This is a genomic window from Paenisporosarcina sp. FSL H8-0542 (assembly GCF_038632915.1).
Lineage (GTDB): Bacteria > Bacillota > Bacilli > Bacillales_A > Planococcaceae > Paenisporosarcina.
On the sequence record NZ_CP152050.1, the window covers coordinates 602,501 to 660,171 of the forward strand.

At 41.5% G+C, this 57,671-nt stretch carries 53 protein-coding genes, 2 rRNA genes and 1 riboswitch (2 of these 56 running past the window's edge); of the genes, 44 read left to right on the plus strand and 11 right to left on the minus strand.

What is annotated here, in order from left to right:
* From MHH33_RS03225 to purD, 16 genes are all read left to right on the plus strand, one after another.
* Nucleotides 1-2,513: ribosomal RNA gene (locus MHH33_RS03225) — 23S ribosomal RNA — on the plus strand; it begins 419 nt to the left of the window's first position.
* A 64-nt stretch (nucleotides 2,514-2,577) separates the two neighbouring features.
* Nucleotides 2,578-2,693, plus strand: a 5S ribosomal RNA gene (rrf, locus tag MHH33_RS03230).
* A gap of 884 nt (nucleotides 2,694-3,577) precedes the next feature.
* Entirely contained in the window at nucleotides 3,578-4,120 is a 543-nt protein-coding gene (locus MHH33_RS03235) for a DUF2179 domain-containing protein (protein WP_036660252.1), read from the plus strand.
* Nucleotides 4,117-4,305, plus strand: coding sequence for an NETI motif-containing protein (locus MHH33_RS03240; protein WP_016429433.1), 189 nt, complete (start codon nucleotides 4,117-4,119; stop codon nucleotides 4,303-4,305). Before MHH33_RS03235 ends, MHH33_RS03240 begins: the two co-directional genes overlap by 4 nt.
* A 96-nt stretch (nucleotides 4,306-4,401) precedes the next feature.
* Nucleotides 4,402-4,502: riboswitch (purine riboswitch) on the plus strand.
* Between the two features lie 202 nt (nucleotides 4,503-4,704).
* Entirely contained in the window at nucleotides 4,705-5,193 is a 489-nt protein-coding gene (gene purE / locus MHH33_RS03245) for a 5-(carboxyamino)imidazole ribonucleotide mutase (RefSeq protein ID WP_342542924.1), read from the plus strand.
* The gene (gene purK / locus MHH33_RS03250) at nucleotides 5,190-6,314 is read left to right on the plus strand and encodes a 5-(carboxyamino)imidazole ribonucleotide synthase (protein ID WP_342542925.1); all 1,125 of its coding nucleotides are present in this window, start codon (nucleotides 5,190-5,192) and stop codon (nucleotides 6,312-6,314) included. The genes purE and purK overlap by 4 nt, the downstream gene beginning before the upstream one ends.
* A 12-nt stretch (nucleotides 6,315-6,326) precedes the next feature.
* Nucleotides 6,327-7,622 carry an adenylosuccinate lyase gene (gene purB, locus MHH33_RS03255; RefSeq protein ID WP_016429430.1) on the plus strand — a complete coding sequence of 432 codons (1,296 nt, stop codon included), beginning with the start codon at nucleotides 6,327-6,329 and terminating at the stop codon, nucleotides 7,620-7,622.
* A 14-nt stretch (nucleotides 7,623-7,636) separates the two neighbouring features.
* Nucleotides 7,637-8,353 (plus strand): phosphoribosylaminoimidazolesuccinocarboxamide synthase, encoded by a 717-nt coding sequence (purC, locus tag MHH33_RS03260; RefSeq protein WP_342542926.1) that lies wholly within the window; start codon nucleotides 7,637-7,639, stop codon nucleotides 8,351-8,353.
* A complete protein-coding gene (gene purS / locus MHH33_RS03265; protein ID WP_016429428.1) occupies nucleotides 8,350-8,604 on the plus strand; it encodes a phosphoribosylformylglycinamidine synthase subunit PurS in 255 nt (84 codons plus the stop codon). The genes purC and purS overlap by 4 nt, the downstream gene beginning before the upstream one ends.
* Entirely contained in the window at nucleotides 8,601-9,287 is a 687-nt protein-coding gene (purQ, locus tag MHH33_RS03270) for a phosphoribosylformylglycinamidine synthase subunit PurQ (RefSeq protein WP_016429427.1), read from the plus strand. The genes purS and purQ overlap by 4 nt, the downstream gene beginning before the upstream one ends.
* Nucleotides 9,271-11,502, plus strand: coding sequence for a phosphoribosylformylglycinamidine synthase subunit PurL (purL, locus tag MHH33_RS03275; RefSeq protein WP_342542927.1), 2,232 nt, complete (start codon nucleotides 9,271-9,273; stop codon nucleotides 11,500-11,502). The genes purQ and purL overlap by 17 nt, the downstream gene beginning before the upstream one ends.
* Entirely contained in the window at nucleotides 11,478-12,899 is a 1,422-nt protein-coding gene (gene purF, locus MHH33_RS03280; protein WP_016429425.1) for an amidophosphoribosyltransferase, read from the plus strand. Before purL ends, purF begins: the two co-directional genes overlap by 25 nt.
* Nucleotides 12,900-12,911: 12 nt before the next feature.
* Nucleotides 12,912-13,976, plus strand: coding sequence for a phosphoribosylformylglycinamidine cyclo-ligase (purM, locus tag MHH33_RS03285; RefSeq protein ID WP_342542928.1), 1,065 nt, complete (start codon nucleotides 12,912-12,914; stop codon nucleotides 13,974-13,976).
* Nucleotides 13,966-14,538, plus strand: a complete 573-nt coding sequence (gene purN / locus MHH33_RS03290; protein WP_342542929.1) for a phosphoribosylglycinamide formyltransferase — start codon at nucleotides 13,966-13,968, stop codon at nucleotides 14,536-14,538. Before purM ends, purN begins: the two co-directional genes overlap by 11 nt.
* Nucleotides 14,539-14,638: 100 nt before the next feature.
* Nucleotides 14,639-16,174 carry a bifunctional phosphoribosylaminoimidazolecarboxamide formyltransferase/IMP cyclohydrolase gene (purH, locus tag MHH33_RS03295; RefSeq protein WP_342542930.1) on the plus strand — a complete coding sequence of 512 codons (1,536 nt, stop codon included), beginning with the start codon at nucleotides 14,639-14,641 and terminating at the stop codon, nucleotides 16,172-16,174.
* 15 nt (nucleotides 16,175-16,189) lie between these two features.
* Nucleotides 16,190-17,446 (plus strand): phosphoribosylamine--glycine ligase, encoded by a 1,257-nt coding sequence (purD, locus tag MHH33_RS03300; protein WP_342542931.1) that lies wholly within the window; start codon nucleotides 16,190-16,192, stop codon nucleotides 17,444-17,446.
* 203 nt (nucleotides 17,447-17,649) lie between these two features.
* Here the strand turns inward: purD and MHH33_RS03305 are convergent, their stop codons facing one another.
* On the minus strand, nucleotides 17,650-17,844 hold the full coding sequence (locus MHH33_RS03305; protein ID WP_342542932.1) for a DUF4083 domain-containing protein: 195 nt from the start codon (nucleotides 17,842-17,844) through the stop codon (nucleotides 17,650-17,652).
* A 314-nt stretch (nucleotides 17,845-18,158) separates the two neighbouring features.
* Nucleotides 18,159-18,824 (minus strand): YgaP-like transmembrane domain, encoded by a 666-nt coding sequence (locus tag MHH33_RS03310; protein ID WP_342542933.1) that lies wholly within the window; start codon nucleotides 18,822-18,824, stop codon nucleotides 18,159-18,161.
* A gap of 115 nt (nucleotides 18,825-18,939) precedes the next feature.
* On the opposite strand from MHH33_RS03310, the gene MHH33_RS03315 reads away from it, so the two are divergent.
* From MHH33_RS03315 to gatB, 10 genes are all read left to right on the plus strand, one after another.
* On the plus strand, nucleotides 18,940-20,673 hold the full coding sequence (locus MHH33_RS03315; RefSeq protein WP_342542934.1) for an adenine deaminase C-terminal domain-containing protein: 1,734 nt from the start codon (nucleotides 18,940-18,942) through the stop codon (nucleotides 20,671-20,673).
* Nucleotides 20,674-20,686: 13 nt separating this feature from the next.
* On the plus strand, nucleotides 20,687-21,733 hold the full coding sequence (locus MHH33_RS03320; protein ID WP_016429417.1) for a DUF3048 domain-containing protein: 1,047 nt from the start codon (nucleotides 20,687-20,689) through the stop codon (nucleotides 21,731-21,733).
* A gap of 27 nt (nucleotides 21,734-21,760) precedes the next feature.
* Nucleotides 21,761-22,096, plus strand: coding sequence for a YerC/YecD family TrpR-related protein (locus MHH33_RS03325; protein WP_016429416.1), 336 nt, complete (start codon nucleotides 21,761-21,763; stop codon nucleotides 22,094-22,096).
* Between the two features lie 210 nt (nucleotides 22,097-22,306).
* Nucleotides 22,307-22,999 carry a heptaprenylglyceryl phosphate synthase gene (locus tag MHH33_RS03330; protein WP_342543724.1) on the plus strand — a complete coding sequence of 231 codons (693 nt, stop codon included), beginning with the start codon at nucleotides 22,307-22,309 and terminating at the stop codon, nucleotides 22,997-22,999.
* A 57-nt stretch (nucleotides 23,000-23,056) separates the two neighbouring features.
* On the plus strand, nucleotides 23,057-25,288 hold the full coding sequence (gene pcrA, locus MHH33_RS03335) for a DNA helicase PcrA (protein WP_016429414.1): 2,232 nt from the start codon (nucleotides 23,057-23,059) through the stop codon (nucleotides 25,286-25,288).
* A gap of 461 nt (nucleotides 25,289-25,749) precedes the next feature.
* On the plus strand, nucleotides 25,750-27,756 hold the full coding sequence (ligA, locus tag MHH33_RS03340) for an NAD-dependent DNA ligase LigA (protein WP_342542935.1): 2,007 nt from the start codon (nucleotides 25,750-25,752) through the stop codon (nucleotides 27,754-27,756).
* 16 nt (nucleotides 27,757-27,772) lie between these two features.
* Nucleotides 27,773-28,915, plus strand: a complete 1,143-nt coding sequence (locus MHH33_RS03345; protein WP_342542936.1) for a CamS family sex pheromone protein — start codon at nucleotides 27,773-27,775, stop codon at nucleotides 28,913-28,915.
* A 327-nt stretch (nucleotides 28,916-29,242) separates the two neighbouring features.
* A complete protein-coding gene (gene gatC / locus MHH33_RS03350; RefSeq protein WP_016429411.1) occupies nucleotides 29,243-29,533 on the plus strand; it encodes an Asp-tRNA(Asn)/Glu-tRNA(Gln) amidotransferase subunit GatC in 291 nt (96 codons plus the stop codon).
* Between the two features lie 24 nt (nucleotides 29,534-29,557).
* Nucleotides 29,558-31,027, plus strand: a complete 1,470-nt coding sequence (gatA, locus tag MHH33_RS03355) for an Asp-tRNA(Asn)/Glu-tRNA(Gln) amidotransferase subunit GatA (RefSeq protein ID WP_342542937.1) — start codon at nucleotides 29,558-29,560, stop codon at nucleotides 31,025-31,027.
* On the plus strand, nucleotides 31,024-32,454 hold the full coding sequence (gene gatB, locus MHH33_RS03360) for an Asp-tRNA(Asn)/Glu-tRNA(Gln) amidotransferase subunit GatB (protein WP_016429409.1): 1,431 nt from the start codon (nucleotides 31,024-31,026) through the stop codon (nucleotides 32,452-32,454). Before gatA ends, gatB begins: the two co-directional genes overlap by 4 nt.
* A gap of 37 nt (nucleotides 32,455-32,491) precedes the next feature.
* On the opposite strand, the gene MHH33_RS03365 is transcribed toward gatB, so the two are convergent.
* The 3 genes from MHH33_RS03365 to MHH33_RS03375 all read right to left on the minus strand — a co-directional run bounded on the left by MHH33_RS03365 (nucleotide 32,492) and on the right by MHH33_RS03375 (nucleotide 34,536).
* A complete protein-coding gene (locus tag MHH33_RS03365) occupies nucleotides 32,492-32,656 on the minus strand; it encodes a hypothetical protein (protein WP_342542938.1) in 165 nt (54 codons plus the stop codon).
* Nucleotides 32,657-32,707: 51 nt separating this feature from the next.
* A complete protein-coding gene (locus tag MHH33_RS03370; RefSeq protein ID WP_147640358.1) occupies nucleotides 32,708-33,118 on the minus strand; it encodes a hypothetical protein in 411 nt (136 codons plus the stop codon).
* Between the two features lie 89 nt (nucleotides 33,119-33,207).
* Nucleotides 33,208-34,536: a TrkH family potassium uptake protein gene (locus MHH33_RS03375; RefSeq protein ID WP_016429406.1), complete on the minus strand. Its 1,329-nt coding sequence runs from the start codon at nucleotides 34,534-34,536 to the stop codon at nucleotides 33,208-33,210.
* A gap of 130 nt (nucleotides 34,537-34,666) precedes the next feature.
* Here MHH33_RS03375 and MHH33_RS03380 point away from each other — a divergent pair, with 130 nt between their 5' ends.
* Both MHH33_RS03380 and MHH33_RS03385 read left to right on the plus strand, forming a co-directional pair.
* The gene (locus tag MHH33_RS03380; RefSeq protein ID WP_342542939.1) at nucleotides 34,667-35,236 is read left to right on the plus strand and encodes a thioredoxin family protein; all 570 of its coding nucleotides are present in this window, start codon (nucleotides 34,667-34,669) and stop codon (nucleotides 35,234-35,236) included.
* 166 nt (nucleotides 35,237-35,402) lie between these two features.
* Complete coding sequence (locus MHH33_RS03385) at nucleotides 35,403-36,314, plus strand: diacylglycerol kinase (RefSeq protein ID WP_036660248.1); 912 nt, start codon at nucleotides 35,403-35,405, stop codon at nucleotides 36,312-36,314.
* A 115-nt stretch (nucleotides 36,315-36,429) separates the two neighbouring features.
* Here MHH33_RS03385 and MHH33_RS03390 read toward each other — a convergent pair whose 3' ends face one another.
* Nucleotides 36,430-36,891 (minus strand): NUDIX domain-containing protein, encoded by a 462-nt coding sequence (locus tag MHH33_RS03390; protein ID WP_342542940.1) that lies wholly within the window; start codon nucleotides 36,889-36,891, stop codon nucleotides 36,430-36,432.
* Between the two features lie 288 nt (nucleotides 36,892-37,179).
* Between MHH33_RS03390 and MHH33_RS03395 the strand changes: the two genes are divergently transcribed.
* The 4 genes from MHH33_RS03395 to MHH33_RS03410 all read left to right on the plus strand — a co-directional run bounded on the left by MHH33_RS03395 (nucleotide 37,180) and on the right by MHH33_RS03410 (nucleotide 41,335).
* The gene (locus tag MHH33_RS03395; protein ID WP_342542941.1) at nucleotides 37,180-38,526 is read left to right on the plus strand and encodes a cytochrome ubiquinol oxidase subunit I; all 1,347 of its coding nucleotides are present in this window, start codon (nucleotides 37,180-37,182) and stop codon (nucleotides 38,524-38,526) included.
* Entirely contained in the window at nucleotides 38,523-39,548 is a 1,026-nt protein-coding gene (locus MHH33_RS03400; RefSeq protein WP_342542942.1) for a cytochrome d ubiquinol oxidase subunit II, read from the plus strand. Before MHH33_RS03395 ends, MHH33_RS03400 begins: the two co-directional genes overlap by 4 nt.
* A gap of 544 nt (nucleotides 39,549-40,092) precedes the next feature.
* Entirely contained in the window at nucleotides 40,093-40,497 is a 405-nt protein-coding gene (locus tag MHH33_RS03405) for a sporulation protein (RefSeq protein WP_342542943.1), read from the plus strand.
* A 52-nt stretch (nucleotides 40,498-40,549) separates the two neighbouring features.
* Nucleotides 40,550-41,335, plus strand: coding sequence for a TerC family protein (locus MHH33_RS03410; RefSeq protein WP_342542944.1), 786 nt, complete (start codon nucleotides 40,550-40,552; stop codon nucleotides 41,333-41,335).
* Nucleotides 41,336-41,385: 50 nt separating this feature from the next.
* Here MHH33_RS03410 and MHH33_RS03415 read toward each other — a convergent pair whose 3' ends face one another.
* The gene (locus tag MHH33_RS03415; RefSeq protein WP_342542945.1) at nucleotides 41,386-41,904 is read right to left on the minus strand and encodes a DinB family protein; all 519 of its coding nucleotides are present in this window, start codon (nucleotides 41,902-41,904) and stop codon (nucleotides 41,386-41,388) included.
* 195 nt (nucleotides 41,905-42,099) lie between these two features.
* Here MHH33_RS03415 and MHH33_RS03420 point away from each other — a divergent pair, with 195 nt between their 5' ends.
* On the plus strand, nucleotides 42,100-42,852 hold the full coding sequence (locus MHH33_RS03420) for a hypothetical protein (protein ID WP_342542946.1): 753 nt from the start codon (nucleotides 42,100-42,102) through the stop codon (nucleotides 42,850-42,852).
* Between the two features lie 75 nt (nucleotides 42,853-42,927).
* Here the strand turns inward: MHH33_RS03420 and MHH33_RS03425 are convergent, their stop codons facing one another.
* Both MHH33_RS03425 and MHH33_RS03430 read right to left on the minus strand, forming a co-directional pair.
* Nucleotides 42,928-43,743, minus strand: a complete 816-nt coding sequence (locus MHH33_RS03425) for an MBL fold metallo-hydrolase (protein ID WP_342542947.1) — start codon at nucleotides 43,741-43,743, stop codon at nucleotides 42,928-42,930.
* Complete coding sequence (locus MHH33_RS03430; RefSeq protein WP_342542948.1) at nucleotides 43,740-44,723, minus strand: quinone oxidoreductase; 984 nt, start codon at nucleotides 44,721-44,723, stop codon at nucleotides 43,740-43,742. The genes MHH33_RS03425 and MHH33_RS03430 overlap by 4 nt, the downstream gene beginning before the upstream one ends.
* A 158-nt stretch (nucleotides 44,724-44,881) precedes the next feature.
* Here MHH33_RS03430 and MHH33_RS03435 point away from each other — a divergent pair, with 158 nt between their 5' ends.
* Together MHH33_RS03435 and MHH33_RS03440 are read left to right on the plus strand one after the other, a co-directional pair.
* Nucleotides 44,882-45,364 (plus strand): SRPBCC family protein, encoded by a 483-nt coding sequence (locus MHH33_RS03435; RefSeq protein ID WP_342542949.1) that lies wholly within the window; start codon nucleotides 44,882-44,884, stop codon nucleotides 45,362-45,364.
* A 26-nt stretch (nucleotides 45,365-45,390) separates the two neighbouring features.
* Entirely contained in the window at nucleotides 45,391-46,080 is a 690-nt protein-coding gene (locus MHH33_RS03440; protein ID WP_342542950.1) for an aspartate/glutamate racemase family protein, read from the plus strand.
* A gap of 244 nt (nucleotides 46,081-46,324) precedes the next feature.
* Here the strand turns inward: MHH33_RS03440 and MHH33_RS03445 are convergent, their stop codons facing one another.
* The gene (locus MHH33_RS03445; protein ID WP_016429391.1) at nucleotides 46,325-46,735 is read right to left on the minus strand and encodes a VOC family protein; all 411 of its coding nucleotides are present in this window, start codon (nucleotides 46,733-46,735) and stop codon (nucleotides 46,325-46,327) included.
* 57 nt (nucleotides 46,736-46,792) lie between these two features.
* Complete coding sequence (locus MHH33_RS03450) at nucleotides 46,793-47,185, minus strand: DUF3139 domain-containing protein (RefSeq protein WP_016429390.1); 393 nt, start codon at nucleotides 47,183-47,185, stop codon at nucleotides 46,793-46,795.
* A gap of 182 nt (nucleotides 47,186-47,367) precedes the next feature.
* On the opposite strand from MHH33_RS03450, the gene MHH33_RS03455 reads away from it, so the two are divergent.
* The 9 genes from MHH33_RS03455 to MHH33_RS03495 all read left to right on the plus strand — a co-directional run.
* Complete coding sequence (locus tag MHH33_RS03455) at nucleotides 47,368-47,586, plus strand: hypothetical protein (protein WP_016429389.1); 219 nt, start codon at nucleotides 47,368-47,370, stop codon at nucleotides 47,584-47,586.
* Between the two features lie 124 nt (nucleotides 47,587-47,710).
* Nucleotides 47,711-49,075 carry a 23S rRNA (uracil(1939)-C(5))-methyltransferase RlmD gene (rlmD, locus tag MHH33_RS03460; protein WP_342542951.1) on the plus strand — a complete coding sequence of 455 codons (1,365 nt, stop codon included), beginning with the start codon at nucleotides 47,711-47,713 and terminating at the stop codon, nucleotides 49,073-49,075.
* Nucleotides 49,076-49,188: 113 nt separating this feature from the next.
* Nucleotides 49,189-50,151 (plus strand): tRNA-dihydrouridine synthase, encoded by a 963-nt coding sequence (locus tag MHH33_RS03465; protein ID WP_342542952.1) that lies wholly within the window; start codon nucleotides 49,189-49,191, stop codon nucleotides 50,149-50,151.
* Between the two features lie 541 nt (nucleotides 50,152-50,692).
* The gene (locus MHH33_RS03470) at nucleotides 50,693-50,899 is read left to right on the plus strand and encodes a hypothetical protein (RefSeq protein WP_016429386.1); all 207 of its coding nucleotides are present in this window, start codon (nucleotides 50,693-50,695) and stop codon (nucleotides 50,897-50,899) included.
* A 563-nt stretch (nucleotides 50,900-51,462) separates the two neighbouring features.
* Nucleotides 51,463-52,182 carry a VCBS repeat-containing protein gene (locus tag MHH33_RS03475; protein ID WP_342542953.1) on the plus strand — a complete coding sequence of 240 codons (720 nt, stop codon included), beginning with the start codon at nucleotides 51,463-51,465 and terminating at the stop codon, nucleotides 52,180-52,182.
* Nucleotides 52,183-52,574: 392 nt separating this feature from the next.
* The gene (locus MHH33_RS03480; protein WP_342542954.1) at nucleotides 52,575-53,156 is read left to right on the plus strand and encodes an XRE family transcriptional regulator; all 582 of its coding nucleotides are present in this window, start codon (nucleotides 52,575-52,577) and stop codon (nucleotides 53,154-53,156) included.
* Nucleotides 53,157-53,196: 40 nt separating this feature from the next.
* Nucleotides 53,197-54,318: an ethanolamine utilization protein EutH gene (gene eutH / locus MHH33_RS03485; protein WP_342542955.1), complete on the plus strand. Its 1,122-nt coding sequence runs from the start codon at nucleotides 53,197-53,199 to the stop codon at nucleotides 54,316-54,318.
* Nucleotides 54,302-56,080: an aminopeptidase P family protein gene (locus tag MHH33_RS03490; protein WP_342542956.1), complete on the plus strand. Its 1,779-nt coding sequence runs from the start codon at nucleotides 54,302-54,304 to the stop codon at nucleotides 56,078-56,080. The genes eutH and MHH33_RS03490 overlap by 17 nt, the downstream gene beginning before the upstream one ends.
* A gap of 542 nt (nucleotides 56,081-56,622) precedes the next feature.
* Nucleotides 56,623-57,671, plus strand: the 5' portion of a protein-coding gene (locus tag MHH33_RS03495; protein WP_342542957.1) for a glycerophosphodiester phosphodiesterase family protein. 52 nt of this gene lie beyond the right edge of the window; the window shows 1,049 of its 1,101 coding nt (coding positions 1-1,049); its start codon is at nucleotides 56,623-56,625; its stop codon lies off the right edge, out of view.

The following is a 57,671-nucleotide window of genomic DNA, read 5'->3' on the forward strand; positions in this document are numbered from 1 at the left end:
CGGCGGAACACGTGAAATTCCGTCGGAATCTGGGAGGACCATCTCCCAAGGCTAAATACTACCTAGTGACCGATAGTGAACCAGTACCGTGAGGGAAAGGTGAAAAGCACCCCGGAAGGGGAGTGAAAGAGATCCTGAAACCGTGTGCCTACAAGTAGTTAGAGCCCGTTAATGGGTGATAGCGTGCCTTTTGTAGAATGAACCGGCGAGTTACGATTGCATGCAAGGTTAAGCTGAGAAGGCGGAGCCGCAGCGAAAGCGAGTCTGAATAGGGCGATAGAGTATGTAGTTGTAGACCCGAAACCAGGTGATCTACCCATGTCCAGGGTGAAGGTAAGGTAACACTTACTGGAGGCCCGAACCCACGCACGTTGAAAAGTGCGGGGATGAGGTGTGGGTAGCGGAGAAATTCCAATCGAACCTGGAGATAGCTGGTTCTCTCCGAAATAGCTTTAGGGCTAGCCTCAATTTTGAGAATCCTGGAGGTAGAGCACTGTTTGGACTAGGGGCCCATCCCGGGTTACCGAATTCAGACAAACTCCGAATGCCAGAGATTTATAATTGGGAGTCAGACTGCGAGTGATAAGATCCGTAGTCAAGAGGGAAACAGCCCAGACCACCAGCTAAGGTCCCCAAGTAATTGTTAAGTGGAAAAGGATGTGGCGTTGCTTAGACAACCAGGATGTTGGCTTAGAAGCAGCCATCATTTAAAGAGTGCGTAATAGCTCACTGGTCGAGTGACGCTGCGCCGAAAATGTATCGGGGCTAAACAATTCACCGAAGCTGTGGATGGATTCCGTATGGAATCCGTGGTAGGAGAGCGTTCTAAGGGCGTTGAAGCTAGACCGGAAGGACTGGTGGAGCGCTTAGAAGTGAGAATGCCGGTATGAGTAGCGAAAGACGGGTGAGAATCCCGTCCACCGAATGACTAAGGTTTCCTGAGGAAGGCTCGTCCGCTCAGGGTTAGTCGGGACCTAAGCCGAGGCCGATAGGCGTAGGCGATGGACAACAGGTTGATATTCCTGTACCACCACTCCACCGTTTGAGTAATGGGGGGACGCAGAAGGATAGGGTAAGCGTACTGTTGGTTATGTACGTTCAAGCAGTAAGGCGTGGAATGAGGCAAATCCCGTTCCTATAACGTTGAGCTGTGATGACAAGGACCATTAGGTCTGAGTTCCTGATTTCACACTGCCAAGAAAAGCCTCTAACGAGGTGGAAGGTGCCCGTACCGCAAACCGACACAGGTAGTCGAGGAGAGAATCCTAAGGTGAGCGAGAGAACTCTCGTTAAGGAACTCGGCAAAATGACCCCGTAACTTCGGGAGAAGGGGTGCTCTATTAGGGTGTTAAAGCCCGAGAGAGCCGCAGTGAATAGGCCCAGGCGACTGTTTAGCAAAAACACAGGTCTCTGCAAAACCGTAAGGTGACGTATAGGGGCTGACGCCTGCCCGGTGCTGGAAGGTTAAGAGGAGTGCTTAGCGCAAGCGAAGGTGCGAATTGAAGCCCCAGTAAACGGCGGCCGTAACTATAACGGTCCTAAGGTAGCGAAATTCCTTGTCGGGTAAGTTCCGACCCGCACGAAAGGCGTAACGATCTGGGCACTGTCTCAACGAGAGACTCGGTGAAATTATAGTACCTGTGAAGATGCAGGTTACCCGCGACAGGACGGAAAGACCCCGTGGAGCTTTACTGTAGCCTGATATTGAATTTTGGTACAACTTGTACAGGATAGGTAGGAGCCTGAGATTCCGGAGCGCCAGCTTCGGAGGAGGCGTCGGTGGGATACTACCCTGGTTGTATTGAACTTCTAACCCTTGCCCCTTAGCGGGGCAGGAGACAGTGTCAGGCGGGCAGTTTGACTGGGGCGGTCGCCTCCTAAAGTGTAACGGAGGCGCCCAAAGGTTCCCTCAGAATGGTTGGAAATCATTCGTAGAGTGTAAAGGCAGAAGGGAGCTTGACTGCGAGACCTACAAGTCGAGCAGGGTCGAAAGACGGGCTTAGTGATCCGGTGGTTCCGCATGGAAGGGCCATCGCTCAACGGATAAAAGCTACCCCGGGGATAACAGGCTTATCTCCCCCAAGAGTCCACATCGACGGGGAGGTTTGGCACCTCGATGTCGGCTCATCGCATCCTGGGGCTGTAGTCGGTCCCAAGGGTTGGGCTGTTCGCCCATTAAAGCGGTACGCGAGCTGGGTTCAGAACGTCGTGAGACAGTTCGGTCCCTATCCGTCGTGGGCGTAGGAAATTTGAGAGGAGCTGTCCTTAGTACGAGAGGACCGGGATGGACACACCGCTGGTGTACCAGTTGTTCTGCCAAGAGCATCGCTGGGTAGCTATGTGTGGCCGGGATAAGTGCTGAAAGCATCTAAGCATGAAGCCCCCCTCAAGATGAGATTTCCCATTACGCAAGTAAGTAAGATCCCTCAAAGACGATGAGGTAGATAGGTTCGAGGTGGAAGCGCGGTGACGTGTGCAGCTGACGAATACTAATCGATCGAGGACTTAACCAAAATGAATTTGAATGGTTTTCAATGACCCGTTTATCCAGTTTTGAGTGAACAAACACTCAAATAGTCTAGTGATAATGGCAAAGAGGTCACACCCGTTCCCATACCGAACACGGAAGTTAAGCTCTTTAGCGCCGATGGTAGTTGGGGGTTTCCCCCTGTGAGAGTAGGACGTCGCTAGGCAAATAAGAAACCGATACCTTTCAAGGTATCGGTTTTTTTGTGTTGTATTTTAAGCTTAGTACGACGGTGTGCGAGAAAGAGGAGGAACAAAGAGTTCGAGGAAACAAAGGGAAGAGACTCGGAGCGTATAATATACGCGAGACTCGAAGACCTGCGGTTGACGAAGAAATCTGCCGTTCATCGTCTTTCGCAGCCTAGCGCCGATGGTAGTTGGGGGAGCCCCCTGTGAGTGTAGGACGTCGCTAGGCAAAATAAGAAACCGATACCTTTCAAGGTATCGGTTTTTTTGTGTTGTTTTTTAAGCGCAGTACGAAGGTGAGTGAGAAAAGAGAGGTGCAAGTAGTTCGAGGAAACAAGGGGGCAAGTCTACTTGCTCGTGAGATGAGTTTGAGCGATAAATGCTTCGATTTGAACGATAAATCTTTAGTTTGAGCGATAAAGTATCCAATCTGCACGATAAATCTCCAGTTTGATTGATAAATTTACAACTGTTGATTTCAAACGAACGAGCTTGTTTCACCCGACTGTTTAACTTGGGTTATGAGACAATCGACTATCACAAACCCCTGAATGGTGGAGATTCTGCCGGTCGCTGCATGGCTCTCTTCTATTTGATGGGATTTTCTTGAACATCCAGTTGAATCAGCCGGTTCAAAGCGACTGGATGGCTTACTAACTAAAAGTAGTTTACATCTTTTCATTAAAGGGCAAATTTAATATAAGTAAAATTTAAATAACTTCCTAGCATATTAGTCGCTTTTCGCTTTAACAGTAAATAGCTTTGTTTTAATGTGAATTACAGAAATTCCGCAAAATTTCTTGTATTCTAAAGGGTTCTCTAATAAGATAGGGGCTTAATGTTTTTTCATGAAGGGAAGTTTATTATGAGCAATGATGCACTTTTGATGGTATTAATCATATTTACTATAAATATTGTCTATGTTTCGTTTTTTACAGTGCGCATGATAATGACGTTGAAGGGTTATCGTTATTTTGCAGCGTTTCTCAGCACCATTGAAGTGGTTATATATGTTGTGGGTCTTGGATTAGTATTGGATAACTTGAATGAGATCCAAAACCTTATAGCCTACGCAGTTGGGTATGGTACTGGGGTACTTGTTGGTACGAAAATAGAAGAGAAGATGGCCCTTGGTTATATTACGGTAAATGTAATTACGACTGAAGAAAATCGTACCTTGCCACGCCTTTTGCGTGATAAAGGATATGGAGTAACTGATTGGGAAGCGAATGGTCTTGAAGGTAACCGAAAAGCGATGCAAATCCTGACTCCCCGAAAATATGAATTGAAACTGTATGCAACGATTAAAGAGCTTGATCCAAAAGCATTTATTATTGCTTATGAGCCGAAAACTATTCATGGTGGATTCTGGGTTAAAACGGTAAGGAAAGGAAAACTATTTAAATGAAGAAAAAGACTGTATGGTTTGAAGTAGCAGAGAATGAAACCATTGATGACTGTTTAAAGCGTATGCAGACTGAAGGCTATATGCCAACAGGGCGAAGGGAAGAGCCGATGTTCCAAGAAGTGAATGGAGAAATCGTCCCAATTCGTCAAATCATCCAATTTAAAGGTACGTACATCTCTGAATAACCTAAAAACTGGCGAAAAACCGAACGATATTGTTTTCTGAAAATTTATCGTTCGCATTTTAGCGTTGACTCGAGTCCTAATGGTTGTTAAAATATGAATAAGAACAACGATAATCCCCATATATGCTAAAGAATTGGCTTTAGCGTCTCTACCAGGTCACCGTAAATGACCGGACTATGCGGGAAAGCAACTTTTGGATGAAAATAAGGATGTGAGTCTGCATATGTATATGTCAGCCGTTCATAACCCCTTTTCTTTAAAGTCCTCAAGTAAACTGCTTTTCATGCATAGTGAGCAGTTTATTTGGGGACTTTTTGTCAATAATGTCTAGCTTCAAGTGTTTGCTCGTTGTCAAACTAGTGTAGCGCTTTAAGCTTTTCTATAAAGGAGCGATTTCAGATGAATGCAAAAATCGGCGTGATCATGGGAAGCTCAAGTGATTGGGAAACAATGAAACATACATGTGACATATTAGATGAACTGCAAGTCCCTTATGAAAAAAAAGTGGTGTCGGCGCATCGCACGCCAGATCTAATGTTTGAGTATGCGATGTCAGCAAGAACACGAGGAATTCAAGTGATTATTGCGGGAGCTGGCGGAGCCGCACATTTACCGGGTATGGTTGCAGCGAAAACGACGTTACCGGTTATTGGGGTTCCTATTCAATCAAAAGCATTGAATGGTCTTGATTCGTTACTATCCATAGTTCAAATGCCAGGTGGCGTTCCTGTTGCGACAGTCGCTATCGGCAAAGCTGGAGCAACGAACGCAGGATTGCTTGCTTCTCAAATGCTAGCAATGACCGATCAAACTTTGGCACACAATTTAGACTTAAGACGTGAAGCGACGAAGGACAAAGTATTTGAAAGCAACGGTGACCTCATATGATTAAAACCATTTCACCAGGACAAACAATTGGAATTATTGGTGGAGGTCAATTAGGTCGAATGATGGCTTTGGCTGCCAAGGAAGCCGGATTCAAAATTGCAGTGCTCGATCCAAGTATGGAATCGCCTTGCGGTCAAATCGCGGATATACGAATTGTTGCACCTTATAATGACCAGACGGCTTTAGAAGAGCTAGCAGATGTCAGTGATGTCATTACGTACGAATTTGAAAATATTGATTATGAAGGACTTAAGCGGTTAGCTGAATATGCTTATATTCCTCAGGGGGCAGAACTTGTCCGTATAACACAAAACCGAATTACAGAAAAAGCTGAAATTTGTCAGGCTGGTGTACCGGTTGCAGACTATATAGTTGCGACAAGTATTGTGGAACTGAAAGCATGTATTAATGAGGTTGGTTTCCCTTGTATCGTCAAAACCGCATACGGCGGTTACGATGGCAAAGGTCAAGTAAAGCTCGAATCGGAAGCCGATTTAATACTGGCGGAACCATTATTCAATCACGGTGCGTGTGTTGCGGAAGCGTTCGTGCCATTCGTTAAAGAAATTTCAGTTATCGTACAGCGTAATGGAAACGGGGAAACCTATTGCCTGCCTGTAGGTGAAAATATTCATAAAGATCATATTTTACACGAAACGATTGTACCTGCTCGTGTAACTGAATCGATTCTGACACAAGCTACAGAAGCGGCAGAACAAATTGCTGATCATTTACAGTTAGTCGGCACTTTGGCAGTTGAAATGTTTGTGCTGAAAGATGACACGATTGTGATTAACGAGTTGGCACCACGTCCTCATAACTCAGGACACTATTCAATAGAAGGTAGTACGATATCACAGTTTCATCAACATGTGCGTGCAATTTGCGGATGGCCTCTAAGGAAGCCTGTCCTGCATCAACCGACTGTCATGGTCAATGTACTTGGAGAACACGTCGTTCCTCTATCGAACGCGATTTCTAAATACCCAGACTGGTCCATTCATCTATACGGCAAAGAAGAAGCGAAAACAAAACGTAAAATGGGGCATGTGACCATTTTGACAAACGATATAAATCAAACGCTACAAGAAATCGAGCATTCCGGCATTTGGTCGGAATAGAAGGAGAACTATATGATAGAACGTTATACTCGCCCTGAAATGGGAGCAATTTGGACGGAACAAAACAAATACCAAGCATGGTTGGAAGTTGAGATTTTGGCATGTGAAGCATGGGCTGAACTTGGCGATATTCCAAAAGAAGACGTAGCGAAAATTCGTGCTAATGCTTCATTTGATATTAATCGCATTTTAGAAATTGAAGAAGAAACGCGTCATGATGTTGTTGCTTTCACTCGTGCAGTATCTGAAACACTTGGCGATGAGCGTAAATGGGTACATTACGGACTGACTTCAACGGATGTAGTTGATACAGCTCTTTCTTACATCATCAAGCAAGCAAATGAAATCCTTCGTAAAGATTTGAACAATTTCGTTGAAATCTTGGCCAATAAAGCAAAAGAACATAAATTCACGGTCATGATGGGACGTACGCATGGTGTTCACGCGGAGCCAACGACATTCGGCTTGAAACTTGCCTTATGGCATGAAGAAATGAAGCGTAACGTAGAACGTTTTGAAGCAGCTGCAAAATCAATTGAAACAGGCAAAATGTCTGGTGCAGTTGGAACATACGCAAACATCGATCCATTTGTAGAGAAATATGTTTGTGAAAACTTAGGAATCGAAGCATCAAAAATCTCGACACAAACATTGCAACGTGACCGCCATGCACAATACATGAGCACACTGGCATTGATTGCAACGTCTGTAGAGAAGTTTGCAACAGAAATTCGTGGTCTGCAAAAATCAGAAACACGTGAAGTGGAAGAATCATTTGCAAAAGGTCAAAAAGGATCATCTGCTATGCCACATAAACGTAACCCGATTGGTTCTGAAAACATGACTGGTCTTGCACGATTAATTCGCGGATATATGTTGACTGCTTATGAAAATGTGTCTTTGTGGCATGAACGTGATATTTCACATTCTTCAGCTGAGCGTGTCATCTTACCGGATGCGACAATCGCTTTAAACTACATGCTAAATCGTTTCGGAAACATCGTAAAAAACTTGACGGTATTCCCAAACAATATGAAACGCAACATGGACAGCACACTCGGTTTGATTTACTCACAACGCGTTCTTCTTGCTTTGATTGACAAAGGAATGGCTCGTGAAGAAGCGTATGATACAGTTCAACCTTGTGCGATGGAAGCTTGGGAAAACCAAATTGCTTTCCGTGGTGTCGTTGAACAGAACGAAACCATTACTTCTCAATTGTCTAAAGAAGAATTGGACGATTGCTTTGACTATAACTACCATATCCAACATGTCGATATGATTTTCGAACGTCTCGGACTAAACTAATCGGGGGAATACACGTGGAAAAAGGTCAGCTTTTGTATGAAGGTAAGGCGAAACGATTATATACAACAGACAAAGAAGATATTCTTTTTGTGGAATACAAGGATAGTGCAACTGCGTTTAACGGAGAAAAGAAAGCTGAAATCGCAGGAAAAGGTACGTTGAATAACCAAATCACATCTTTACTGTTTGAAAAATTGAAAGCTGCAGGTATTGATTCTCATTTCGTTGAGCAATTATCCGATCATGAGCAATTAGTGAAAAAAGTTGACATCATTCCAATCGAAGTCGTGGTTCGCCAGGTCGCAGCGGGCAGTTTAGCTAAGCGCCTCGGACTGGATGAAGGAGTAGAACTCGCACGCCCTATCGTCGAGTTCTACTACAAAGACGACGAACTTGGTGATCCCCTCATTACTGAAGAGCACATCGAGCTTTTGAACATCGCTTCTAAAGAAGAAGTACAAGCTCTTTATGATAAGGGATTACAAGTAAATGAGATATTGACGCAATTCTTCAAAGAAATCGGTGTTATTTTAGTTGATTTCAAACTAGAATTTGGCCGGGACAATGAAGGCAATGTATTGCTAGCTGATGAAATTTCACCTGATACGTGCCGCTTATGGGACGAAAAAACAAAACAAAAGCTGGACAAAGACGTGTTCCGCAGAGAATTAGGTCAATTAACGGACGCATACGAAATCATACTATCCCGTCTAGGAGGAATCACACAATGAAAAAAGTAAAAATCTATGTAACGCTTCGCGAAAGTGTATTAGACCCACAAGGTTCGGCCGTAATGGGAGCTCTGCATACAATGGGCTATAACGAAGTTGCAGATGTTCGTATTGGAAAGTACTTAGAAATTCAAGTGGATGATTCTGAAAAAGAGCTAGACGTGGTAGTTAAAGAGATGTGTGAAAAATTATTAACGAACACAGTGATTGAAGATTATAGGTACGATGTCGAGGAGGCTGTAAGCAAATGAAATTTGCAGTCCTCGTATTCCCAGGATCGAACTGTGATTTAGATATGTACCATGCAATTAAAGACGAGCTTGGTGAAGAAGCTGAATATGTGTGGCACGATACGAAAGATTTAAGTGGTTATGACGGCATTTTACTACCAGGTGGATTCTCTTATGGAGATTACTTGCGATGTGGTGCAATTGCTCAGTTCTCTAACGTTATGAGTGAAGTGAAAAAAGCAGCTGATGCTGGTAAACCAGTTCTTGGTATTTGTAATGGATTCCAGATTTTAACTGAAGCGGGTTTACTTCCTGGTGCTTTGCTACGCAATAAAAACTTGAAATTTATGTGTCGTACCGTTGATTTGACAGTCGTCAATAACAACACCATGTTTACAGCTGAATATGCAAAAGACCAAGTGATTCAAGTTCCAATCGCGCACGGCGAAGGAAACTATAGTTGTGATGAAGAAACACTTGCTTCATTAAAAGCAAACAATCAAATTGTTTTCACTTATACGAACGACAATCCAAATGGCAGTGTTGAAGACATTGCAGGGATTATCAACGAACGAGGTAATGTCTTGGGTATGATGCCACATCCAGAGCGTGCAGTGCACGAACTAATTGGTGGTACAGACGGATTAGCGTTATTCAAATCTATCGTTAAACAGTGGAGGGAATCTCATGTCAGTCATGCTTGAACCAAATCCTCAGCAAATTAAAGAACAGAAACTATATGCTCAAATGGGTTTATCTGATTCAGAGTTTGAGATGGTCGAAAACATTTTAGGACGTCAACCGAACTATACGGAAACAGGATTGTTTTCAGTTATGTGGTCGGAGCATTGTTCTTATAAAAACTCGAAACCAATCTTACGTAAGTTCCCAACGACTGGTCCTCGCGTACTTCAAGGTCCTGGTGAAGGAGCTGGAATCGTGGATATCGGGGATGGACAAGCTGTGGTTTTCAAAATGGAATCACATAATCATCCATCTGCGATCGAGCCTTTCCAAGGAGCTGCAACTGGTGTTGGCGGAATCATCCGTGACGTTTTCTCAATGGGAGCCCGTCCGATTGCGATGCTGAACTCATTGCGCTTTGGGGAATTGACAAGTCCACGCGTTCGTTATTTGTTTGAAGAAGTGGTTGCAGGAATTGCAGGCTACGGGAACTGCATCGGCATCCCGACAGTAGGTGGAGAAGTTCAGTTTGACGACTGCTATGCAGGAAACCCATTGGTAAACGCAATGTGTGTGGGATTGATCAATCATGAAGATATTCAAAAAGGTGTCGCTTCTGGTGTTGGCAATACCGTTATGTATGTAGGGGCAAAAACAGGTCGCGACGGAATTCATGGAGCGACATTCGCATCGGAAGAGTTAAGTGAAACTTCTGAAGAAAAACGTCCGGCCGTTCAAGTAGGCGACCCTTTCATGGAAAAACTTTTGCTTGAAGCATGTTTGGAGCTTGTAAAATCTGACGCCCTTGTAGGAATTCAAGACATGGGTGCTGCAGGATTAACTTCTTCATCAGCTGAAATGGCTTCCAAAGCTGGCTTCGGTGTAGAGATGAATCTGGATTTAATTCCTCAACGTGAATCAGGAATGACAGCTTACGAAATGATGTTGTCAGAATCACAGGAACGTATGTTGATTGTCGTGAAAAAAGGACGCGAAGCGGAAATCGTGGAGCTCTTTGAAAAATATGATTTAGATGCAGTCGCTGTCGGTCATGTAACAGACGATAAAATGCTTCGTTTGCTTCATAAAGGTGAAGTCGTAGCAGACGTCCCGGCAGATGCGTTGGCTGAAGAAGCACCGGTTTATCATAAACCATCAAGTGTGCCTGCTTATTACACAGAATATCAAGCGATGGAAAATGCAGAACCTCAAGTCGCTGACTATAAAGAAACGCTGATTAATTTATTGAAACAACCAACCATTGCTTCGAAGGAATGGGTTTATGATCAATACGATTATCAAGTACGTACGAGTACAGTAGTTGCACCAGGTTCGGATGCAGCAGTCGTTCGAGTTCGAGGAACAAACAAAGGACTTGCGATGACGACAGACTGTAACTCACGCTACATTTATCTAGATCCGGAAACTGGCGGGAAAATCGCGGTTGCGGAAGCGGCACGTAACGTTGTTTGTTCAGGAGCTAAACCTTTGGCGATTACGGATTGTCTAAACTTCGGAAATCCAGAAAAACCAGAGATTTTCTGGCAATTGGAGAAATCGGCTGATGGGATGGCTGCGGCGTGTTTGGCACTTGAGTCTCCTGTTATCGGCGGTAACGTATCACTTTACAACGAGCGCAGTGGAGTAGCTGTTTATCCAACACCTACGATCGGCTTGGTTGGATTAGTTGAAGATTTATCACATGTAACAACACAAGATGTGAAAGAAGCTGGTGACTTGGTTTACGTGATCGGTGAAACGATGACTGAGTTTGGTGGCAGTGAACTTCAAAAAATGGTGGAAGGTCGCATTTTTGGCCAAGCACCTTCAATTGATTTAGATGTGGAAGTAACTCGTCAAAACGCTTTGTTGCAAGCAATTCAATCAGGCTTTGTGGCATCAGCTCACGATATTGCAGAAGGTGGCTTCGCCGTTGCATTGGCTGAAAAAACTTTCGGAGTACAAAACCTTGGTGTGGACGTAACTATTTCAGGTTCGGCTACCACAGCTTTATTCAGTGAATCACAATCTCGCTTCATCGTGACAGTGAAACCACAACATGCGGCAGCGTTCGAAGAAATCGTAAAAGATGCAGTGAACATTGGAACGGTTACATCAGATACGTCCGTCATCATTCGTAATGAACATGGCGAAGAGTGGGTGTCAGGAACTGTTGAGGAGTTCCGATCTGCTTGGAAAGGAGCAATTCCATGCTTGCTGAACTCAGAGGATTAAACGAAGAGTGTGGCGTTTTTGGAATTTGGGGTGACCCAAATGCAGCACAGATTGCGTATTACGGATTGCATGCACTTCAACATCGTGGACAGGAAGGAGCGGGGATTGTCGTAACGGATGGTCATTCGCTTCAAGCAGTCAAAGGAGAAGGGCTTGTTAATGAAGTATTCAGTGCAGGCAAGCTTGATCATTTGCAAGGCTATGGTGCGGTAGGACATGTACGTTATGCAACTGCAGGCGGTGGAGGTATTGAAAATGTGCAACCTCTTTTATTCCGCTCGACAACTGGCAGTCTTGCGATTGCCCATAATGGCAATCTCGTAAATGCGAACCATTTAAAACAACACTTAGAGCGTCAAGGAAGCATCTTCCAGACCTCTTCAGATACAGAAGTATTGGCTCATTTAATTAAAAAAAGTGGCTATTCGACGTTTGAAAAACGCGCGAAGAATGCATTATCCCTACTTAAAGGTGCTTTTGCCTTCGTCATGATGACGGAAGACGAGATGATTGTCGCAAACGATCCGAACGGTTTGCGCCCATTGTCTTTAGGAAAACTGGGTGATGCCTGGGTAGTTGCTTCGGAAACTTGTGCATTCGATATCATTGGTGCCGAATGTATCCGTTCTGTGGAACCAGGTGAGTTTTTGATTATCAATAATGAAGGATTACGTGTTGAACGCTTTGCATTCCCTGCAAAACGCTCGATTTGTACAATGGAGTACGTTTACTTCTCACGTCCCGATTCGGATATAGATGGCATTAACGTTCATATGGCACGTAAGCGTTTAGGGAAAGAACTGGCAAAAGAAATACAAATTGATGCAGATGTCGTAACAGGTGTACCTGACTCGAGTATTTCGGCTGCCATCGGATTTTCTGAAGTTACGGGAATTCCGTATGAATTAGGATTGATCAAAAATAGATATGTCGGTCGTACTTTCATCCAACCTTCACAGGACTTGCGTGAACGTGGTGTGAAAATGAAGCTGTCGCCAGTTCGCCAAGTGGTAAACGGCAAGCGTGTTGTTATGGTCGATGATTCAATCGTCCGTGGTACGACATCTAGACGTATTGTAACGATGTTAAAAGAAGCGGGAGCAACGGAAGTGCATGTTGTCATTAGTTCTCCGCCTATGAAAAGTCCATGTTTCTACGGGATAGATACGAGTTCAAGTGAAGAACTAATTGCATCCAACAATAGCATTGAAGAAATAAGAGAATTGATTGGGGCAGATTCACTTACTTTCCTGTCAGTTGAAGGATTGGTTCGTGCAATCGGAAGAACGGATGAAGGTCCTGAAGCGGGACATTGTCTTGCTTGCTTTACAGGGAATTATCCGACTGAAATATACCCGGATACCATTTTACCGCACCAAAAAGAATTGGCTCGCTAGGAGGCGACATGGATGTCAAAGGCATATGAACAAGCTGGCGTAAGTATTGAAGCGGGTTACGAGGCTGTAAAGCGAATGAAATCTCATGTAGATCGTACAGCACGTAAAGGCATAATGGGGGCATTCGGTGGTTTCGGTGGGATGTTTGACCTGTCATCACTCAACTACAAAGAACCTGTTTTAATCTCGGGGACAGATGGCGTAGGGACTAAATTGAAATTGGCGTTTATGACCGATCAACACGATACAATCGGCATCGATTGCGTGGCAATGTGTGTCAATGATATCGTGGCTCAAGGTGCCGAACCTTTATTTTTCCTAGATTATTTAGCTGTTGGACAAGCAAAGCCTGAAAAGATTGAGCAAATTGTCAAAGGTGTAGCAGATGGTTGTGTGCAAGCTGGAGCCGCACTTATCGGTGGAGAAACAGCGGAAATGCCTGGTCTTTATGAAGAAGATGAGTACGATGTTGCTGGGTTTGCCGTAGGGGTAGCTGAGAAATCGAATATCGTAACAGGTGAAAAGATTCAACCGGGTGATGTCCTTGTTGGACTTGCTAGCAGTGGTATCCATTCAAATGGTTTTTCACTTGTGCGTAAAATTGTCTTTGCCGATCAAGGGTATGAAATAGATTCCTTAGTTGCAGGCTACGAACATTTGGGCCGTATTGGGAAAGCATTATTAAAACCGACAAAAATTTATACTAAACCGGTTCTTGCCATTCATGAACAGCTGGACGTGCACGGCATGGCACACGTAACAGGTGGAGGTTTTTATGAAAACCTGCCCCGCATGATGCCCGCAGGTCTTGGTGTCGAAATCAAACTGGGCTCATGGCCAGTATTACCGGTGTTTTCAATGTTGAAAGAAAAAGGGTCTCTGGAAGACCGTGATTTGTATAATGTTTTCAATATGGGCATTGGTTTCGTCATTGCTCTTCCTGAAGAACAAGCGCAACAAGCCATTCGACTATCAGTAGAAAACGGTGAAAATGCGTACGTGATTGGTCGTGTCGTAGCAGGTGAAGGTGTTCAATTTAATGGAACTCATGACGGGAGCCTGAACGATGAACAGTAAGCCAAAGGTGGCGATTTTTGCTTCCGGCAGTGGAAGTAATTTTCAAGTCATCGTGGACGCAGCAAGAGCTGGTCAGTTACATGCTGACATCGTGGCTGTCGTTACAGATAAGCCACAAGCTTTTGTGGTGGAACGAGCTAAAACAGCTGGTGTAAACGTTGTGGCTTTCCGACCGTCAGATTTTGGGTCGAAAGTTGAATATGAAGAAGCCATCTTACAGGAACTGAAGGAGCTTCAGGTAGAATGGTTGGTGTTGGCTGGTTATATGCGTTTAATCGGCGATACATTGCTGAATGCCTTTACGAACCGCATCGTCAACATCCATCCGTCACTATTGCCTTCATTTCCTGGCAAAGATGCCATCGGTCAAGCTTTGGTACATGGCGTCAAAGTAACCGGCGTGACCGTACATTATGTAGATGCAGGGATGGACACGGGCCCAATTCTGTCGCAACAAGCGGTTGAAGTAGTAGAGGGTGACCGTGAGAAAACAGAACAACTTATACATGCGGTCGAACATGAACTCTATACAAAAACGTTGCATCAATTATTTAGCCGGTAGAGGGCCACAGGATTAAGCTTCAGAAAATGGGACTTTTCTTCCAGCGCCGGTGCAGTGCTAGAGTGGCACTTTACGCTTTTCCAAATTAGGAGGATTTTCTATGACAAAACGTGCGCTTATCAGTGTATCAGATAAATCAGGAATTCTTGAGTTCGCAAAAGAACTAGAGACGTTAGGGTATGAAATTCTATCAACCGGTGGAACAAAAGCGTATTTGCAGGAAAATGGAGTAGCCATTACACCTGTCGATCAAGTAACGAGATTCCCTGAAATATTGGGTGGTCGTGTGAAGACGCTTAACCCTATGATTCACGGAGGCCTTCTTGCCAAGCATGATGATGCCGACCATCAAGCACAAATGAATGAACATGGCATCGAGCCAATCGAGGTTGTTTGTGTAAACTTATATCCTTTCCGTGAAACGATCTCAAAACTGGATGTGACAGCTGACGATGCGATTGAGAACATTGATATCGGTGGACCAGCAATGTTGCGTGCGTCTGCGAAAAACCATGCTTATGTAACTGTCATTACAGATGCAGCGGACTATCCGGCTGTTTTGGAAGAATTGAAAGCAGCTGGCAAAACTACGATTGAAACGCGTCGTCGTCTGGCAGCAAAAGTTTTCCGTCATACTGCTTCTTATGATGCGTACATCTCAGGTTATTTAACTGACCTTGCAGGTGAAGAATTTCCCGAACAAGTTACCTTTACATATGAATTGAAACAACCGCTTCGTTATGGAGAAAATCCACATCAAAAAGCAGCGTTCTACCAACGTGCACTAGGATCGGATTTCTCCATCGCTTCTGCACAGCAACTGCACGGGAAAGAACTTTCCTACAACAATATCCAGGATGCCAATGCAGCCATTCAAATCGTTAAAGAATTTGAGCTGCCGGCTGCTGTCGCTGTCAAACACATGAATCCATGTGGTGTCGGAGTTGGTGAAACCATTTCTGAAGCATATGGCAAAGCATACGAAGCGGACAGTATGTCCATTTTTGGTGGCATTGTTGCCTTAAATCGCGAAGTGGATACCGAAACGGCGGAACAACTTTCAGGTATCTTCCTTGAAATCATCCTTGCTCCTTCCTACTCTGATAAGGCTTTGGAGATTTTGACGAAAAAGAAAAATATCCGTCTACTAACAATTCCTTTTGAACAAAACAAAAAGGATAAATGGAATACCGTTTCAATCGAGGGTGGCTTGTTGATGCAAGAACCTGATGCTCATGGTTTTGCACAAGCGGACGTCCGTGTCGTAACGGACCGTGAACCTACGGAAGAAGAATGGGCTGCACTGAAGCTCGGATGGAGTGTCGTAAAACACGTGAAATCCAATGCGATTGTTGTCACGGATGCACAAATGACGCTTGGCGTTGGTGCTGGGCAAATGAATCGTGTCGGTGCTGCTAAGATTGCTTTAGAGCAAGCGGCAGAAAAAGCACAAGGTGCATCACTTGCTTCAGATGCCTTTTTCCCTATGAATGATACCGTTGAAACAGCTGCTAAAGCAGGAATCACCGCCATTATTCAACCAGGTGGATCTGTAAAAGACGAAGATTCAATTGCGAAAGCAAATGAATACGGAATTGCTATGGTGTTTACAGGCGTACGTCATTTCAAACACTAAGAGGAGGAGAACTTAATGAAAGTACTCGTTATTGGTAGTGGTGGGCGTGAACACGCTATTGTACGTCAATTCAACAACTCTCCATCTGTAACTGAAGTGTTCGTTGCACCAGGTAATGATGGCATGAGAGAAGATGCGACCTGTGTGGCAATCGAAGCACTTGAATTTGATATGCTGGTTGCTTTCGTTCAGGAAAATGCTATCGATCTTACGTTTGTGGGACCTGAACAACCGCTGGCTGCTGGAATAGTCGATCGTTTCGTGGCAGAAGGTCTGCGTATATTCGGGCCTACGAAAGCGGCATCACAAATCGAAGGTAGTAAATCTTTTGCCAAAGAACTAATGAAGAAATATGGTATTCCAACTGCGGCTTACGAAACGTTCACAGACGTCAAAGAAGCCAAAGCCTATATCGAGAAAATGGGTGCACCAATTGTGGTAAAAGCGGATGGACTCGCTGCAGGTAAAGGTGTGGTTGTTGCCATGACTGTGGAGGAAGCACTTAATTCCGTGGAAGACATGATTGGTAACCAAAAGTTTGGTGATTCATCATCTCGCGTGGTCATTGAGGAATTCCTCGATGGGGAAGAGTTCTCATATATGTCCTTTGTTCATAACGGCCAGATTTACCCGATGGTCATCGCCCAAGATCACAAGCGTGCGTATGACGGTGATCGTGGACCGAATACTGGCGGCATGGGAGCTTATTCACCTGTCCCTCACATTTCGGAGCTTATCGTTCAGGAAGCATTTGAAGCGATTGTGGCACCTACTGTTGAAGCGATGGCAACGGAAGGAACACCTTTTACTGGTATTCTCTATGCCGGGTTAATCTTGACTGAGGATGGACCGAAAGTCATTGAGTTCAATGCTCGTTTTGGTGATCCAGAAACACAAGTCGTGTTACCACGTATGGCTTCAGATTTCGGTGAATTCATGAACGCACTTTTCGATGAAAAACCATATGAATTGGAATGGTCGAATGAAGAGATGCTTGGTGTAGTAGTAGCCGCAGATGGTTACCCTGAAATGGTTGAAAAAGGGGCGACACTGCCTGACTTAGAAAAGCTTAATCAAAATTTACAGATCTTCCATGCGGGCACGAAAGAAGTGAATGGTCGCTTCGTTGGCAATGGGGGCCGCGTAATTTTGGTCGCAGCGAAATCAGACTCTCTGGCTAATGCTCAAAAACAAGTATATGACGCTTTTGCTGAATTGAAGTGGGATGGATTTTTCTATCGAAACGACATTGGTTGGCGTGCGTTGAAATAATCGGAAAAGGTTATCCTTAAGTCATTTGAGGATAACCTTTTTTTGTGAGTGGTATGTTTCAATATGTGAGATGCCAAGACATTATATTTTTTTCATCTTCATACGAGCGACTGAATTTCAGCACCGCATGTTACGGTAAAGTGTATAACATAAAAAAGCTCAAAATGCAGTTATGCATTTTGAACTTGTCTATTAATGTTTTCTTAAACGTTTGCTTTCTTCTCAAGTAATTCTATAATTTTATCAAGTTTCTGATCAATTTCAACATAATGATTACTTTTAATGGAAGAATTGATACGTATTCTTCGAATGAAAAGAGAGAAAGATAGTATAAATATAACAATAAGACCTAAGACAATAAATATATAAAATATTGAAAAGAAATTAAAACTGTCCATTTTAGGCTGCCTCCGCATCAAGGGAATTTCCTTTTATTGTAACATGATATAACTCCTCACTGCGTAATAGTCTTATTTATTATTCCATTAAATAGAAAAGACTGTCCTCAAAAACTTAAGGACAGTCTTTTTTTCATTAAAATGGGTGAAAGGGAATAAACACACTACGAGAGGGAATATAGTGACCGCGAAGGGGAATAAACAGTAGGGAATAAATATTCCGCCAAAGTGTATAACCTACTAGCGAAGAGGAATAAACTTTCACTTACTACCTCAATTCGTCACCGGCGACATGCCTTACCCAGAAAAATCCTTTATTTATTTTCGGAAGATCCAGAAGCAGCTTTTGCACCAGCACCAGATGTTGTTTGTCTCGACATAGCTTGACTAGCAAGGTCCTTCACCTTTGTTCCAACGGCAGCTCCATTAGTAGCACCAGTGCCAGAAGCAGCTTTTGCACCAGCACCAGATGTTGTTTGTCCCGACACAGCTTGACTGGCAAGGTCCTTCACCATGTTTCCAACGGCAGCACCAGCACCAGAACCAGAACCAGCTTTTGCACCAGCACTAGATGTTGTTTGTCCCGACATAGCTTGACTAGCGAGGTCCTTCACCATGTTTCCAACGGCAGCACCAGTAGTAGCACCAGTCCCAGAACCTGTTGCAGAACCGGCAGCAGAATTTGAACCAGAACCCGATTGTCCAGACATACCTTGACTAGCGAAATCCTCCATCAATTTTCCGATTTCTGGGGTATTTCCGGTTTGTCCCATCATGCTTTGTTTTTCAATCATGGCTTTCATTGGACAGAACTTGACCGTTCCTTCTGCAGCTTTCATAGCACCGAATGCAACCATCATGCGACCTTTGTTGCATTTGGGATTGCGGGAGAGTTTAGCGGTACCATAAGCGAGCATACTAAGTCCGAGTGAAAGTCTGGTCAGTGCGTTACGTGTGCTAAGGTTTTGCGTTTGTGACATTTTCGTGTTTCCTCCTATCTGAATTTTCAAAAAAGTGGTCTTACCGTCTGTATTTTCCAAAGTCGGTATGCTAGTATAAAAAAATGATACCCGTCTTGAAAGGAGAGTGGCTACCATGCAACACCCGTTGTGGAAAATAGGGGAAATCCGCCACCAATTAAGCATGATTGATGGTAAAACGAGTCCCGATAAAATTATTGTGAATGTAACATACTTACATAGCGTGCTGAAAAAATGGGTTGAAGGCAACATTTGGATTGCAAAAGACCGCATTGTATATGCAGGTCCTGATATGCCTGTTCAAACAACTGACGCAGAAATAATTGATGCAACTGGACAGGTGATTGTGCCGGGCTATATCGAACCTCATGTTCATCCATTTCAACTTTATCATCCCCAATCATTTGCTGATTATGCAGCACAATTAGGTACGACTACGTTTCTATCAGACAATCTTATACTCTTTCTTTTGTTGAAAAACAAGAAAGCGTTTACACTATTGGATCAATTGAATGAACTGCCGTTTTCGTTTTATTGGTGGGCACGATTTGATTCACAAACTGAGCTTGAAAATGAAGATGAACTATTTACGACGAAATCAATCGGTGAATGGTTGGATCGTCCGGAAGTATTGATGGGCGGAGAATTGACAGCATGGCCACGTTTACTAGCAGGTGATGACCAAATGCTGTACTGGTTGCAATCGGCTAAAACAAAAGGCAAAAAAGTAGAAGCCCATTTACCTGGTGCTTCTGACAAAACATTGGCGCGCATGAAATTGCTAGGTAGCGACGGTGACCACGAAGCCATGACAGTTGAAGAAGTGGAAAGACGGTTGTTGCATGGTTATGCCGTGACGTTAAGACATTCGTCGATTCGTCCTGATTTACCTCATTTATTAAAAGGAATTGTGGAAAAAGGACTGGATGTTTTTGATCATTTGATGATGACAACGGACGGTTCGACACCTTCTTTCCACATCGATGGCGTCATGGATAAATGCATTCAAGTCGCACTGGATGCAGGAGTGAAACCGATTGATGCCTATCAAATGGCATCCTATAATGTAGCCCGTTATTACAACATGACCAGTCTGCATGGATTTATTGCCACAGGAAGATTAGCTTCTTTAAACTTCTTGGAAAACGAGCGAAATCCTGTCCCTGTAAGCGTGCTGTCTAAAGGCGTATGGCTGAAGAGAGACGGCAAGCAAGTGCAACAGCTGCCGACAATCGATTGGTCCGTATTAGGTGATTTGGAATTGCCGTTTGATTTGCATGATGGGGACTTTCAGTTCTCGATGCCTTTTGGAATTGAAATGGTTAATGATGTGATCACGAAGCCATATAGTGTATCGATTCACACTGGTGAGTCGAGCTTAAGTTCTGATCATGATGAGAGCTATCTGATGTTAATTGACCGCGATGGTAAGTGGCGTGTCAACACGATGATTAAAGGTTTTGCGACTTCCGTGCAGGGGTTTGCTTCGTCTTACTCGAATACAGGAGATATTATTCTAATAGGTAAAAACCATAAAGATATGTTAGTAGCTTTCAATGAAATGAAGCGGATGAAAGGCGGCATCGTGCTCGTTGAACATGGTGAAGTCATTGCACACATTCCACTGGCAATAGGTGGAGGACTATCAAATGAAAAAGTGGAAGATTTGATTGCGCGGGAATTGTTTTTGAAGAAAGCATTGAACGAACGAGGGTATACACATGGTGATGCGATTTACACATTGCTATTTTTGCAATCGACTCATTTACCATATGTCCGCATTACACAACGCGGCATATATGATGTCATGAAAAAATCAGTGTTGTTCCCTTCATTCATGAGATCTTAGGGGGTTCGGAGAAATGAAGAAATGGCTGTTTATGATGGTTTTGTTGCTTATTATTGCGGGTTGTTCTAAAGATAAAGAAAATACAGTCGACGCAGAAAATCCAAACGAGGATGAAACGACAGATGAGAATGAAGACGAAGAAGTAGTAACCTTACCTTTTGCTGCACCTTTTTCGGGTGAACGTTCCGAAGAAGAATTCACGAAACGTCCTGTGCTGGTCACAATCAATAATCACCCGAAAGCAAGACCACAATCGGGACTTGCGAGTGCAGATATTGTTTATGAAATGGTGGCAGAAGGAAACGTGACACGTTTGCTTGCATTGTATCAAAGCGAATTGCCTAATGAAATTGGACCGGTCCGAAGTGCACGTGATTACTTTATTGAAATTGCATCCGGTCTCGATGCCTTTTACGTGGCACACGGCTATAGCCCGGAAGCGCGACTGATGTTAACTACAGGAGATGTGGACAACATCAATGGCATGCAATATGACGGTTCCCTATTTTTACGATCCAAAGATCGTGTAGCACCTCACAATTCGTACATTACAGGTGAACATGTCATCGAAGGAATGGACAAAGTTGGTGCCCGACAAGAAATCGAAAAAATTCCGAACCTGGCATTCTATGATTCAGTCGAAGATGTTCCTTTGGGTACTCCTGCATCAATGATTGATGTCCGCTATGGCGGGAGTGAAGACTTCCACCATGTGTATTCATATGATACACTTACTCAACAATACTCTCGTTCTTCTGGAGGGATTGTCACGATAGATAGAGAGACTGACGAAGAGATCAGCTTAGCCAATGTAATGTTTTTTGAAGTGGACCATCAAACAATTGATGGCGCAGGAAGACAACAACTCGATTTAAAATCGGGTGGCAAAGGCTACTTATTCCAAGCAGGTATGATGAAAGAAATCGAATGGCAACAAATAGATGGTGTGCTAGTGCCAATGGAAAATGGTGAACCCGCTAAACTCGTTCCAGGAAAAAGCTGGATTCATTTAGTGAAAACAAACCCCGGTATTGACCAAATGGTTACATTTACGCCCTAAAAATGCTTCGAAAAGGAGGTAACAACCATGCAAGTAGATAAAATACGCGGTCATCAAACGGATCAGTTATTTAAAGCGGTCTTAGAATTAAAAGACATTGAAGAATGCTATCGATTTTTTGATGATTTATGCACTATAAGTGAAATTCAATCGTTATCTCAACGCTTTGAAGTGGCTCATTTATTACGACTGAAGAAAACATATGAAACGATTAAAAATGAGACTGGAGCCAGCACGGCTACCATTTCTCGCGTGCGTCGTTGTTTCGATTACGGGAACGATACATATGATGAAATGCTAGGCAGGCTATATCCTGACGAAAAACCTTTTCAATTTCCTAAGTACGGAAATTCAAACGAATAAACCATCACAGGGACCACTCACATCCGAGTGGTCCTTTATTATTGGGTAAAAATGGGTAAAGCCAAATAAAATGAGAATGATGCGGATTAAAAGCAGTTTGATGTCGATTAAACGAATGATACCAAATATTTGCCCGCTCTCACTCTTCGGATAGGAGGGTTTTTTTGTTATACTAGATAGATGAATATGAACATAGATAGGTGGGAACCGATGATGTATCAGGAGTGGCGTCACGTTTTTAAATTAGATCCTGCGAAGGAAATATCCGAAGAAGCGCTAAAGCAGGTGTGTGAATCTGGAACGGACGCCATTCTAGTCGGTGGTACAGATGGAGTTACCCTTGATTTGGTTTTGGACTTATTAATTAGAGTTAGACAATATAATGTACCGGTTGCACTGGAGATTTCGACGATAGACTCCGTGACGCCAGGATTCGATTTCTATTTCATTCCTTCCGTGTTAAATAGTACAAATACCGCATGGGTGAAGGATTTGCATATCGAAGCCATCAAGGAATTCGGGGATTATATGGACTGGAATGAACTTGTTCCGGAAGGTTACTGTATTTTAAATTCAGATTGTAAGGCGGCACGTGCGACTGAAGCTCACACTTTTTTATCAGAGGAAGAAGTGATTGCCCACGCAAGGCTGGCTGAACACTTTTTCAAGTTACCGATATTCTACTTAGAATATAGCGGTGTTTATGGAGACCCCAAGATGGTGAAAGCTGCAAAAAACGTTTTGAAAAACACGCGCCTCTTTTACGGCGGTGGTATTACATCGGCAAGACAAGCGACTGAAATGGCAATGATTGCGGACACAGTTGTAGTGGGCAATCATCTTTATGACAATTTGAACGAAGCGCTCGAAACAGTGAAAGCTGTTCATGCAGTGACACTTTGACAATTAACATAAGCAGTTTATAATTGAAGAACAAATGTTCGCGAAGGACGGTGCATAATGGAATTAATCGTAAAGAATTTATTAAACGGGATGAATCCCGAACAAGAAAAAGCAGTAAAAGCAACGGAAGGTCCCTTGCTGATTATGGCAGGAGCGGGCTCTGGGAAAACACGTGTGTTAACTCACAGAATCGCTTATTTAGTCGTGGAAAAAGAAGTCTACCCATCGAAAATTTTGGCGATTACATTTACGAATAAAGCAGCAAGAGAAATGCGTGAGCGTATCGATGGCCTACTTGGCAATGGAACAGGAGAGCGTATGTGGGTTTCTACATTCCACTCGATGTGTGTACGTATTTTACGTCGCGATATCGATCGAATCGGTTACTCAAAAAGCTTCTCCATTTTGGATACCACTGAACAATTGACAGTCATTAAACGTATTTTGAAAGACCAGAACATCGACCCTAAAAAATATGATCCCCGTTCCATGTTAAACGCTATCAGCTCAGCAAAAAACGAGTGCATTGATGCCGAAACATTTGCGAGCCAAATGAATCAGTTCAATCCGTTCGAGAAGACAGCGTCGGAAGTCTACACAGCGTATGACAAACGTCTTCGCAAAAATCAATCCCTCGATTTTGATGATCTGATCATGACAACGTTAACTCTGTTCAAACGTGTACCGGATGTGTTGGAGTTTTATCAAAACAAATTTCATTATATTCATGTTGATGAATATCAAGATACGAACAAAGCCCAATACGAACTTGTACAGATGTTGGCAAAGAAATTCAATAACTTGTGCGTAGTAGGCGACTCGGATCAATCGATTTATCGCTGGCGTGGAGCAGATATTCAAAACATCATGTCTTTTGAAAAAGATTATCCAAATGCCCAGGCCATTATGCTGGAGCAAAATTATCGCTCGACTAAACGCATCCTGAAAGCCGCAAATGACGTCATACAAAACAATACAGGTCGCTATCCAAAAGAACTGCGTACGGACAACGGTTCAGGTGAAGCAATCAATGTTTACAAAGCTTATGACGAACAGCAGGAAGCACAGTTTGTCGTCAAAACAATTCAGGAATTGATGGAAAAGGGCAATCGTACCCTTGATGATTTCGCCATTCTGTATCGCACAAACGCCCAATCCCGTGTGATGGAGGAAGTTTTGGTCAAATCGAATATTACCTACACAATCGTTGGCGGCACGAAGTTCTATGATCGCAAAGAGATTAAAGACTTGCTGTCATACTTACGTTTGATTGCCAACAACGAAGATGATTTGGCATTGGCGCGTATCATCAATGAACCAAAACGCAACATTGGTGCGACATCTTTCGAACGAATGGCAATGTATGCACTTGAACAGGACCGTTCCATTTTTGATGCACTTCGCGAAGTGGACTTTATGGGATTGCCAGCACGCGCAGCAAACGAAGCGGCTAAATTCCACCAGATGATGGATGGATTCACTCAAATGCAGGAATTCTTATCTGTCACTGAACTCGTGGAGCAAGTATTGGATAAAACCGGCTACCGTAATATGCTGCGAAATGAAAAGACCATCGAATCAGAAAGCCGTCTTGAGAATATTGAAGAGTTTTTATCCGTAACGAAAGCGTTTGAAGAACGCAGTGAAGATAAAACCCTTGTATCTTTCCTTACTGATTTGGCGCTGATTTCCGATTTGGATAAGTTGGATAACGATGAAGATGTATCTAAAGGAAAAGTCGTACTAATGACGATGCACGCAGCAAAAGGACTGGAGTTCCCGGTCGTATTCATCATTGGGATGGAAGAAAACGTCTTCCCTCATTCACGTTCGATCGGTGACAATGACGAAATGGAAGAAGAACGACGCTTAGCATACGTAGGGATTACACGTGCTGAAGAGCGTCTGTATTTAACTTGTGCACAATCGCGAACATTGTTCGGCCGAAGCGGATACAACAACCCTTCCCGATTCATTGCGGAGATCTCAGAAGATATTCTAGAGCATGTGACGTTGAAACAATCTGCAGGTACAGGTAGAAGTCAAACTACCCGTCGTTCGGTTGCGAACACTACGCGTCCAGCAGTTGAACGTCCTGCATATAAAGCTTCAGGCGGGGACAAGCTTGGATGGAATACGGGCGACAAAGCCGTTCATAAAAAATGGGGCGAAGGAACAGTTGTTAGTGTACGCGGTGAAGGCGAGAATACGGAAATCGATATCGCTTTCCCAAGCCCAACCGGCATCAAGCGATTACTTGCGAAGTTTGCACCAGTTGAAAAAGTATAAATTATAGGTAATTTAAAAAGTCCGCTCAAAATAGCACGTCGAGGCCTGCACGAAGCAGGTTATGCAGCCGTTGCCACAAAAGGAATTTTGCGACGAGTAATCGCAGGAGCAGGAATTTTGCGACGAGTAATCGCAGGAGCAGGTCGTGGCACTTAGGCTGGGTACCAAAAACCGTTGGCTTGCTTTTCCGGTCCTCACGTATTAAGTACAAGAGGAACTTCTGCAATACTTACATCCTGTAATCATTGCAGTAGCCAGCACATTCTGTGCAAGTGCGGTACTCAAAGGCTGCGTCGCCTCGGGCTAACACGAAGTTGGTTACTCAGCCGTTGCCACAAAAGGAATTTTGCGACGAGTAATCGCAGGAGCAGGATGTGGCGTTCTTAACCTGAGTTCCAAAACTGGCTCTTTTGATGCTCCTTTTTAAATAGTTATAACAGATCGAGCGGAGGAACGACTCTATGGATAAAGTACAATTGGAAGAACGTGTGAAAGAACTCAATCAGCTTTTGCACGATACAGGCTATGCCTATTATGTGCTGGATCAGCCGGTCGTGCCTGATGCGGTTTATGACCAATATTTGCAGGAACTCATTGCCATTGAAAGTGAATTTCCTGACCTGATTTATCCGGATTCGCCAACTCAACGTGTTGGTGGAATGGTTCTTGAAGGATTCAAGAAAGTATCACACACATATCCGATGCTCAGTTTATCGAATGCTTTTGGACGGGAGGATTTGGACGATTTCGACCGACGCATCCGTGCAAGCATAGGGGACGAGTTTTCATATGTATGTGAATTGAAAATAGACGGCTTAGCTATTTCACTCAGTTATGAAAATGGCGTTTTTGTTCGCGGCGCAACACGTGGTGATGGGCGCATAGGGGAAGATATTACGGAGAATTTAAAAACCATCCGTTCCATTCCGTTACGCTTGAAAAAACCGCTCACTATCGAAGTTCGAGGCGAAGCCTACATGCCTAAAAGATCGTTTACCACATTGAATGAAACACGTGTGGCTAATGAAGAAGAAAAATTCGCAAACCCGAGAAATGCAGCAGCGGGCTCATTGCGTCAGCTTGATCCGAAAATCGCCGCAAGTCGTAACCTGGCCATTTTCGTTTATGGCATCGGTGGGGACGGGGAAGCATATCAGCTGGATAGCCATGCACAAGCGCTCGATTATTTAGACGAACTTGGTTTTCAAACAAACAAAGAACGACAGACCTGTCAGTCAATCGACGAAGTCGTAGCGTATATTGAAAAGTGGACAGCAGAACGTCCAAATCTACCTTATGAAATTGACGGCATCGTCATAAAAGTGAATCGCTATGTTCACCAACAGGATTTAGGCTTCACGGCTAAGAGTCCACGTTGGGCGACAGCGTATAAGTTCCCGGCTGAAGAAGTTGTAACCACTCTGCTCGACATTGAATTGACCGTCGGACGTACAGGTGCCTTAACACCGACAGCAATACTTGAACCTGTACAAGTGGCAGGAACGACCGTCGGACGAGCGTCTTTACATAACGAAGATTTGATTCGTGAAAAAGACATTCGTATTGGGGATACCGTCATTATCCGCAAAGCAGGCGACATCATTCCAGAAGTGGTGGCAGTGGTACTTGAGGCACGTAAAGAGGAGTTGCCGGCATTTAACATGCCTACACATTGTCCAGTTTGTGAGAGTGAACTCGTTCGTATTGAAGGTGAAGTGGCACTGCGTTGTGTCAATCCTCAATGCCCTGCTCAAATTACCGAAGGACTCATTCATTTTGTGTCGCGAAACGCAATGAATATTGATGGACTCGGTGAAAAAGTGGTGGAGCAATTGTTCCGTGAAGGACTCATCCACGATGTTTCGGACTTGTTTACGCTTACGAAAGATCAATTGATCCAGTTGGATCGAATGGGTGAGAAGTCGGCAACGAATCTGGTTACTGCCATTGAATCATCCAAGCAAAATTCAATGGAGCGCGTATTATTTGGATTAGGAATTCGACATGTTGGTGAGAAGGCCGCCAAAATTCTATCAGAAGAGTTCGGAGATATGAAGTCACTTGCGCAAGCAACTCCAGAACAACTAACGTCGGTTCATGAAATTGGCGATAAAATGGCGGGCTCCGTTGTAAGTTACTTTGACAACGAAGAAGTGCAAGAATTAATCGCACGACTTGAAAAACTAGGCGTGAACTTATCCTATACTGGTAAAAAAGTGGATCTTTCCAACTTGGATCACGTATTGACAGGTAAAACAGTTGTGTTAACTGGGAAAATGGAACAATTGACACGACAAGAAGCAAAAGAGAAAATAGAACAGGTAGGCGGTACCGTCTCTGGGAGTGTGAGTAAAAAAACCGACATCGTCATTGCAGGTGAAGATGCCGGTTCTAAACTCGACAAAGCCCGTACGTTGGGCATTCCGGTATGGGACGAAAACCGTCTGATTGAAGAATTAAATGAGTGAAGGAGTCCTTCCTATAATGAAACGAATACGCTGGATTCCAGCTATAATATCTTTAACCTTACTTGCAGGGTGTATCCCGAGCCTTAGTAAAGATACAAAAGTCAACACTGAAACTAAAAAAAGTGAAGAAGAGGCAACGATCATTCCGAGCATGCAAATTTCGGACCAGTATTATCGTACCCTCTTGCCATATCAAGAAAGTATGAGTCGAGGATTAGTCGTCTCGAATATTTATTCCAAGTACGATGTGAAAGAAGTAGAAAGCGGGTTATTGCGTTTGTCGCAACGTACGTTTTCACCAGACGACTACTTTTTCCAAGAAGGTCAAATGCTTGATGCGGAAGTACTAAGTTCGTGGTTGGCCAGAAGTTCGCAAACGAAAGACGGGTTAAATCCAAGTCGTCCTAAAGAAGGAAACATGACAGCTGAGTTAGCCAAAAAAGCACCTATATATTTAGCACATATAGTTGAGCAAAACTATTTAGTAAAATCAGATAAAAACGAAGTGAAACTTGGTGGTGTTTCCATTGGTCTTGCCATGAATTCTACCTATTACTACCAAAAGGAAGACTTTGGTGCGACGTATGAAGAACCAATTCCCCAAGCAGTCATTGTTGAACAAGGTAAAAAGATGGCCAATGAAATCGTTAAACGCATGCGTACAATGAAAGGCCTTGAGAAAGTGCCAATTACGGTTGGCTTGTTCCGACAAGAAAGCCGCAATTCCATAGTACCGGGTACATATTTTGCAAGCGGGCAAGTTGGTGAAGGAAAAGCATCAGTTTCTGATTGGACAGACATTAATGAAGAATTCGTTCTGTTCCCACAACCTGTTTCCGAAGAAAAGTACCGTGAAGTGGGACAATCGTTCAATAAATTCAAACAAGATGTGGAAGAGTATTTCTCGAATTTCACAAGTATCGTTGGTACTGGGTTCTACCAGGACGATCATATTAAGAAAATGACCATTGATATTCCGATACAGTTTTATGGTACGGCTGAAATCATTGGATTTACGCAATATATGACGGGACTGGTGATGGAACATTTCCCAGCTTCCATGCATGTAGAAGTCAGCGTCACATCGATTAACGGACCAGAAGCACTGGTCATTAAAGAAGCTGACGAGAAAGAGCCTTACGTCCATATTTATGACTAGAAAAGCGAAAAGCGCCGTTCTAGCTTGACGCTGACGGTGGAAAGACCAAATCGAAAACCCGTTTTCGAATGAGGGCTTGAAGCGGAAGTGCGAGCTGGCGCTTGTAGCTGGACATCAAGAAAAGCGAAAAGCGCAAATTTAGCTTGACTCTGAGGGCATGAAACAGAAGTACGAGTTTGCGTTGGTCGCTGGAAATCATCAAATGGGAATAGATTCAATTTAGCAAAACCATTGTAATACCTAGGGACAGCTTGATGCTGTCTCTATTCTTTTAAAGTGATAAATGATATGATACTCGGTATGATTGTGAATTCGGAGGTGTAAAAAATGGCGAATATATCAAAAGAAGAAGTAAAGCACGTAGCACATTTAGCACGTCTTGCCATTACAGATGAAGAAGCTGAAATGTTTGCAGGCCAACTTGCGGCAATTACCAATTTTGCTGAGCAGTTAAATGAACTGGATACAACAAATGTTGTACCAACTACACATGTCTTACCATTAGTGAACGTGTTGCGTGAAGACAAGGCAGTCCCTGGACTTGACCGTGAGAAAATGATGAAAAATGTTCGTGAGCAAGAAGCGGGCCAAGTAAAAGTACCATCAATTTTAGACTGATTTTGACGTAAGGAGGGACTATCCATGACATTATTCAACTACTCAGCAACCGACCTGCAAGAAATGATACATAACAAAGAACTATCAATTGCAGATTTGACAGCTGAAGCCTATACACGTATCGAAACTTTAGACGGTGACGTAAAAGCATTTTTAGCACTTAATAAAGAACAAGCAATGGCTCAAGCAAAAGAAATGGACGAAGTGCCTGCATCAAAACGTGGACCGTTATTCGGTATGCCGATTGGTGTAAAAGACAACATCGTAACAGAAGGCATCGAAACAACATGTTCTTCTAAAATCCTTCAAGGCTTCAACCCGATTTACGATGCGACAGTCGTTCGCAAACTACGTGAAGCGGGCATGATCACTATCGGTAAACTGAACATGGACGAATTCGCAATGGGTTCTTCAACAGAAAACTCAGCGTACAAAATTACACGTAATCCTTGGGATCTTGACCGTGTCCCTGGAGGTTCTTCAGGTGGTTCTGCAGCATCAGTTGCAGCTGGTGAAGTACCATTTTCTTTAGGATCAGATACAGGTGGTTCAATCCGTCAACCAGCATCATTCTGTGGTGTAGTTGGGATGAAACCAACATATGGCCGTGTATCTCGTTTTGGTTTGGTTGCTTTTGCATCTTCTTTAGACCAAATCGGACCGATTACACGCAATGTAAGAGACAATGCGTTATTGCTTGAAGCGATTTCAGGTGTGGACGAAAACGATACAACTTCTGCAAATGTTGATGTACCAAGCTTTGTTGAATCATTGACTGGTGACATTAAAGGCCTTCGCATCGGTGTTCCTAAAGAGTATTTAGGAGACGGTGTTGGGGAAGCTGCCAAACAATCGGTGCTTGATGCATTGAAAGTATTGGAATCACTTGGCGCAACTTGGGAAGAAGTATCTTTACCTCACTCAAAATACGGCTTAGCAACATACTATTTACTGGCTTCATCTGAAGCATCTTCAAATTTAGCTCGTTTTGATGGGATCCGTTATGGTTTCCGTGCAGAAAACGTGGAATCATTAATGGACTTATACAAAGAAACACGTGCGCAAGGTTTCGGAGACGAAGTAAAACGCCGCATCATGTTAGGAACATTTGCATTAAGCGCAGGTTCTTACGACGCATACTACAAAAAAGCACAACAAGTGCGTACATTGATCAAACAAGATTTCGATCAAGTATTTGAAAAATACGACGTCATCATTGGACCAACGACGCCAACACCTGCATTTAAAGTGGGCGAGAAAAACGATGATCCATTGACGATGTATGCAAATGATATTTTAACCATCCCTGTAAACTTGGCTGGTGTTCCAGGAATCTCGGTACCATGTGGATTCTCTGAAGGAATGCCACTGGGCTTGCAAATTATCGGGAAACACTTTGATGAAGCAACGATTTATCGTGTAGCTCATGCTTACGAGCAGGCGACAAGCTTCCATAAAGAAACTCCTCAACTTTGGGAGGGAGCAAAATCATGAACTTTGAAACAGTCATTGGTTTAGAAATTCACGTAGAGCTGAAAACAGATTCGAAAATGTTTTCACCTTCACCTGCCCACTTTGGCGCAGAACCGAATACAAATACACATGTAATCGACCTTGGATACCCAGGAGTTTTACCTGTTGTTAATAAACGCGCAATTGATTTCGGCATGAAAGCAGCGATGGCACTTAACTGTGAAATCTCAACACATACGAAATTCGATCGCAAGAACTACTTCTATCCGGATAATCCGAAAGCGTACCAAATCTCTCAATTCGACCAACCAATCGGTGAACACGGCTGGGTTGAAATTGAAGTGGATGGCTACAAAAAACGCATCGGGATTACTCGCTTGCACTTAGAAGAAGATGCTGGGAAACTGTCACATACCGATAAAGGGTACTCATTGGTTGATTACAACCGTCAAGGTACACCATTAATTGAAATCGTTTCAGAACCAGATATCCGCACACCTGCAGAAGCTTATGCGTACTTGGAAAAAGTGAAATCAATCATCCAGTACACAGGCGTATCGGATTGTAAGATGGAAGAAGGCTCACTACGTTGTGATGCCAACATTTCACTTCGTCCTTACGGTCAAGAGCAATTCGGGACAAAAGCTGAATTGAAAAACTTGAACTCATTCAACTATGTGCGTCGCGGCCTTGAGCATGAAGAAATTCGTCAGGCAGAAGTGTTGCTTTCAGGTGGAGAAATCCTGCAAGAAACTCGTCGTTTTGACGAATCGACAGGCAAAACATTGTTAATGCGTGTTAAAGAAGGAGCGGACGATTATCGTTACTTCCCGGAACCGGACTTAGTCGATTTAGTCATTGACCAAGAATGGATGGACCGTGTACGTGCAGATATTCCTGAACTTCCTGACGCTCGTAAACAACGTTATGTTGAAGAGTTGGGCTTGCCATCATACGATGCAATGGTCTTGACGTTAACGAAAGAAATGTCCGATTTCTTTGAAGCAACGATTGCTCTTGGTGCGGATACGAAGCTTGCATCTAACTGGATGATGGGTGAAGTATCAGCTTACTTGAACGTCGACCAAAAAGAATTGCATGATACAAAGCTAACGCCTGAAGGTTTGGCTGGCATGATCAAACTAATCAGCGATGGCACGATCTCTTCGAAAATCGCGAAAAAAGTATTCAAAGAACTTGCTGACAATGGCGGAACTGCTGAACAAGTCGTGAAAGAAAAAGGCTTAGTTCAAATTTCTGACGAAGGTGCGCTTCGTGACATCGTCACACAAACATTGGATGCAAATGCACAATCAATCGAAGACTTCAAAAACGGGAAAGACCGTGCGATTGGCTTCTTGGTTGGTCAAATCATGAAAGCAACAAAAGGACAAGCTAACCCACCGTTGGTTAATAAAATCCTTCAAGAAGAAATTTCAAAACGATAAATACAAAAGCGACTCCATCAACGTGGAGTCGCTTTTTTTATGGATTATGAATATGGAATTTCACCAAGTAAACTTGCTTTTGAAATCTGTTTGATTGATAAAGTGTTTCGTTTGATTGATAAATCCTTAGTTTGATTGACAATGTAGCCAGTTTGATTGATAAATCTCCAGTTTGATCGACAAATCCTTTTGCATCGTTCACCGCTGTCTCATCATTAAGTTAAGTTAGTTGAGATACACGAATAAAACCATCTCAATATAATTTCTTCTCAAGAACAGCAAGCTTCCTGAAATTCTTATCATAACTTTGACGTTCGAGGAGATTATTTAGCCAAAACTTCGCTCTCACGTCATCGCCATTTTTGATGAAAGCCTCAATGGCTTGTTTAAAGGGACTACGATATGAAAAAGGCTCGTCAATCATCAGCTCAAATCCTTTATGATAACAATCGGATGCTTTTCGGTAGTTCAACATTTTAGAATAGCGAATCCCTAAATAAATGTAGCCGCTTGATCTTTCTTCGATCGAAAATTGTGGGTGTATGGCTGCTTGTTCCATCGTTGCAATTGCTTTTTCTTTCTGGAATATATGAGAATAGGCATTGGCTTTATAGACATAGTCTTCATATGTTTTTAAAGGTTTTAGCAATGCAATTAAAAACAATAGATTCACCTCATCTTCAGCTTTTTGATTTAAGTTTACCCATAAATGGATAGTAAAAGCCTTCCGTTTTCGTGGAAGGCTTTCGATAATCATCCAGTAAATACTTGATCATACGGATAACGATAATTGACTTTTTTCGGCTTCATTAATAAGAAGAACAATGTGAGTGAGCCGATTCGACCAACAAACATGACCACACATAATAATACTTCGCCTAAGTCGCTCAGTTGCCCAGTAATTCCCATCGATAATCCGACTGTTCCAAAGGCTGAAACGACTTCAAATGCGAGAGGAAGAAATGGGATTTTTTCTGATACGGTTAACAGGAAGATAAAGGCCATCACGAACAATGTACTGATTGTTGTAATTGCCAATGAACGAATTACCGTATCGATACGTATGGAGCGACCGAACAATTCTGGTTCGCCGCGTTGGCGGAAGAACGCAACTGTAGCAAGAATAACAACCATAAAAGTAGTTAGTTTGATGCCTGATGCCGTTGATGCACTCCCTGCACCAATAAACATGAGAATCATGGTTAGCAAAATCGTAGGATCTTCTAAGTCACCATAATTCACGGTATTGAATCCTGCCGTACGAGGAGTAACGCCTTGGAAATAGGATGTCATAATTTTTTCGTAAAAAGTCATGTTACCTAAAGAGGCAGGGTTGCCGTATTCTAACAGGAAAAACGTGACGGACGCTAACACGTTAATGCTGATTGTACCGATAATCATCATTTTTGTGTGAAGAGACCATTCTCTGAAAGATTTTTTCTGATGAATGTCAACAATGACAGTAAAACCAAGTCCACCTATTATAAATAAGGCTGATAACACTAAATTCACGATGGGATCTCCCGAGAACCCGATCAGGTTATCAGGAAACAATGCGAACCCAGCATTATTAAAAGCGGAAATAACATGGAATACACTTAAGTAAAGTGCTTCTGAAAAACCGAATTTGGGAGTCCAATGGAGGGTCATGATGACCATCGCAATGGACTGAACCGTTAAAACGAATGTCAAAATCAGCTTTACTAGTTTGACGATACCCCCGACAGATTGTTGATTGAAGGACTCTTGCAAATAGATGCGGTTTTGAAGGCCGATTTTCTTTCCAAGTACAATGAGTAATGCTACGGCAAATGTCATCAAGCCGATTCCCCCGCATTGGATGAGGAACATAAGTACTCCTTCACCAAACCAAGTCAAAGTGGAGGCAGGGTCAAAAACGCTGAGTCCCGTTACGGTTGTCGCTGACGTCGCAACAAACAAAGCATCCGTCCACGAAATAGGTGTGTTCGTGGCAAAAGGAAGCTTTAAACAAAGCGTACCTAGCAGAATTAAAAACAAGAAACTTCCCGCAATTAACAGGGGAGGAGGCAATAAAAATTTTTTCTTATTCCTTGGACGCATAATCGCACTTCCTAATTGGTGAGTATGAAAATATTAACTAACTTTATGCTTCTTTAAATAGACTGTCAACTAAAAATTTGATTGATCAGATGAAAATACGTAAACTGAAGGGAGAGGAGGAGATACACTCATGAAAACAGAACAACAATACTTTGATGAAGCCATTTCTTTGAATGAATATATGGAGAAAATGGAGACCCATAAAGACAACAGCTTTCATATTTATGAACAATTCCATGTCCCTCAAGACGATGAATTCATTTCCTTATTAAAAGATAAATCGCCACGCATTTTAGGTATTACTGAAGATTGGTGCGGGGATGCTATGATGAATAATCCGATTTTGCGTCGTGTTGCTGAAGCGGCAGATATAGAGGTCCGAGTAGTTTACCGAGATCAAACTTTGGACTTAATGGACCGTTATTTAACAAACGGTGGCCGATCAATCCCAATTTACTTATTGTTGAATCAAGATGGAAAAGTCATTGCGAAATGGGGTCCTCGTGCACCGAAACTTCAAGAATATGTGATGGAACTTCGTAAAGAAATGCCCGCATCAGATGACCCAACGTTCAAAGACAAGCAAAAGGATTTTATTGAGAAAATCACAGCTCAGTACAAATCTACACCTGAATACTGGTTGTGGGTTTACGAGGACATCCGTAAGGAATTTACAGCAGCACTGCAAAAACAGTCATAATTGTTCTACTGGGTGCATTCGTATATAATAAAGAAATCAAGCCGAGGCATATGTCCGGCTTCTTTTCGTGGACTATTCCTGCTGAACTGTTGACAGGGAACTTTTCAGATCGCTCAGGAGTCCTAGCAAATAGAATAAAATGTAAAGCAGGAAGAAGGAAATGTGTATGAAACGTGCACGCATTATTTACAATCCAACATCTGGCCGTGAGTTATTCAAAAAACACTTGCCTGAGGTTTTAGAAAAATTAGAGAAGGCTGGTTACGAAACGTCATGTCACGCAACGACGTGTGAAGGTGACGCTGTTGGAGCCGCTAATTATGCAGTCGAGCGAGGATTTGACCTGGTGATTGCAGCTGGTGGGGACGGCACGTTAAATGAAGTAGTGGCCGGAATCAGTCAATTTGAAAAGCGCCCGAAAGTCGGCCTAATCCCAATGGGAACGACTAATGACTTTGCGCGCGCACTTCGAATTCCTCGAGATATTGATAAGGCAGTGAACATTATTTTGGCGAACGATACAATTCCCGTTGATGTTGGCGTTGTCAATGATCGCTATTTTATTAATATCGCGGGCGGCGGGAAAATAACTGAGTTAACGTATGACGTACCGAGTAAGTTGAAAACTGTACTTGGTCAACTCGCATATTATTTAAAAGGAATTGAAATGCTGCCGTCTATTCGCGCTTCCCAAGTAAGGATAGAATACGATGGGGAAGTGTTTGATGACGAAGCGATGATGTTTCTTGTGGGCCTGACAAATTCAGTAGGTGGATTTGAAAAACTTGCTCCCGACTCGAGCGTCAATGATGGCCTGTTTACATTACTCATTTTGAGAAAGTGTAACATTGCCGAGTTTATTCGATTGGCAACCCTTGCAATACGTGGTGAGCATTTGGAAGATCCTCATGTTGTTTATAAAAAAGCCAAACATATCACTGTATCAGCAGACGATCATGTCCAACTAAATTTAGACGGTGAATACGGTGGGAATGCACCAGCGGTATTTGAAAATTTATATCGTCATATTGAAGTGTTTGTTCCGATCAACGACATTCGTGAACAAGACCGTCCATAATTAATTTGTAGAGCATTTCCTGGAAGACCAGGAAATGCTCTTTGTTCTTTTTATAGTAACTTGTAAAGACCGGTTTTCCACCAATCATCAATGAATGGATTTTCTCGCCTTTTACTCAATCGGTCGATTCCTCATGTCTCTTTCTTCTCAGACTTAGCAACTCAACTGCAACATCCTGTGCACCTGCAAGTTTTGGCAACGTACCGAGTGGCTCCCAACGGAACTGGAATGTAAGGCCGTTATCTAGTCCATCGCAAACCACAACGTGCTCCCAATTTTGTTGGTCACCTGTATAACCCAGATGGAAAAAATTACGTTCATGAACTGTGCCTTTTCCATTCGGATAATAGTTATACTTGTGGATTTTTCCAATGAAGGACAGATTGTCACGCGTGATACCCGTTTCTTCATTAATTTCCCGGTACAATGCATCAATTAGTTGCTCGTCTTCTTCGATTGTGCCGGCTGGAACTTGCAAGCCTGCTTCCGGATGTTCTTTGTGCTCGAAAACAAGTAATTCCAAATTGGGTGCCTGGCCTTTTGTTATATACGCCAACACTTTACGCTTCGTTTTCATCGCATTCACCTCGAAAATTAAGTATGATTTACTTAGAATACAAAATGCTCAGAACTTTCGCAATATCAATATGTGATAGTTTTCACATTTCCTTCACAGGGACGTGACAAAATCGATACATCCCGAGATTTTGAATGACTCTAATTGGGGTATGATAGAAAGTAAGGTAGGTGACGACATGTATAAAAAACAAGAGAAAAAGTTGATGTGGCTTGCGTTTATTGTGGCAACCATTATGATGTTGTCGATAATAGGTAGGATTTTCTGAAGTTATAGGAGGGGTTTCAAGTGGGGAATGAAGAAGCAGTATTTTTTAGTAGGGTATTAACTGAACTTACGCTATCGTTTCATATTATCTATGCCACCATTGGGGTAGGTATTCCGCTCATGATTATGATCGCCCAGTGGGTGGGAATCAAGAAAAATGATGAACATTACATTCTTCTCGCAAGACGGTGGGCACGTGGTTTCGTCATCACAGTTGCAGTGGGCGTAGTTACAGGGACGGCCATTGGTCTCCAACTTTCATTACTCTGGCCGAACTTTATGGAACTGGCAGGGAATGTGATAGCTTTGCCATTATTCATGGAAACGTTCGCGTTTTTCTTTGAAGCCATATTTTTAGGGATTTATTTATATACATGGGATCGATTTGAAAATCAAAAGAAACATTTATTATTACTGATTCCGGTTGCAGTCGGGGCATCATTTTCAGCGGTATTTATTACGATTGTGAATGCATTCATGAATGCGCCTCAAGGATTTGATTTGGTAGATGGGGAATTGATTAACATCAATCCTCTGCTGGCCATGTTCAACCCTGCAATGCCTACTAAAGTGGCGCATGTTGTTGTGACAGCCTACATGACGGCGGCATTTGTGCTTGCTTCGATTGCTGCTTACCGATTATTGAGAGGCTCCAATCATGTGTACCATAAAAAAGCCTTGTTTTTAACAATGAAGCTCGGCCTTATCTTCTCTATTGCAACGGCGATAATCGGGGACTTCTCCGGGAAATATTTGGCGGAGTACCAGCCTGAAAAACTCGCTGCTGCGGAATGGCATTTTGAGACGGAAGAAAATGCTTCGTTAGTCATGTACGGCGTTCTGGACGACGGGGAAGTTAAGTATGCCATCAAAATTCCATATGCGCTGAGTATTCTTGCCCATGGCGACCCATTCTCTGAAGTTAAGGGGCTTGACCAAGTGCCTGATGATGAGGAACCACCACTATACATTCATTACTTATTTGACATGATGGTGACAATCGGCATGTGGCTAGCTTTCATTTCTGCCGTCTATGTATTCGCGGTATGGAGAAAGTGGTCGATTGTACAGACGAAATGGTTCAGATGGCTGCTTGTTGCGAGCGGACCGTTAGCAGTGCTGGCAATTGAATTCGGTTGGTGGCTCGCAGAAGTAGGCCGTCAGCCTTGGATTTTGCGAAACATCATGCGAGTGGAGGATGCGGCTACGACCAGTGGCCAAGTGGATTTAATGCTGGTGCTATTTGCCGGTCTATATCTGATTCTTGGAGTAGGTAGTGTCGTCATTCTCCGACGCATGTTCAAGAAGAATCCAGTGGAGCAAGAAATTGAGGATAGACGCAAAGAAAAAGGCGGTGACTTCGTATGACGCTCGAAATAGTCGGACTTTCTGTCTTATGGATTTTCCTGTTTGGCTACTTGATAATCGGATCCATCGACTTTGGTGCAGGTTTCTTCAATGCATATAACACACTGACTAGGCGTGACCATATCCTGACGAACATTATTGAGCGCTACCTCTCACCTGTATGGGAAGTAACAAATGTATTTCTCGTTTTCTTCTTCGTCGGGATTATCGGTTTCTTCCCTAAAACTGCATTCTACTATGGGACGACTCTATTGGTTCCTGCAAGCATCGCGATCATCCTGCTTGCAATCCGCGGATCCTATTACGCATTTGCGATGTATGGTTCATATGGGCATAAAGGATATACCTTCATGTACGGGTTATCCGGTTTGTTTATCCCAGCATCACTTTCGATCGTTTTGACGATTTCCGAAGGTGGATTCATCTCAATGGTAAATGACCATCCCGTCCTGGATTACTGGAAGCTCTTTACGAGTCCGTTGACCTGGAGCATTGTTGTACTGAGCATCGCGGCACTGCTTTATATTTCAGCTGTCTTCCTGACTTGGTATGCCAATAAAGCAGGTGACCAATCGGCAACTGAATTGCTTCGTAAGTATTCGCTCATTTGGGCATTGCCAACGATTATCACAGCAGGCGGAATCATCTTCGAGCTTCGCGGACATAATCCGGAACACTATGCGCGCATTCTTGATTTATGGTGGGTGTTTGGTATCTCATTCCTGATGTTTGTCGGAACGGTATGGCTGATTTTGAAACGTAAAAATTATGGCTTGGCGTTCGGTTTGTTGACTGGGCAGTTTGCCTTGGCATTCTTCGGATACGGGATTTCACATTATCCGTACCTGTTATATCCTTATTTGACGATTTACGATAGTTTCACGAACGAAGCTATGGCCATCGCCTTGATTGTTGCTTTCATTGCGGGACTTGGATTATTGCTTCCATCCTTGTATTTATTGCTGAAGTTGTTCCTGTTCAATAAAGACTACGTTCGTGGGAATAAAGATAACCACGCCTAAAGGAGGCCAATCATATGACGGATTTTATGATTTTTTACGCACCATTCATCGTCCTTATCGGTGCCATCATCACAGCATTTTGGTTCGCCCCAAAAGACGGACCATTACGAAAAAAAGAATAGATAAATGAAAACGCTTGGATATGATTGAATATCCAAGCGTTTTTTTATTCTGGTTAAATAGTTGAAATCTGTTTATTTGATTTTCGTTAATGGACAAGTCTTTAAGTGACGAATTGTCTATGGAAAAATTAAAGTATTTGACAATTTACCCTTAAATAGAATATATTAATAGTAATTAGTTGAATCGTAACTCCTAAAGGGGAGTAGCTTTTACAGCAAAGTCGTCATTTCGGAGGCCAAAATCTCCCGGCTTTGTTGGCAACGACTTCGTTGTTAGCAAGACCTTTACCAACATTGGTAAAGGTCTTTTATTTTTTCAAAAACCTTTGCCGTTTCCGGTAAAGGTTTTTTTATTTTTATTTTTGGAAACGGACCAATCGAAATGGAGCCTCAACTAAATACAAATTACAGGAGGATTTTATATGATACTGAGGAAATACATGGCGTTAGTTGGAATAGGGTCGGCAAAAATTGATTTGATTCTTGAGAAAGATATTTACAGGCCGGGTGAGCTAGTTAAGGGAAATTTCTTGGTAAAAGGAGGTACGATTGAACAACAATTGAAACGAATCGATTGTGATTTGGTGAAGACCTGTGAAGGGGACAAAACCGAAGAAGAAATAATCGATTCCGTAACCATTTTTACCTCAAAGCTGATTGAATCAGATGCCACTAATCAGGTTCCTTTCACATTTAGGCTCCCAAAAACCATGCAGCCAGCTATCAGTGCATCTTATCGATTCCAGTCCCTACTCGCTTTCAAACAGGGAGTGGAAAGCTTAGACCACGATGTCATACAAGTAATTGCAGTAAATGACTCTGTATAACCCTCGCATTTTGCGAAGATAAGTTAATTGAATTCTAAAGGAGGAATCAGTAATGGATATTTCAATCTTGATGGAATATGGATGGGTATTGTTACTACTGATTGGGCTCGAAGGATTGCTTGCTGCAGATAACGCGCTAGTTCTAGCAATCATGGTCAAACATTTGCCGGAAGCCGAGAGAAGAAATGCTTTGTTTTACGGACTCGTTGGAGCGTTCGTTTTCCGCTTCGGTTCATTATTCATCATTTCGTTCCTAGTGGACGTATGGCAAGTGCAGGCAATCGGAGCACTGTACCTGTTATTCATCGCCATTAACCATATTGCACGAAAACTTTACTTTAATAACAAAGGCGTACAAAAGGAAGCAAAGGAAAAGAAAAAAGCAGGTTTCTGGGGTACGGTATTCAAAGTGGAATTGGCGGACATCGCATTTGCGGTGGATTCAATTTTGGCGGCAGTAGCTCTAGCTATGACACTTCCGAACACCAATCTTCCTCCAATCGGCGGCATGGACGGCGGTAAGTTCCTTGTCATTTTCACTGGAGGTCTCATTGGCTTGATCATCATGCGTTTTGCAGCCAACTTCTTCGTCAAGTTGCTTCATTCAAAACCGGGTCTAGAAATCGCAGCGTTTGCGATTGTGGGCTGGGTAGGTGTGAAACTTGCCGTCTTGACGTTGGGACATCCAGACGTTGGCGTTATTTCATATGAATTTGCCCATTCCACAGAGTGGAAGCTGATTTTCTACACTGTGTTGATTGGAATTGCAGCGGCAGGCTGGTTCCTGGCGAAAGAAAAGGATGTAGAAGAACCACAAGAGAAAGATCTTCCACTATAAACAAATTCAAAACGCTTGAATCAATGAGATCCAAGCGTTTTTTTATAAGTTCAACGCTTCAAATATTTTTCCTTGATAATCTTCACATGGTGAAGTTCATGACCTGCAATGATATTGGCCAGTGCTCGGACAGTTATTTCTCCGTTGTTTGCGATACCTTTTCTCGGCCATGTGTTTTCATTCAATCCTTTGATCAAACTGACAGTTGAATATCGGACTGCCACCAATTCTTCAAGCAAATCTGATAGGGAGCGGGAATGAATAGAAGCCTCTCGGACATATTGTTCGTCATCGTAACCAGACAATGGCGTTTGATCGCCTCTAGCTATTCGTAGTAGTCGGTAACTCATAATCCGTTCAGTGTCCGCGATATGGCCAATGACTTCTTTCAATGTCCATTTGTTCTCGGCATAGCGATAATTCGCCTGCGTTTCATCGACGCTCGAAAATAGTGTAATCATGTCCTGAATCTGTGTGTTCAGAATATCTGTCAGTTCACCATCTGGTACCAGCCCGATATAGTTTTCGTAATAAGCAGGGTATTCATCATGTAGAGGTTTTTTAAGCATCGTTTTTCTCCTTTGTTCATACTTTTAGTTTTTGAACGTTTGACAATTAACATTCTATTATATATAAGTTAATGGATACATATTCTTTGTACCATATTCACTATTTCCAAGGAAAGTAGCAAAGCTTAAGAGAATTGGAATTGCATTTTTAATAACATGGGGTTTAGAGAAATAAGATGAGAAGGTGGATATGTTATGGAAAACAAATATACAGCAGCGGTAATAAAAGCAATCGGAAATTCAGTGGGAAATATTAATGAAATGCCAAAAACGGAAGTCATGGATCTTTACTTAAAATCATTTGGTACTGAAGTGAACGGGACAGAAGTACGTGAAGTGGTAGAGGGCGTTTTCGGTATAGATTTGAATTACATTTCAGAAAAAAACTACGGTAATAAAGTGTCCATGTACAACATTTCTGTCATGGAAAGTCTTCGCAGGTCCTTAAATGTAACTGCAGTCTCAACGGAACTGGATGCTGATATTATGGACATGCCTAAAAATGAAGTCATGGATCGGTACATTGAAGTTCAGGATAAATCTATTACTGGAGCAGAGATAAGAGTATTGATCAATCAGATTTTTGGTGTGAATCTGGATGGAGTCTCTGGGTTAGAACATGCGGGAATATCCATTCGTTCTAAAGGACAATGGGTTCTATCTGGTGACACAAACCTGCTTATCGTCTCTTCCAGTCTCGATGATGTAGAGCTATATGTAGCTCCAACAGAGTATTTTGAAGAATCTACAGGTTCGAATCAAATACCAGATTCTTTGAAGAACGACCTAACGCAGCTCGGATTTTCATATAACGGAGAACCGAATCACTTTATCTATCGCAATCCTACCAATGAATCTGTGCCGGATGCTCTTAAAGGACAGGTAATGGGAATTGTATTAGGAACGATTCAATCCATGAAACAACAAGACGCTAACAAATTAAAGTAATGTAGACGAACTGTTGCATAATCGAAATAAAGAAACCGCTTGGGTTCTAACGAACCAAGCGGTTTTCTAATGGGTTTAAGTATTTTCTTCACGGATAATTTCTACGTTTTTCTGATGGCATTCTTTCGTGAAATTCGATGGGAAAGGCATCTCTTTTTCCAATGCCAGTATGGCTGCGGCATCCTCGCTTTTCACAGCATCAATCAATCTCTCAAGATAATCATGTGCCAGCTCAATTCTTCGTTTTATCTCGTTTTCATTGTCTGTAGCTTGTCCATGCCCTGGAACTAGTACCTTAATATTATGAGAATCCAAAATTGCCTGCGCTTTATGAAGTGTTTCTAGGTATGCATTTGCACTATCGAATAAATAGGGAAGTTCAAAATCGGAGAGATAGTCTCCAGTTATCCAGATGCCCAGGGGCTCGATGACAGTAAATAATCCATCATGCGTGTGTCCGGGGGATAAATAAAAGGTCATCGTTGTATCGCCTAGGACGAGTTGTTGTCCATCCTTTTCAATGACCAAATCAATTGTTGGGAACTCTATAGGATAAGTTCTCTCAACATAATATTCATTATCAAAATGCTGAATTAAATCGAGCTTGTATTGTTTTCTCGGATGTTCCTGCATGCCCTTACTACCGATTACTTTGGCATCCGGGAATGCGTGATATCCGATAATGTGATCAAAATCACCATGTGTGAATAACAGATATAAGTCTTTGCCGTTGCGTATGCTTGCCACAAATTCCTGTATCTCCTGAATTTCAAGGGGGAGCCAGGTGGGATCGACAACCAAGATCAAGTCATCCGTCTCAACTACTGAGCTTGTCGTTTTCCATAGCGCGCTCTGAAAAACCGTTAAACCGTCTTTTTGAAAAGTAATCATTCTGACACTCCATTCGAAGGAATCAATAAAATTTTCCCAGTACTTTTTCGGCTTTCCAAGTAGCGGTGGGCTTCCTGTCCCTCATGCAAAGCAAACGTTGTCGGCTTCGCTAATTTCACATTTCCTTCTTCCATCCATCGGAACAACTCACCTGAACGAGCCACTCGTTCTTCTCTAGAGGTCAAGACATTCCATAAGTCTCCGCCTGTCAGCGTTTTAGATGTATCCATCAACATGCGTGGGTCAACAGAAACCGGGTCACCACCAGCCATTCCATAGAAGACAACCGTACCACCGACTCGAGTTGCCGCAAAACTGTCCATCAATGTAGAACCCACGGACTCATACACGACATCTACACCTTTGCCGTTCGTTTCATGAAGAACTGCCGATTTCCAGTCATCCTTGTAAAGAAACACATCATCCGCGCCGGCTCCTTTCGCTGCTTTTGCTTTTTCCTCTGAAGATGTCAAACCAATTACTTTTCCACCAAGCAACTTGGCTATCTGAATTAGAAGCTGCCCCACACCGCCAGCAGCCGCGTGTACAAGTACTACATCATTCTTTTTTACTGCATAACTGTCTTTCGTCAAATAATGGGCTGTTAACCCTTGTAACAAGACGGAAGAAGCTTCTTCAAATGAAATGGACTCCGGTAGGGGGATGGCTTTATCCATTGGAACAGCCACCAGTTCGGCGTTGGCAAACGGGACATCCGCAAATGCAATTCGGTCCCCTTTTTGAATACCTTGAATATCTGCTCCTACTTGTTCCACAATGCCTGCTCCTTCATACCCCAGAATATAAGGAGGTTTCCCCTCAAGGTGGTAGTTCCCTTTTCTCCTATAGACGTCGGCAAAGTTCAAGCCAATCGCTTTCATGCGGATCAAAATTTCATTTGGATCGATAACTGGGTTGGGCATGTCATGGTATTCCAATACTTCGGGTCCGCCAAATGTGTTATATATAAGTGCTTTCATATTAAAACCTCCAATAATAAAGCGAGATGATTCCGCCTTACTTTCATTCTAACCGCTTTTAGTTAAAACCTTAAACAAGACATAGACATACGGAGAGCACTTTGATCTGAATATAGATTTTTTAAAGGTGTTGAACGACTAATATTGAATATATAGGTATGGATAAAAATAAAAACAATACAAAGGGGATTAAAAAATATATGGATATTCAAGTACATACAAAATTAAAAATAATGAAACCCGCACATGAGGTATTCAATGCGTTCATTGAACCAGAGCAAATGGCTAATTTTTGGTTTTCAGCTGGTTCTGGAAAATTGGAACAAGGCAAGACCTTTACCTGGAGATATGAAGAATACAATGCAGAAGTGGAAGTAACCGTAGTGGAAATTCAGGAAAATAAAAAAATTGTCTTCAAATGGGGTCCATCAGGAGAAGAACATACTGTGACGATTATGTTCAACGAACTAGATGATACGAAGACAATTATAGAAGTGAACGAAAAAGGTTGGAATGAAAATGACGAGGAATTAATTAGTCAGTTATTAAATAACAAAGAAGGCTGGGTTTATATGCTGACCTGCCTAAAAGGGTATTTAGAAAATGGCATCAGCAATTTGAGAGCAGCAATCGTGCACTGACATAAACTGATGATAGGAGATTATTTATGAAAACTATTGGTCTAATAGGTGGTATGAGCTGGGAGTCCTCAGCTAAGTATTACCAGCTAATCAACCAGGAAGTAAAAAAGCAATTAGGTGGATTACATTCGGCTAAATGCATTATGTATAGCGTGGACTTCGCTGAGATTCAGCGTTATCAAGCAGAAGATGAGTGGGAGAAAGCCGGACATGTATTAGGAGATGTTGCACTGTCTTTAGAAAAAGCGGGGGCAGATTTTATTATCATTTGTACCAATACTATGCACAAAGTGATTGCATATATTGAAGAAAAAATTAGCATCCCTATCCTACATATTGCGGATGCCACAGCGAATCAAATCCTTAAGTCTGATGTACGTACGATAGGGTTACTAGGCACTAAATATACAATGGAACAAGACTTTTATAAATCACGCATCGAGTCTAATGGGATTAAGGTTTTGGTGCCTAATCAAGAGGACCGTGAAGTTATTAACAGGGTGATTTTTGAAGAGTTGTGCTTAGGAGATATCCAGCAATCTTCAAGGGAGTACTATCAAAAAGTAATCAAAAGTTTAATAGATGATGGAGCAGAAGGAATTATCTTAGGGTGTACAGAAATTGGATTATTAATAAGACCTGAAGACGCTGAAGTTCCTTTATTTGATACAACTGTGATACATGCCCTGGAAGCCGTTAAATTGGCATTAGAATAGAAAATTCTTGGGGGTTTAAAAATGAATGTTATTCTTACTGTTTTTTTAATAACTTTAAGCTTAATAGGAGTAATTTCATTCTCACTTTTTATAGTGAGATTATTAAAAAATGCAATCTTGCGAAATAACCATTCAAAGAGATAAAAAAAAAATTAAGATTATTGATTTGATTGAACAAGAGCGAACTAACCAATGTGATGGTTAAAGAGAAGGGGGCTTCCAATAAGGAAGCCCCCTTCAATGATTAATAGATGGGAAGACTCAATTGCCAAGAAACACCGAATCGATCGTTAATCCATCCAAACTTTGGACTGAATGGATAGGCACCCAGTGGCATCAATACTTCTCCGCCTTGAGACAATTTCTCGAAAGCCTGATCAATTTCTTCTTCGGAGTCACATGTCACAAACAATGAAATCGACGGGGTGAATGTAAAAGCATGCTGAACATAACTGTCACTAGCCATGAACTCTTGTCCTTTAATAGAGAATATAGCGTGCATAACTGAACCTTCTTTGCCGCCTTGGTTCGCTTCGTAACGATTAATATTAATGATTTCGGACTGATCAAATAGTGACGTATAGGTATTGATTGCTTCTTCCGCAGCCCCTTCAAACATTAAAAATGAATGAATCTTTTGTTTTGCCTGTTCCAATGTAATCGCCCCTTGAGAGTGAATTTTTTTTTTGTAAGCATAAAAATGAAAACACGACTATCTTTTTTCAACTCTTTCAATATTACCACCCGAATTGAAATACACGTCCATGAATTCTTCATATTTAGCAACCTTGTTTGTCAGGTCGATAGAAGCATTTCCAACAAAAGCCGACACATATACCATATCCCGAGACTTTTCGTAAACGTACCTGTATTCTATATCTGGATCGTCGTTGAAATATATATCTTTTACATATCCGGATTCGAAGTAGTCATAGAAATCTCTTTCGATTCTTGCTTCCTCCAGATTTGCCCCTTGTAATTCAATTACCTTGCCAATCCGATCATCCGCCAATTTTTTGTCATGAAACGAATTTAACTTAAGCACCACAAAACAGATCAGGATGGTTGAAACCACTTTTAGGAGAATTTTGGGGAACTTCCTCATTATTATTTCGATGCCCCCATTTTATTTTTACATAGTCTATACAACAAAACTTCTAGTCTGTTAAGCGTAGTTTACTATTAACCTATAAATTTTCATAGGTCCAGAGTAAATTTAACACCGACCCAGATTGACTGCACATATTTTGCAAAGCTCCATATGGTAACTAAAAGGAGTGATTTTTTATGAATTGGCAACAGAAAATCTGGCACTTAATTGGTCAGCCGATAGGTGTTTCATTTACAAATGGTCAAGGAACTTCCGGTATATTATGCAATGCTGATGGCGATCAACTTTACATCATGGAGTACTTATATCACACCCAGTTTGCGATTAAGCATTATGAATATCAAACGATCCAAGACATAAATCCATTTCCACCTTGTCAGCAGCGCTTATATTAAGTTGTAGACGCTGAAATGATCATCGTTAATGACATGTTAAGGTGAATAGATAAATGGTATAAGCCATTCTGCTTTTTTCATGCCTTCATGCTACAATAAAAGCAATTGAAATGGAGGAAGTTGAATGTCTTTACCAGTACAAAAAAACGACCGAATCACGGTTCATATAGAAGATCTGACGCATGACGGAGCGGGAGTCGCCAAAGTAAATGGCTACCCGTTATTTATCGTGGGCGCACTGCCTGGAGAAATGGCAGAAGTCCATGTCCTGAAAACCTTGAAATCGTATGGCTTTGCCAAATTGATTGAAGTTATCAAACCATCTGAACACCGTGTTGCACCACCTTGCCATGTATTTGATGAATGTGGAGGCTGCCAAGTTCAGCATCTATCCTACGAAGGACAGCTTCTGTGGAAACAGCAAATGGTTAAAAATGCGATGACTAGAATCGGGAAACTGCCAGACGTGCCTGTCCTTCCTGTAAAAGGAATGGACAACCCTTGGCGTTACCGCAACAAATCTCAAATTCCATTCGGATTGCAAGATGGACGAGTGGTCGGTGGGTTCTATAAAACCCGTTCACATGAAATTGTCGACACGGATATCTGTATCATCCAGACCGAAGAAGCGGACGACATCCTACGTGAATTGAAGAAAGAACTCGGCAACCTCGGCATCATGCCGTATGAAGAAAAATCTCACCAAGGGATGCTACGTCATGTTGTTGTGCGCAAAGGCCGCGCAACTGGTGAAATCATGGTCGTGCTCATTACGAAGAAAAAGAAATTCAAGGAAAAAGACGAAGCAGTGGCCGTTATCCAACGTATCTTGCCGCAAGTCACTTCCATCGTTCAAAACGTAAACGAAGAAAAAACCAACGTTATCTTCGGCGACAAGACCATCACACTTTGGGGCAAAGACGCCATTGAAGATTTGATCGGTGATGTGCGTTTTGAAATTTCAGCACGTTCGTTCTATCAAGTGAATCCAGAACAAACCGAAGTGTTGTACCAACAAGCACTGGACTACGCACAACTGACTGGTGGAGAAACCGTCATTGATGCCTACTGCGGAATCGGCACCATTTCTTTGTTCCTCGCTAAAAAAGCGAAACAAGTATTGGGTGTGGAAATCGTTCCACAAGCCATCGAAGATGCCAAACGAAACGCGGAAATCAATGGCTTCACAAACACTTACTTCGAAGCTGGCCCAGCAGAAGTCGTCATCCCAAAGTGGTATAAAGAAGGAAAAACTGCCGATGTACTAGTAGTCGATCCTCCACGTAAAGGATGCGACGAAGCATTATTGCAGACGATTTTGGAACAAAAGCCGAAGCGTGTAGTTTATGTATCATGTAATCCAGGTACCTTGGCAAGAGATTTACGCATATTAGAAGATGGTGGGTATGTTACGCAAGAAGTTCAACCAGTCGATATGTTCCCACAGACGACACATTGTGAAGCGGTGGCTTGGTTGGAGTTAGTATAATATATAAAAGAACGTATTTCCCATCGAGGAATACGTTCCTTTTTTCATTTCGCTTTATATTTTTTAACCGAGAGTTTGAAGTTGTATCCATAGTGAGAGGAATTGAGTTTGAAATGATAGATAATTTTTGGCGTGATTTACCACGACCATTTTTTGTACTTGCACCAATGGAAGATGTGACAGATGTTGTTTTTCGTCACGTAGTAAGTAAAGCAGGTAGACCGGATGTATTTTTCACAGAGTTTACAAACTCGGATAGCTATTGTCATCCAGAGGGCATGAAAAGTGTGCGTGGCCGTTTGACTTTTACAGAAGATGAACAGCCATTGGTGGCACATATTTGGGGGGATAATCCCGAATATTTCCGTCAAATGAGTATTGGCATGGCAGAGCTAGGATTTAAAGGCATCGATATTAATATGGGCTGCCCTGTACCTAATGTGGCATCGAGAGGGAAGGGTAGTGGCCTTATTCTGCGTCCAGACGTTGCGGCAGAACTTATTCAAGCAGCAAAAGCGGGCGGACTGCCTGTCAGCGTGAAAACTCGACTTGGCTATGAGGATGTAAATGAGTGGGAGGAGTGGCTAACGCACATTTTAAAACAGGATATTGCGAACCTTTCTATTCATTTACGTACAAGAAAGGAAATGAGCCAGGTAGATGCGCATTGGGAGCTAATTCCGGAAATCAAAAAATTACGTGACCGTATCGCACCAAATACGCTGCTAACAATCAATGGAGACATTCCTGACCGTCAAACTGGGCTGCAGCTTGCTGAACAATATGGTATTGATGGAGTTATGATCGGGCGAGGTATTTTTAAAAATCCTTTTGCTTTTGAAAAAGAGCCAAAAGAGCATAGCAGTAAAGAATACCTTGATCTTTTAAGACTGCAGCTTGATCTTCAAGATCAATATGCGGAAGCACTGCCACGTTCAATCACAGGGCTTCATCGTTTTTTCAAAATTTATGTCAAAGGATTCCGTGGAGCTGGTGAATTAAGAAATCAATTGATGAACACGAAATCAACAGATGAAGTGCGTACATTGCTTGATAACTTTGGAAAAGAATGTTGATGGGACGGGGACAGTGAAATGATGTAACCCTCAAAAAGTTAGAGAAAAAATGAATCACATCAACTCATGTGTACTTATTTTATTCAGTTTCAAGTTCCTTTTCAGCCGGTAGCTTTTGTTTTGATAAAGTCTGTTTTCTAAAAGAAAAACGTCTTAAGAATGTAATAAACCCACCAGCACCCTTGTGTTGCCACATACACTCTGCACATGTGGAGTGCTACGTGTTGCTAAAATTACGTTAAACAATAGCAGATGGCAACGAGAATCTATAAAAGATTCTCGCTGTTCCGTCTGCTTTTATTTCTAACCTTTCGATTAGGCGGTGCAAGTAAAAGGAAATATAGGCTTATGGAAAAACAATTAGACATTTAAAAATCCTTAGTAAATTTGACAATGATTATCAATTTCATTTAACATGAATTAGTTACATTAAATTGACATGATTTTTGTTTTTTAAAAAAAATCTACTTTTTTATTTCTTAATGTATTAGATTTCTATTAAGATATCACTTTCAAGAACTATCAAAGGGGTAAAATATAAATGAACTGGAAAAAAAGCGGATTATGGATTATTATTTTTTTCACTGTAAAAGGTACGCTTTCTACACTATTAATTGTTACAGGTGCTAAATATTTTAATTTATCATATATGCAAATTTTAGTACTAGTACTGGTCTTGTTACTGATTTCTCTAACAGGTCGTAAATTCCTTCATAGACGTAAACAAACCAGTAAAGCAAAAATGTAAAACGGAGTGCCAAAGAATTGGCGCTCCGTTTTTGTTATATATTTAGCATATGTTTCTACTTGTTGTAGAGGGACCAAAGATGGTAGTGGTGAAGTTGGTGCTCCTGCATCTAGTCATTTACCTATCAACTTGTACTCACATACATGTGTATTTTAGCTATAAAATATTTACTTACCCTTATGGTGTCATATAAGTATTGATTTGCATATGGTACACCAAGTTGATTATAGAGGCGAAGTCCTTTCTTCTAATGGATGAAATCGAATTGTAACGAATCAAAAAGATATGAGTTATGGAACCGTAGCATACATTTATGGAGCCTAACTTTTTTTTCAACACATAACAATAATTTTATAGGGAGTGGTTTGGGCTGGTATGCTCATTGTGGTAGGGCCATATACAAAAGTAAATTTCGGTTTGGAGGATTTAAGGTGAAGGTTTGATTGTTCGATAATAATATCGGGGCATAAGATGTTACTTAATAAATACTAATAAACAGTAGCTAGAATTCTTTTAGAACGTAGGAAAATGATGATTATAGGTATTATGTAAAGGAGCATGTTATGAATAATTATTACGATTGGACGAATATGAATCCTCCGAATGTAGTTTCGTTTGCTCGTGGAGATGTAACTGGGGATAGAGTACCTGATAATGTCTATTTAACCGGCATAATGACTCCAGATAGTCCATTTATTCAAAATATCACCCTGCTCGTTCAAGATGGAAGATCTGGCGAGTTAACAAGTGTCCCACTTCGTGAAAATGCAGGCTACAATCCTACTGTATTCTTGGGGGATTTTACTGGGAATGGAGTAGATGATATTTTCATAAGTATTGCTACAGGTGGTAGTGGTGGAATTATGTACCATTATATTTATTCCTTTGTGGATAATACAGCACAATTATTATTTGATTTTAATGTATATAATGAGCAGTACCAATATGAGGTTACTTATCAAGATTATTACAAAGTGGAAGTTGTTAGCATAATAAATAATAAAAAGTACATTATTGACATATCCACAAAAGGCAGCGAGTATTTAAATGAAATATATGATGAAAATGGCAAACTGAAGAGTCCTATTACTGGATTTGTAAATCCTCTTAGTGGTTTATATCCTGTAGATTTTGATTTAAATAAACGGTATGAGCTATTGGCCTATCAGAAAATTGCTGGGAGATATAATGCTGATTCTTTAGGGTTTGTTTTGAATACTTTAGCATGGTTGGATAATAGGTTTGTTTTGCAAGATCAGTATGTTGCTATTTTGGGATATTAGGATATCAAATTTATAAAAACCTCATTTAGATACACCACGGGGAACCTTACCACAAATAAATGCGGTTTTAAATTAAATTAAATAAAAAACTAAGGCTGATTTTCTTTACTAAAAGAAAATCGGCCTTTATAAATCATATACAGATTTTTTCATGTACTTTTATTACTGTGTAGTTAATCCACCATTTTATTTAACAATCTAGGCGCATTGATCTAATAGATCAAGCGTCTTTTTTTTGTGTCAGATTGTATTATTCTACGGACTGTTCTTGCGAGAATATATGATAACGTTAATCAAATGAATTTCATATTTATGAAATTATTTCATAATAGATTGAATTATACTCTGATATATATTATATTATTCACGAATATGAAATTCGGGGTGAAGTGATGAATATAGGAATGGAAATAAAGAAATTGAGGACTGAAAAAGGAATTACTTTGAAAGAGTTAAGTGAAAAAAGCGAACTATCTGTTGGATTTCTGTCTCAATTAGAAAGAGGGCTTACTACCATAGCAGTGGATTCACTTGAAAAACTAGCTGATATTTTGGAAGTACATTTAACACATTTTTTTGATTATCCACTTAAAAGGAAAGATATGGTTTTAAGAAGTTATGAACAAAAAATAATGGATTCAGTAGAAGGTGGTTTTATTAAGTATAGTTTAAGTACAAATTTGGAAAATAAACAACTTGTTCCAAGGCTTATAGAAATTCTTCCTCAAAAGAAAGATGAAGAAATATTATCCTATAAGCATGAGGGAGAAGAGTTCATTTATGTTTTAGAGGGTATATTAACAGTTTACATAAATGGTGAGAGGCATGAAGTATATCCTGGTGACAGTGTTCATATGGACTCAAATATTGCCCACAATTGGGCTAATTATACTAATAAAATGGTCAAGCTTATAGCTGTTAATACGCCTAATTATATCTACAATAGAGGATTTGATAATACAGATGCTGACTAGTAAAGACATTATATAAAGTTAATAGAAAGTGGTAATTACAATGGATAAATTAATATTATATCTAATTGGTTCTTTTTTTGTAATCGGAGCTATTGATTATATTACCGGAAATCATTTGAAACTGGGTGGGAAATTTGAGGAAGGCATAAAGACCATGGGGGCTTTAGGGCTTGGCATGATAGGAATAATTTCATTAGTCCCTATATTTACAAATTTTTTATCTGTTGTGATTATTCCAATCTGTAGATTTTTTCATCTAGATCCCTCTATAGTTCCAGCAGCATTTTTAGCTGTAGATATGGGGGGCTATCAAATGGCTAATAAGCTAGCATTGACAGAGGAAATGGGGGCATTCTCAGGAATTATCATTGCATCTACTTTAGGAGCCACAATTAGTTTTACAATACCTGTCGCGTTAGGGATGCTTTCTAAAGAGGATGAAAAATACTTTTCTAAGGGTGTGTTGGTTGGAATTATTACTATACCAATAGGATGTCTTGCAGCAGGCTTATGGCAAAAAATAAATATCAATATATTAGTGTTGAATCTGGTCCCTATATTTGTTTTTGCCATTATTTTAGGGGCAGGATTATTAAAAGTTCCTCATGTTTTTATAAAAGTTTTTAATGTATTTGGAAAGCTTATAGTGAGTTTGAGTACTGTTGGGTTACTTTTACAAGGTATAGAAGTGATATTTGATGTAAGGCTTGTATCAGGATTAGCACCACTATCTGAATCTACTGTTATAGTAGCCAAGATCGCATTTGTTTTAGGTGGAGCATATCCTATGCTAGCGCTTATTAATCGAATTTTTAAAAATAGTTTTGAAAAAATAGGGGAGAAATTTGGAATTAATTCAGTGTCAGTAGCAGGCATTCTAGGAAGTTTAGCTAGTAATCTGCTGATATTTGGAACATATAAGGAAATGAATCCTAAAGGAAAAGTGGTATGTACTGCCTTTGGAGTAAGTGGAGCATTTGTATTTGGTGGTCAACTTGGATTTGTGTCAGGAGTAGCACCAGATATGATAGGAGCATTTATAATATCAAAGCTTACAGCCGGAATAATTAGTATAGTACTAGCCGCATGGCTGTATGACCGTGAAAGTAAAGAATTTAGTCTTAAGGAAAATGGAGGTATTAGTAATGAATATCAGAGATAGGGTCGAAAAGTTAAGGCAGCTAATGAAAGAAAATCAAATGGATGCTTATATAATTCCCAGTTTTGATGCACATCAGAGTGAATATGTAGCAGAACATTGGAAATGTAGACAATGGATATCGGGATTTACAGGGTCAGCAGGTACTGTAGTTATTACATTAGAGGATGCTGGGTTATGGACAGATGGTAGATACTATATTCAAGCTGAAGAGCAGCTTGAGGGCTCAGGAATCAGATTATTTAGAATGATGGATCCAGGGGTACCATTTTATTCAGAATGGCTAACAGATGTTCTTAATGAAGGAGGCATTGTGGGCTTTGATGGAAATGTTTTTTCAATTAATATGGTTAAAAAGATGGAAAAAGATCTAAAAGCAAAGAGAATCGCATTAAAAATGAATCAAGATTTAATTGGTGATCTGTGGGAAGATAGACCGGAGATTCCTAAAGGACCAATGTTTACTCATGACGTAAAATATGCAGGCAAATCACGAGTAGAAAAATTAAGTGAAGTAAGAGAAGAAATGAAAAATAATGGAGCAAATTATTATATTTTAACTTCCCTTGATGACATTGCATGGCTTTTAAATATAAGAGGAGCCGATGTGCCTAACAATCCAATTGTAATAGCTAATGTAATCGTAGCAGAACATAAATGTTATTTATTTATTGATTCTTGCAAGGTTCCAGCTTTGGTTAAATTAGAACTGGAGGCTGAAGGAATCGAGTTAAAAGCGAATCATGAAATACAAACATTCTTGAGAAATCTTTCAGACGGAGATGCCGTTATTTTAGATACGAATAAAACAAATATCAGTTTATATAATGCCATTAACAGTAATACAAAGAAAATTGAAATTCCTAACATCACGACTAATTTAAAAGCTATTAAAAATGAAGTTGAGATAAAAAATTTAAAATGGTGTGAAATAAAAGATGGTTTAGCCATGGTGAAATTTATAAAATGGCTAAAAAACTCTGTAGATAAAGAAGAAATTACAGAGATTACTGCAGAAGAAAGATTAGAAGATTTCAGAAGGGGGCAGGAAGGATTTGTTGGACCTAGCTTTGATACGATAGCGGGTTATAAAGAACATGCTGCGATGATGCATTATAAAGCCAATAAAGAAACCCAATATACTCTTAAGAATGAAGGTCTTTTTTTAATTGATTCAGGCGGACAGTATTATGATGGAACAACAGATATTACAAGAACGATTGTTTTAGGAAAACTTACCGATGAACAAAAAAGAGATTTTACTTTGGTGTTAAAAGGATTTATTGCATTAAGCTCAGTAAAATATTTATACGGAGCAACAGGCTCTAACTTAGATGTTTTAGCAAGACAACCAATTTGGCAGTATGGTTTGGACTATAAATGCGGGACTGGACATGGGGTAGGTTTTTTCTTGAATGTTCATGAAGGACCACAAAGCATAAGGAATGATAATAATAATGTTATATTAGAAAAAGGCATGATTATTACGAATGAACCCGGAATTTACCTCGAAGGTAAATATGGAATTAGAATTGAAAATATGATGTTAGTAGTTGAAGACGAGAAAACAGAGTTTGGTCAATTTATGAAGTTTGAAACAATCACGTATTGCCCAATTGATTTAGCCGGTATCAATAAAGATATGTTAACAGAGAGTGAAAAGCAATGGTTAAATAATTATCATCAAGAGGTATACACAAAGCTAGCTCCTTATTTAAATGAAGAAGAGAGAGTATGGCTAAGGGAAGAAACTAGGGAAATATAAATAGGTATTACCGAATACAAGTAATATTTATCGCCTTAAAGTATAAAATCAATGTAATTCACTAACCTTGCAGATTCATTTAAAGTACAAGTAGAAATTACAAAAGCGACATATGGCTTAAATGGAATTCTAGGTGTTTACTTTATGATTAAGTTGGATCTAATCATTGATTTTAGAGAAAAAGCAGCGATTCGAAAATAGAAAAAATTCATATAGATGTGCCACGAAGAAGCGTATCATAATGTTATTCAATAATATGGCACTGTAATGGAGCAATGAAAAATAAGCCTAATTTCTCAGCGTTAAATTGAGAAATTAGGCTTTTTAATATTGAATTATCCTTAACCATAGTAGGCTTCCGATAAAAAGGGGAAAAGTTCCATTCTCTCAAATAAAGCAAGAGGAAATTATTTAATGAAAAGGGCGGCACCAAGACCATTTACTTATTTATATTTACTTTCTCTTATTATCATATTAATCAAGGATTTACATCAATCATCTAAACTTATAAGAGTAATAGATTTTATAAGGAGATGAGCAATATGAAGAGGAAAAATTTTATATTAGCAACAATGGCTACCCTTATGGTGTGTTCAGCGGCAAGCCAAGTGTCAGTACAACCAGCCTCAGCCGCTATAAACCCGTCTTGGTCACACAACTCGAAGAGCTTTGGTCCCAAAGAGTTTGATCTTCAGGCGCACCGCGGCGGACTTGGGCTCACCGTTGAGTCCACAATTGCATCGTTTTCCAAGGCCCTCGAGCTCGGGGTGAGTACACTCGAACTTGACGTGCAGATTACTGAAGACCATCAAGCAGTTATTACTCACGACCGTAAGATATCGGGTGCCAAGTGTAAAGACAAAGGCCCGGCATTTACTGGAGACCCTGAGTATCCTTACGTTGGCAAGTATATAAAGGATCTAACTCTTGCTCAGGTACGTACGCTGGACTGCGGTTCACAAATGTTGCCGCAATACCCAGGTCAGGCCCTGAGCACTGGTGCACAGATGCCACTTCTATCCGAGGTTTTCGATCTTGTCAAGCTCTACAACGCTAATAATGTCTGGATGAATATCGAGATGAAGGTGGAAGCCGGGGCACCGGAGCAAACAGCTCCACGTGAAGAATTCGTGCAGATTGTTGCCCAAGAGGTTCGCGAAGCCGGAATGCTTAACCGAGTTTCAATCCAAAGCTTCGATTGGGGTGCGCTCATGCGAATGAAAGAGGTTGAACCTCGCTTGCCCCTAATCGCACTGACTAACGGTCCTCAATTCCTGCAACCAGGTCAACCGGGTGCATCTCCTTGGTTGGGTGGTATTGACATAGACGACTTTGGGGGAGACCTCGTTGCGGCGGCCCACTCGTTCGGCGTTGACGCCATTTCACCAGTTCATGGTTTCCCGCAGAATGGAAAAGTCACTGATGAGAGCTATGTGCCGTATGTGACAAAGAGTATGGTTCAGGATGCGCATAAGTACGGCATGAAGGTCATTCCGTGGACAGTCGACGACGAGCCTACTATGGACAAGCTTATCGATGATGGCGTAGATGGAATCATCACTGACTACCCAGACCGCCTACGTGTGGTCAT

Coding starts and splice junctions, on each gene's coding strand:
- MHH33_RS03390 (WP_342542940.1), bottom strand. CDS start 36,891: ATGAAAACGAAGCGTAAAGTGTTGGCGTATATAACAAAAGGCCAGGCA.
- MHH33_RS03410 (WP_342542944.1), top strand. CDS start 40,550: ATGGATATTTCAATCTTGATGGAATATGGATGGGTATTGTTACTACTG.
- purD (WP_342542931.1), top strand. CDS start 16,190: ATGAAAGTACTCGTTATTGGTAGTGGTGGGCGTGAACACGCTATTGTA.
- purE (WP_342542924.1), top strand. CDS start 4,705: ATGAATGCAAAAATCGGCGTGATCATGGGAAGCTCAAGTGATTGGGAA.
- gatB (WP_016429409.1), top strand. CDS start 31,024: ATGAACTTTGAAACAGTCATTGGTTTAGAAATTCACGTAGAGCTGAAA.
- MHH33_RS03455 (WP_016429389.1), top strand. CDS start 47,368: ATGAATTGGCAACAGAAAATCTGGCACTTAATTGGTCAGCCGATAGGT.
- MHH33_RS03235 (WP_036660252.1), top strand. CDS start 3,578: ATGAGCAATGATGCACTTTTGATGGTATTAATCATATTTACTATAAAT.
- MHH33_RS03320 (WP_016429417.1), top strand. CDS start 20,687: ATGAAGAAATGGCTGTTTATGATGGTTTTGTTGCTTATTATTGCGGGT.
- eutH (WP_342542955.1), top strand. CDS start 53,197: ATGGATAAATTAATATTATATCTAATTGGTTCTTTTTTTGTAATCGGA.
- MHH33_RS03470 (WP_016429386.1), top strand. CDS start 50,693: ATGAACTGGAAAAAAAGCGGATTATGGATTATTATTTTTTTCACTGTA.
- purF (WP_016429425.1), top strand. CDS start 11,478: ATGCTTGCTGAACTCAGAGGATTAAACGAAGAGTGTGGCGTTTTTGGA.
- MHH33_RS03325 (WP_016429416.1), top strand. CDS start 21,761: ATGCAAGTAGATAAAATACGCGGTCATCAAACGGATCAGTTATTTAAA.
- MHH33_RS03465 (WP_342542952.1), top strand. CDS start 49,189: ATGATAGATAATTTTTGGCGTGATTTACCACGACCATTTTTTGTACTT.
- gatC (WP_016429411.1), top strand. CDS start 29,243: ATGGCGAATATATCAAAAGAAGAAGTAAAGCACGTAGCACATTTAGCA.
- MHH33_RS03415 (WP_342542945.1), bottom strand. CDS start 41,904: ATGCTTAAAAAACCTCTACATGATGAATACCCTGCTTATTACGAAAAC.
- MHH33_RS03425 (WP_342542947.1), bottom strand. CDS start 43,743: ATGATTACTTTTCAAAAAGACGGTTTAACGGTTTTTCAGAGCGCGCTA.
- MHH33_RS03385 (WP_036660248.1), top strand. CDS start 35,403: ATGAAACGTGCACGCATTATTTACAATCCAACATCTGGCCGTGAGTTA.
- MHH33_RS03240 (WP_016429433.1), top strand. CDS start 4,117: ATGAAGAAAAAGACTGTATGGTTTGAAGTAGCAGAGAATGAAACCATT.
- purB (WP_016429430.1), top strand. CDS start 6,327: ATGATAGAACGTTATACTCGCCCTGAAATGGGAGCAATTTGGACGGAA.
- purK (WP_342542925.1), top strand. CDS start 5,190: ATGATTAAAACCATTTCACCAGGACAAACAATTGGAATTATTGGTGGA.
- MHH33_RS03345 (WP_342542936.1), top strand. CDS start 27,773: ATGAAACGAATACGCTGGATTCCAGCTATAATATCTTTAACCTTACTT.
- MHH33_RS03490 (WP_342542956.1), top strand. CDS start 54,302: ATGAATATCAGAGATAGGGTCGAAAAGTTAAGGCAGCTAATGAAAGAA.
- MHH33_RS03430 (WP_342542948.1), bottom strand. CDS start 44,723: ATGAAAGCACTTATATATAACACATTTGGCGGACCCGAAGTATTGGAA.
- MHH33_RS03310 (WP_342542933.1), bottom strand. CDS start 18,824: ATGTCACAAACGCAAAACCTTAGCACACGTAACGCACTGACCAGACTT.
- pcrA (WP_016429414.1), top strand. CDS start 23,057: ATGGAATTAATCGTAAAGAATTTATTAAACGGGATGAATCCCGAACAA.
- gatA (WP_342542937.1), top strand. CDS start 29,558: ATGACATTATTCAACTACTCAGCAACCGACCTGCAAGAAATGATACAT.
- ligA (WP_342542935.1), top strand. CDS start 25,750: ATGGATAAAGTACAATTGGAAGAACGTGTGAAAGAACTCAATCAGCTT.
- MHH33_RS03420 (WP_342542946.1), top strand. CDS start 42,100: ATGGAAAACAAATATACAGCAGCGGTAATAAAAGCAATCGGAAATTCA.
- purS (WP_016429428.1), top strand. CDS start 8,350: ATGAAAAAAGTAAAAATCTATGTAACGCTTCGCGAAAGTGTATTAGAC.
- MHH33_RS03405 (WP_342542943.1), top strand. CDS start 40,093: ATGATACTGAGGAAATACATGGCGTTAGTTGGAATAGGGTCGGCAAAA.
- MHH33_RS03480 (WP_342542954.1), top strand. CDS start 52,575: ATGAATATAGGAATGGAAATAAAGAAATTGAGGACTGAAAAAGGAATT.
- purM (WP_342542928.1), top strand. CDS start 12,912: ATGTCAAAGGCATATGAACAAGCTGGCGTAAGTATTGAAGCGGGTTAC.
- MHH33_RS03400 (WP_342542942.1), top strand. CDS start 38,523: ATGACGCTCGAAATAGTCGGACTTTCTGTCTTATGGATTTTCCTGTTT.
- MHH33_RS03330 (WP_342543724.1), top strand. CDS start 22,307: ATGATGTATCAGGAGTGGCGTCACGTTTTTAAATTAGATCCTGCGAAG.
- MHH33_RS03375 (WP_016429406.1), bottom strand. CDS start 34,536: ATGCGTCCAAGGAATAAGAAAAAATTTTTATTGCCTCCTCCCCTGTTA.
- MHH33_RS03475 (WP_342542953.1), top strand. CDS start 51,463: ATGAATAATTATTACGATTGGACGAATATGAATCCTCCGAATGTAGTT.
- MHH33_RS03305 (WP_342542932.1), bottom strand. CDS start 17,844: ATGGACAGTTTTAATTTCTTTTCAATATTTTATATATTTATTGTCTTA.
- MHH33_RS03315 (WP_342542934.1), top strand. CDS start 18,940: ATGCAACACCCGTTGTGGAAAATAGGGGAAATCCGCCACCAATTAAGC.
- purH (WP_342542930.1), top strand. CDS start 14,639: ATGACAAAACGTGCGCTTATCAGTGTATCAGATAAATCAGGAATTCTT.
- rlmD (WP_342542951.1), top strand. CDS start 47,711: ATGTCTTTACCAGTACAAAAAAACGACCGAATCACGGTTCATATAGAA.
- purQ (WP_016429427.1), top strand. CDS start 8,601: ATGAAATTTGCAGTCCTCGTATTCCCAGGATCGAACTGTGATTTAGAT.
- MHH33_RS03450 (WP_016429390.1), bottom strand. CDS start 47,185: ATGAGGAAGTTCCCCAAAATTCTCCTAAAAGTGGTTTCAACCATCCTG.
- MHH33_RS03435 (WP_342542949.1), top strand. CDS start 44,882: ATGGATAAAAATAAAAACAATACAAAGGGGATTAAAAAATATATGGAT.
- purN (WP_342542929.1), top strand. CDS start 13,966: ATGAACAGTAAGCCAAAGGTGGCGATTTTTGCTTCCGGCAGTGGAAGT.
- MHH33_RS03440 (WP_342542950.1), top strand. CDS start 45,391: ATGAAAACTATTGGTCTAATAGGTGGTATGAGCTGGGAGTCCTCAGCT.
- MHH33_RS03380 (WP_342542939.1), top strand. CDS start 34,667: ATGAAAACAGAACAACAATACTTTGATGAAGCCATTTCTTTGAATGAA.
- purL (WP_342542927.1), top strand. CDS start 9,271: ATGTCAGTCATGCTTGAACCAAATCCTCAGCAAATTAAAGAACAGAAA.